The sequence below is a fragment of the Variovorax sp. F042 genome (assembly GCF_057814215.1).
In genome coordinates this window covers 1-54,656 of sequence record NZ_JBVASX010000007.1, presented here as the reverse complement: position 1 = coordinate 54,656, position 54,656 = coordinate 1, and the positions used below count along the sequence as shown (strand labels likewise).

General features: G+C 65.7%; 54 protein-coding genes, 1 tRNA gene and 2 pseudogenes (1 of these 57 running past the window's edge). 29 read left to right on the top strand and 28 right to left on the bottom strand.

The window, feature by feature from the left end:
- The 5 genes from fdhE to ACZYSP_RS21540 all read right to left on the bottom strand — a co-directional run.
- Window positions 1–834, bottom strand: partial view of a formate dehydrogenase accessory protein FdhE gene (gene fdhE, locus ACZYSP_RS21560; RefSeq protein WP_489016456.1) — the 5' portion only. It extends 195 nt beyond the left edge of the window; only the first 834 of its 1,029 coding nucleotides appear in the window; its start codon is at window positions 832–834; its stop codon lies off the left edge, out of view.
- A 10-nt stretch (window positions 835–844) separates the two neighbouring features.
- The gene (locus ACZYSP_RS21555) at window positions 845–1,468 is read right to left on the bottom strand and encodes a formate dehydrogenase subunit gamma (RefSeq protein WP_489016454.1); all 624 of its coding nucleotides are present in this window, start codon (window positions 1,466–1,468) and stop codon (window positions 845–847) included.
- Between the two features lie 10 nt (window positions 1,469–1,478).
- The gene (fdxH, locus tag ACZYSP_RS21550) at window positions 1,479–2,444 is read right to left on the bottom strand and encodes a formate dehydrogenase subunit beta (protein WP_093178654.1); all 966 of its coding nucleotides are present in this window, start codon (window positions 2,442–2,444) and stop codon (window positions 1,479–1,481) included.
- Between the two features lie 3 nt (window positions 2,445–2,447).
- Window positions 2,448–5,525: a formate dehydrogenase-N subunit alpha gene (fdnG, locus tag ACZYSP_RS21545; protein WP_143696751.1), complete on the bottom strand. Its 3,078-nt coding sequence runs from the start codon at window positions 5,523–5,525 to the stop codon at window positions 2,448–2,450.
- Between the two features lie 90 nt (window positions 5,526–5,615).
- Window positions 5,616–5,912 (bottom strand): hypothetical protein, encoded by a 297-nt coding sequence (locus ACZYSP_RS21540; protein WP_093057992.1) that lies wholly within the window; start codon window positions 5,910–5,912, stop codon window positions 5,616–5,618.
- 201 nt (window positions 5,913–6,113) lie between these two features.
- On the opposite strand from ACZYSP_RS21540, the gene ACZYSP_RS21535 reads away from it, so the two are divergent.
- Together ACZYSP_RS21535 and ACZYSP_RS21530 are read left to right on the top strand one after the other, a co-directional pair.
- A complete protein-coding gene (locus tag ACZYSP_RS21535) occupies window positions 6,114–8,630 on the top strand; it encodes an ABC transporter permease (protein WP_489016451.1) in 2,517 nt (838 codons plus the stop codon).
- Window positions 8,631–8,723: 93 nt separating this feature from the next.
- Entirely contained in the window at window positions 8,724–10,394 is a 1,671-nt protein-coding gene (locus ACZYSP_RS21530; protein WP_489016449.1) for an AAA family ATPase, read from the top strand.
- Here the strand turns inward: ACZYSP_RS21530 and ACZYSP_RS21525 are convergent, their stop codons facing one another.
- Window positions 10,395–11,321, bottom strand: coding sequence for a LysR family transcriptional regulator (locus ACZYSP_RS21525; protein ID WP_489016447.1), 927 nt, complete (start codon window positions 11,319–11,321; stop codon window positions 10,395–10,397).
- A 107-nt stretch (window positions 11,322–11,428) separates the two neighbouring features.
- Between ACZYSP_RS21525 and ACZYSP_RS21520 the strand changes: the two genes are divergently transcribed.
- Window positions 11,429–12,940, top strand: a complete 1,512-nt coding sequence (locus tag ACZYSP_RS21520; RefSeq protein ID WP_489016445.1) for an MFS transporter — start codon at window positions 11,429–11,431, stop codon at window positions 12,938–12,940.
- Between the two features lie 7 nt (window positions 12,941–12,947).
- Here the strand turns inward: ACZYSP_RS21520 and ACZYSP_RS21515 are convergent, their stop codons facing one another.
- A complete protein-coding gene (locus ACZYSP_RS21515; RefSeq protein ID WP_489016443.1) occupies window positions 12,948–13,844 on the bottom strand; it encodes a LysR family transcriptional regulator in 897 nt (298 codons plus the stop codon).
- A gap of 123 nt (window positions 13,845–13,967) precedes the next feature.
- Between ACZYSP_RS21515 and ACZYSP_RS21510 the strand changes: the two genes are divergently transcribed.
- From ACZYSP_RS21510 to ACZYSP_RS21500, 3 genes are all read left to right on the top strand, one after another.
- Complete coding sequence (locus ACZYSP_RS21510) at window positions 13,968–14,711, top strand: SDR family oxidoreductase (RefSeq protein WP_489016441.1); 744 nt, start codon at window positions 13,968–13,970, stop codon at window positions 14,709–14,711.
- A 45-nt stretch (window positions 14,712–14,756) separates the two neighbouring features.
- Window positions 14,757–15,653 (top strand): SDR family oxidoreductase, encoded by an 897-nt coding sequence (locus tag ACZYSP_RS21505; protein WP_489016439.1) that lies wholly within the window; start codon window positions 14,757–14,759, stop codon window positions 15,651–15,653.
- Between the two features lie 86 nt (window positions 15,654–15,739).
- Window positions 15,740–15,964: a SlyX family protein gene (locus tag ACZYSP_RS21500; protein ID WP_093057985.1), complete on the top strand. Its 225-nt coding sequence runs from the start codon at window positions 15,740–15,742 to the stop codon at window positions 15,962–15,964.
- Window positions 15,965–15,974: 10 nt separating this feature from the next.
- On the opposite strand, the gene trhA is transcribed toward ACZYSP_RS21500, so the two are convergent.
- The 8 genes from trhA to cyoA are packed head-to-tail and all read right to left on the bottom strand — an operon-like array spanning window position 15,975 to window position 23,485.
- Window positions 15,975–16,664 (bottom strand): PAQR family membrane homeostasis protein TrhA, encoded by a 690-nt coding sequence (gene trhA, locus ACZYSP_RS21495; protein WP_489016436.1) that lies wholly within the window; start codon window positions 16,662–16,664, stop codon window positions 15,975–15,977.
- Window positions 16,665–16,700: 36 nt separating this feature from the next.
- On the bottom strand, window positions 16,701–17,246 hold the full coding sequence (locus tag ACZYSP_RS21490; protein WP_093057984.1) for a response regulator transcription factor: 546 nt from the start codon (window positions 17,244–17,246) through the stop codon (window positions 16,701–16,703).
- The gene (locus ACZYSP_RS21485; RefSeq protein WP_177192784.1) at window positions 17,227–18,663 is read right to left on the bottom strand and encodes an ATP-binding protein; all 1,437 of its coding nucleotides are present in this window, start codon (window positions 18,661–18,663) and stop codon (window positions 17,227–17,229) included. The genes ACZYSP_RS21490 and ACZYSP_RS21485 overlap by 20 nt, the downstream gene beginning before the upstream one ends.
- Window positions 18,620–19,414 (bottom strand): SURF1 family protein, encoded by a 795-nt coding sequence (locus ACZYSP_RS21480; protein WP_489016433.1) that lies wholly within the window; start codon window positions 19,412–19,414, stop codon window positions 18,620–18,622. The genes ACZYSP_RS21485 and ACZYSP_RS21480 overlap by 44 nt, the downstream gene beginning before the upstream one ends.
- Window positions 19,414–19,812: a cytochrome o ubiquinol oxidase subunit IV gene (cyoD, locus tag ACZYSP_RS21475; protein WP_093057982.1), complete on the bottom strand. Its 399-nt coding sequence runs from the start codon at window positions 19,810–19,812 to the stop codon at window positions 19,414–19,416. Before cyoD ends, ACZYSP_RS21480 begins: the two co-directional genes overlap by 1 nt.
- Window positions 19,809–20,462 carry a cytochrome o ubiquinol oxidase subunit III gene (gene cyoC, locus ACZYSP_RS21470; protein WP_093057981.1) on the bottom strand — a complete coding sequence of 218 codons (654 nt, stop codon included), beginning with the start codon at window positions 20,460–20,462 and terminating at the stop codon, window positions 19,809–19,811. Before cyoC ends, cyoD begins: the two co-directional genes overlap by 4 nt.
- Entirely contained in the window at window positions 20,455–22,458 is a 2,004-nt protein-coding gene (gene cyoB, locus ACZYSP_RS21465; protein ID WP_093057980.1) for a cytochrome o ubiquinol oxidase subunit I, read from the bottom strand. Before cyoB ends, cyoC begins: the two co-directional genes overlap by 8 nt.
- A 1-nt stretch (window position 22,459) precedes the next feature.
- Window positions 22,460–23,485: a ubiquinol oxidase subunit II gene (cyoA, locus tag ACZYSP_RS21460; RefSeq protein WP_093077606.1), complete on the bottom strand. Its 1,026-nt coding sequence runs from the start codon at window positions 23,483–23,485 to the stop codon at window positions 22,460–22,462.
- Between the two features lie 179 nt (window positions 23,486–23,664).
- Between cyoA and ACZYSP_RS21455 the strand changes: the two genes are divergently transcribed.
- From ACZYSP_RS21455 to ACZYSP_RS21445, 3 genes are all read left to right on the top strand, one after another.
- Window positions 23,665–25,005, top strand: a complete 1,341-nt coding sequence (locus ACZYSP_RS21455) for an MFS transporter (RefSeq protein WP_093057978.1) — start codon at window positions 23,665–23,667, stop codon at window positions 25,003–25,005.
- A gap of 79 nt (window positions 25,006–25,084) precedes the next feature.
- Entirely contained in the window at window positions 25,085–25,771 is a 687-nt protein-coding gene (locus ACZYSP_RS21450) for an HAD family hydrolase (RefSeq protein ID WP_426390010.1), read from the top strand.
- Window positions 25,768–26,091 carry a hypothetical protein gene (locus tag ACZYSP_RS21445; protein WP_093077352.1) on the top strand — a complete coding sequence of 108 codons (324 nt, stop codon included), beginning with the start codon at window positions 25,768–25,770 and terminating at the stop codon, window positions 26,089–26,091. Before ACZYSP_RS21450 ends, ACZYSP_RS21445 begins: the two co-directional genes overlap by 4 nt.
- On the opposite strand, the gene ACZYSP_RS21440 is transcribed toward ACZYSP_RS21445, so the two are convergent.
- The 5 genes from ACZYSP_RS21440 to ACZYSP_RS21420 all read right to left on the bottom strand — a co-directional run bounded on the left by ACZYSP_RS21440 (window position 26,034) and on the right by ACZYSP_RS21420 (window position 30,107).
- Window positions 26,034–27,035 (bottom strand): isopenicillin N synthase family dioxygenase, encoded by a 1,002-nt coding sequence (locus ACZYSP_RS21440; protein ID WP_489016428.1) that lies wholly within the window; start codon window positions 27,033–27,035, stop codon window positions 26,034–26,036. The genes ACZYSP_RS21445 and ACZYSP_RS21440 overlap by 58 nt on opposite strands.
- The gene (locus tag ACZYSP_RS21435; RefSeq protein ID WP_097198262.1) at window positions 27,032–27,775 is read right to left on the bottom strand and encodes an amino acid ABC transporter ATP-binding protein; all 744 of its coding nucleotides are present in this window, start codon (window positions 27,773–27,775) and stop codon (window positions 27,032–27,034) included. Before ACZYSP_RS21435 ends, ACZYSP_RS21440 begins: the two co-directional genes overlap by 4 nt.
- Complete coding sequence (locus ACZYSP_RS21430) at window positions 27,772–28,482, bottom strand: amino acid ABC transporter permease (RefSeq protein ID WP_339092011.1); 711 nt, start codon at window positions 28,480–28,482, stop codon at window positions 27,772–27,774. The genes ACZYSP_RS21435 and ACZYSP_RS21430 overlap by 4 nt, the downstream gene beginning before the upstream one ends.
- Before the next feature lie 13 nt (window positions 28,483–28,495).
- Window positions 28,496–29,191, bottom strand: coding sequence for an amino acid ABC transporter permease (locus tag ACZYSP_RS21425; RefSeq protein ID WP_097198263.1), 696 nt, complete (start codon window positions 29,189–29,191; stop codon window positions 28,496–28,498).
- Window positions 29,192–29,279: 88 nt separating this feature from the next.
- Window positions 29,280–30,107, bottom strand: a complete 828-nt coding sequence (locus ACZYSP_RS21420) for an ABC transporter substrate-binding protein (protein ID WP_307616205.1) — start codon at window positions 30,105–30,107, stop codon at window positions 29,280–29,282.
- A gap of 188 nt (window positions 30,108–30,295) precedes the next feature.
- Between ACZYSP_RS21420 and fabV the strand changes: the two genes are divergently transcribed.
- From fabV to ACZYSP_RS21400, 4 genes are all read left to right on the top strand, one after another.
- The gene (gene fabV / locus ACZYSP_RS21415) at window positions 30,296–31,492 is read left to right on the top strand and encodes an enoyl-ACP reductase FabV (RefSeq protein WP_489016424.1); all 1,197 of its coding nucleotides are present in this window, start codon (window positions 30,296–30,298) and stop codon (window positions 31,490–31,492) included.
- Between the two features lie 27 nt (window positions 31,493–31,519).
- Entirely contained in the window at window positions 31,520–31,939 is a 420-nt protein-coding gene (locus tag ACZYSP_RS21410; protein ID WP_093057971.1) for a group II truncated hemoglobin, read from the top strand.
- Window positions 31,940–31,977: 38 nt separating this feature from the next.
- Entirely contained in the window at window positions 31,978–33,201 is a 1,224-nt protein-coding gene (locus ACZYSP_RS21405; RefSeq protein ID WP_489016422.1) for an NAD(P)/FAD-dependent oxidoreductase, read from the top strand.
- Between the two features lie 142 nt (window positions 33,202–33,343).
- Complete coding sequence (locus ACZYSP_RS21400) at window positions 33,344–35,416, top strand: bifunctional 2',3'-cyclic-nucleotide 2'-phosphodiesterase/3'-nucleotidase (protein WP_489016691.1); 2,073 nt, start codon at window positions 33,344–33,346, stop codon at window positions 35,414–35,416.
- A gap of 30 nt (window positions 35,417–35,446) precedes the next feature.
- Here the strand turns inward: ACZYSP_RS21400 and ACZYSP_RS21395 are convergent, their stop codons facing one another.
- Both ACZYSP_RS21395 and radC read right to left on the bottom strand, forming a co-directional pair.
- Complete coding sequence (locus ACZYSP_RS21395) at window positions 35,447–36,103, bottom strand: Smr/MutS family protein (RefSeq protein ID WP_093057969.1); 657 nt, start codon at window positions 36,101–36,103, stop codon at window positions 35,447–35,449.
- Window positions 36,103–36,780, bottom strand: a complete 678-nt coding sequence (radC, locus tag ACZYSP_RS21390) for a RadC family protein (protein WP_489016419.1) — start codon at window positions 36,778–36,780, stop codon at window positions 36,103–36,105. Before radC ends, ACZYSP_RS21395 begins: the two co-directional genes overlap by 1 nt.
- Window positions 36,781–36,890: 110 nt before the next feature.
- Here radC and ACZYSP_RS21385 point away from each other — a divergent pair, with 110 nt between their 5' ends.
- From ACZYSP_RS21385 to ACZYSP_RS21375, 3 genes are read left to right on the top strand one after another with little or no spacing between them, the layout of a single operon-like run.
- Window positions 36,891–37,334, top strand: a complete 444-nt coding sequence (locus tag ACZYSP_RS21385; RefSeq protein WP_093057967.1) for an FKBP-type peptidyl-prolyl cis-trans isomerase — start codon at window positions 36,891–36,893, stop codon at window positions 37,332–37,334.
- The gene (gene ispH / locus ACZYSP_RS21380) at window positions 37,331–38,299 is read left to right on the top strand and encodes a 4-hydroxy-3-methylbut-2-enyl diphosphate reductase (protein ID WP_093057966.1); all 969 of its coding nucleotides are present in this window, start codon (window positions 37,331–37,333) and stop codon (window positions 38,297–38,299) included. The genes ACZYSP_RS21385 and ispH overlap by 4 nt, the downstream gene beginning before the upstream one ends.
- Window positions 38,296–39,261, top strand: a complete 966-nt coding sequence (locus ACZYSP_RS21375) for a threonine/serine dehydratase (protein WP_489016416.1) — start codon at window positions 38,296–38,298, stop codon at window positions 39,259–39,261. The genes ispH and ACZYSP_RS21375 overlap by 4 nt, the downstream gene beginning before the upstream one ends.
- A gap of 7 nt (window positions 39,262–39,268) precedes the next feature.
- On the opposite strand, the gene ACZYSP_RS21370 is transcribed toward ACZYSP_RS21375, so the two are convergent.
- Window positions 39,269–39,670 (bottom strand): VOC family protein, encoded by a 402-nt coding sequence (locus ACZYSP_RS21370; RefSeq protein ID WP_097198271.1) that lies wholly within the window; start codon window positions 39,668–39,670, stop codon window positions 39,269–39,271.
- Between the two features lie 61 nt (window positions 39,671–39,731).
- Between ACZYSP_RS21370 and serS the strand changes: the two genes are divergently transcribed.
- From serS to ACZYSP_RS21355, 3 genes are all read left to right on the top strand, one after another.
- On the top strand, window positions 39,732–41,063 hold the full coding sequence (gene serS, locus ACZYSP_RS21365; RefSeq protein ID WP_093178624.1) for a serine--tRNA ligase: 1,332 nt from the start codon (window positions 39,732–39,734) through the stop codon (window positions 41,061–41,063).
- A 59-nt stretch (window positions 41,064–41,122) separates the two neighbouring features.
- A tRNA-Ser gene (locus ACZYSP_RS21360) sits at window positions 41,123–41,212 on the top strand.
- Window positions 41,213–41,617: 405 nt separating this feature from the next.
- On the top strand, window positions 41,618–41,953 hold the full coding sequence (locus ACZYSP_RS21355; RefSeq protein WP_489016413.1) for a toll/interleukin-1 receptor domain-containing protein: 336 nt from the start codon (window positions 41,618–41,620) through the stop codon (window positions 41,951–41,953).
- Here the strand turns inward: ACZYSP_RS21355 and ACZYSP_RS21350 are convergent.
- Window positions 41,934–42,152, bottom strand: a pseudogene (locus ACZYSP_RS21350) (integrase); the annotation flags it as partial. The gene ACZYSP_RS21355 and the pseudogene ACZYSP_RS21350 overlap by 20 nt on opposite strands.
- Window positions 42,153–42,387: 235 nt before the next feature.
- On the opposite strand from ACZYSP_RS21350, the gene ACZYSP_RS21345 reads away from it, so the two are divergent.
- On the top strand, window positions 42,388–43,431 hold the full coding sequence (locus ACZYSP_RS21345) for an IS110 family RNA-guided transposase (protein WP_489016411.1): 1,044 nt from the start codon (window positions 42,388–42,390) through the stop codon (window positions 43,429–43,431).
- A gap of 430 nt (window positions 43,432–43,861) precedes the next feature.
- On the opposite strand, the gene ACZYSP_RS21340 is transcribed toward ACZYSP_RS21345, so the two are convergent.
- Window positions 43,862–44,956 carry a helix-turn-helix domain-containing protein gene (locus ACZYSP_RS21340; RefSeq protein WP_489016409.1) on the bottom strand — a complete coding sequence of 365 codons (1,095 nt, stop codon included), beginning with the start codon at window positions 44,954–44,956 and terminating at the stop codon, window positions 43,862–43,864.
- On the opposite strand from ACZYSP_RS21340, the gene ACZYSP_RS21335 reads away from it, so the two are divergent.
- The 4 genes from ACZYSP_RS21335 to ACZYSP_RS21320 all read left to right on the top strand — a co-directional run bounded on the left by ACZYSP_RS21335 (window position 44,924) and on the right by ACZYSP_RS21320 (window position 48,663).
- Window positions 44,924–45,793 carry a fumarylacetoacetate hydrolase family protein gene (locus ACZYSP_RS21335; protein WP_395321526.1) on the top strand — a complete coding sequence of 290 codons (870 nt, stop codon included), beginning with the start codon at window positions 44,924–44,926 and terminating at the stop codon, window positions 45,791–45,793. The genes ACZYSP_RS21340 and ACZYSP_RS21335 overlap by 33 nt on opposite strands.
- Before the next feature lie 11 nt (window positions 45,794–45,804).
- Entirely contained in the window at window positions 45,805–46,593 is a 789-nt protein-coding gene (locus tag ACZYSP_RS21330; protein WP_489016407.1) for an alpha/beta fold hydrolase, read from the top strand.
- 75 nt (window positions 46,594–46,668) lie between these two features.
- A complete protein-coding gene (locus ACZYSP_RS21325) occupies window positions 46,669–48,009 on the top strand; it encodes a metal-dependent hydrolase family protein (protein ID WP_489016405.1) in 1,341 nt (446 codons plus the stop codon).
- A gap of 198 nt (window positions 48,010–48,207) precedes the next feature.
- The gene (locus tag ACZYSP_RS21320; RefSeq protein ID WP_489016403.1) at window positions 48,208–48,663 is read left to right on the top strand and encodes a DUF2059 domain-containing protein; all 456 of its coding nucleotides are present in this window, start codon (window positions 48,208–48,210) and stop codon (window positions 48,661–48,663) included.
- Here ACZYSP_RS21320 and ACZYSP_RS21315 read toward each other — a convergent pair.
- A complete protein-coding gene (locus ACZYSP_RS21315) occupies window positions 48,660–48,938 on the bottom strand; it encodes a hypothetical protein (protein ID WP_489016401.1) in 279 nt (92 codons plus the stop codon). The two genes, ACZYSP_RS21320 and ACZYSP_RS21315, sit on opposite strands and share 4 nt — an antisense overlap.
- Before the next feature lie 270 nt (window positions 48,939–49,208).
- Here ACZYSP_RS21315 and ACZYSP_RS21310 point away from each other — a divergent pair, with 270 nt between their 5' ends.
- Window positions 49,209–49,658, top strand: a complete 450-nt coding sequence (locus tag ACZYSP_RS21310) for a hypothetical protein (protein ID WP_489016399.1) — start codon at window positions 49,209–49,211, stop codon at window positions 49,656–49,658.
- 65 nt (window positions 49,659–49,723) lie between these two features.
- A complete protein-coding gene (locus tag ACZYSP_RS21305; RefSeq protein ID WP_489016397.1) occupies window positions 49,724–50,077 on the top strand; it encodes a hypothetical protein in 354 nt (117 codons plus the stop codon).
- A gap of 94 nt (window positions 50,078–50,171) precedes the next feature.
- On the opposite strand, the gene ACZYSP_RS21300 is transcribed toward ACZYSP_RS21305, so the two are convergent.
- Entirely contained in the window at window positions 50,172–51,122 is a 951-nt protein-coding gene (locus ACZYSP_RS21300) for a class I SAM-dependent methyltransferase (protein WP_489016395.1), read from the bottom strand.
- Window positions 51,123–51,314: 192 nt separating this feature from the next.
- On the opposite strand from ACZYSP_RS21300, the gene ACZYSP_RS21295 reads away from it, so the two are divergent.
- Window positions 51,315–51,695, top strand: a complete 381-nt coding sequence (locus tag ACZYSP_RS21295; protein WP_489016393.1) for a hypothetical protein — start codon at window positions 51,315–51,317, stop codon at window positions 51,693–51,695.
- A 129-nt stretch (window positions 51,696–51,824) separates the two neighbouring features.
- Window positions 51,825–52,301: an Imm30 family immunity protein gene (locus ACZYSP_RS21290; protein ID WP_489016391.1), complete on the top strand. Its 477-nt coding sequence runs from the start codon at window positions 51,825–51,827 to the stop codon at window positions 52,299–52,301.
- A gap of 221 nt (window positions 52,302–52,522) precedes the next feature.
- Here ACZYSP_RS21290 and ACZYSP_RS21285 read toward each other — a convergent pair whose 3' ends face one another.
- Window positions 52,523–53,506, bottom strand: a complete 984-nt coding sequence (locus tag ACZYSP_RS21285; RefSeq protein WP_489016389.1) for a LysR family transcriptional regulator — start codon at window positions 53,504–53,506, stop codon at window positions 52,523–52,525.
- A gap of 101 nt (window positions 53,507–53,607) precedes the next feature.
- Here ACZYSP_RS21285 and ACZYSP_RS21280 point away from each other — a divergent pair.
- Window positions 53,608–54,543: pseudogene (locus tag ACZYSP_RS21280) on the top strand (pyridoxal phosphate-dependent aminotransferase); the annotation flags it as partial.
- Window positions 54,544–54,656 lie beyond the last annotated feature (113 nt).

Here is a 54,656-nt window from a genome sequence, read left to right as displayed (position 1 = left end):
CTCGGCCTTGACTGCGCCTTCGCGCGCGCCGGTGGCCGGCAGCTCCACGCCGGGTTGCGGCGACAGCGATTCGAAGTGAATGCCCTTGGTGCTCTCGCAGTGCGTGCACTTGATGCGCACGTAGTGCCACTCGGTGCTGCACAGCGAACAGTGCAGGTAGCGGAAGCCCGCTTCGTCGGCGCCGATGCGCGTGATGCTCACGGTGGGCACGCTGCCGCAGCAAGGGCATTCGTTGCCGGGATCGGTGCGGCCGAAGATATTCTCGCCTTCGCGGTCGGCCACCTGCAGCACGAGCTGAGCCCAGTAGGCCTGCAGCCCCGCGGCAATCAGTGGCGCGGTTGCGAGGTCGAGGCCGAACATGATGCGGCGCGAGAGCCGGTCGGCCTGCTCGTTGATCCACGCATCGTCGGCCGCCACCACGCGGTCGAGCGCGTCGCGTGCAGGGCCTTCGGGCAGCCGTGCGCGGAAGAGGCCGAGCAGACGGCGAAGCTCCTGCAGCCACACCGGATCTCGCGTCCAGCCGAAAGCGGGCATCGGCGGTTTCAGCACCTTCGATGCGGCTTCGAGCGAATCGGATTCAGGCAACGTGACCGGTGCGTAGTCCTGCAGCACCTGGTGCTGCGCCTGCGCAAGGTCGGCGATGAAGATCAGGTACTCCCGCATCGAATGCGAAGCTGCGAGCTGGCGCAGCCGCAATTGCCGGTCGGAGAACACGAGGGACCGAACCGGCAAACGCAGGAACGGCATCTGCCGTCCGGCCTGCATCGCGATCTGTTCAGGATCGAGGATGCGGGTGGTCCGGATCGGCGGTGGGCTGCCGGTGGAACTCGTCATCGGGGCAGTATCACTCACCTCGCGTCATTTTGCGATGCCACAGGGGATGGTTGAGCTTGGCCCAGCCTTCCGTGACCGTGCCGCGCGTCATCGCGCGCAGCGTGCCCTTGACCCAGATGGCCGCGTAGATGTGCGTGATGACCGAAATGATCAGCACCACGGCCGACACCGAATGCACCACCACCGCGATGCGCCGCAGGAGGATCGGGAAGAACCCGACGAACCACGGGCTCCAGAACATGAAGCCCGTCACCAGCAACAGCAGCAGGCTGACACCGAAGGCCCAGAACACCAGCTTCTGCCCCGCGTTGTACTTGCCCACCGGCGGCATGCTCGACTTGTCGCCCTTGAGCATCTTCGGCGCGTTGGCGATCCACTCGCGGTCGCTGCGATCGAGGATGTTCTCGCGCCACATCGCGCCGAACAGGAACACGAAGGCCAGCACCATCAGCAGCCCCATGAACGGATGCAGGATGCGCGTCCACGGCCCGCCGCCGAACAGCGTGCTCAGGAAGAACAGGGCAGGGTGGAAGAAGGCCAGGCCCGAGAGCGCGGCCGCGAAGAACATGATCGCGACGAACCAGTGGTTCATGCGCGTGGCGTCGCGGTAGCGGCGAAGGTAATAGCGTGTCATCGCGTTCTCCTCATGCACGGGGCGCGGTGGATGGTGCGGGGGGTGACGCAGGCGGCTCTTCGATCACCACCACGTCGTCGGGCTTGCCATCGCGGTCGGCATCCGGATGCTCGTCCTTGGGCTCGATGGGGCCGGTCTTCATGTAGTGGAAGAAGCTGCCCACCACCGCGCCGATCATGGCCACCATCGCGAGCGGCTTGGCGACGCCCTTCCACAGCGACACCAGCGGGCTGATGTGCGGGTCTTTCGGCAGGTCGGCGTACAGGCCCGGGCGGTCTGCGTGCTGCAGCACGTACATCACGTGCGTGCCGCCCACGCCGGCCGGGTCGTACACGCCGGCGTTGGAAAAGCCGCGCTCCTTCAGGTCGACGATGCGCTCCGAGGCGTACTCGTGCATGTCTTCCTTGGTGCCGAAATGCAGCGCGCCCGTGGGGCAGGCCTTGACGCAGGCCGGCTCCAGGCCCACGCCCACGCGATCGGAGCACAGCGAGCACTTGTAGGCCTTGTTGTCGGCCTTGCTGATGCGCGGCACGTCGAAGGGGCAGCCGGTGACGCAGTTGCCGCAGCCCACGCAGTGCTCGCTGATGAAGTCGACGATGCCGTTGCTGTACTTGACGATGGCACCCGGCGCCGGACACGACTTCAGGCAGCCCGGGTCGTCGCAATGCATGCAGCCGTCCTTGCGGATCAGCCATTCGAGCTTGCCGGCCTCGGGTTCGACTTCGGAGAACTTCATCACCGTCCATGAGGAAGGCGTGAGATCGACCGGGTTGTCGTAGGTGCCGTGCATGGTGCCCACGTCGTCGCGCAGGTCGTTCCACTGCATGCATGCGACCTGGCAGGCCTTGCAGCCGATGCAGGTCGACACGTCGATCAGCTTGGCCACCTGCTGCACCTGCGGGCGGCTGCGGATGTCGGGCGACGGCGTGGTCGTGGCCGATCGGGCAGCGATGTCCAGGGTTTGAAGGGAAGACATCGCTCAGGCCTTTTCGATGTTCACGGTGAACGACTTGTACTCGGGCGTCTGTGTGTTCGCATCGCCCACGAAAGGCGTGAGCGTGTTCACCAGATACCCCGGCTTGGCCACGCCGACGAAGCCCCAGTGGTTCGGCAACCCCACCGTGTGCACGGTACGGCCATCGACCTGCAGCCCGACGATGCGCTTGGTGACCAGCGCCACGGCCTTGATGAAGCCGCGCTTGCTCGACACCTTCACCATGTCGCCATTGGCGATGCCTTTGTCCTTCGCCAGCTCTTCGCCGATCTCGACGAACTGCTGAGGCTGGATGATGGCCGAGGTGCGCACGTTCTTGGTCCAGTAATGGAAGTGCTCCGTGAGCCGGTAGCTGGTCGCCACGTACGGGAAGTCCTTCGGCACGCCGAGACGCTCGAGGTCGCCCTTGAAGATGCGTGCCGCGGGGTTGGCGCGCGCCTTCTCGTTGTTCGGGTGCATCAGGTTGTTGACCAGCGGCGACTCGAAGGGTTCGTAGTGCTCGGGCAGTGGTCCTTCGGCCATGCCCGTCGGCGCGAAGAGCCGGGCCACGCCCTCGGCTGTCATGATGAACGGGCGCACCGCGTCGGCTTCCGTCGGGTTCGCATCGGGCCGGATGTCGGGAACGTCGGCGCCGGTCCACTGCTTGCCGTTCCACGCGATGAGGCCGCGCTTGGCGATCCACGGCTTGCCGGTGGCCGGATCGGTCGAGGCACCGTTGTACAGAATGCGCCGGTTCGCGGGCCAGGCCCACGCCCAGTTCTGCACCATGCCGATGCCGTACGGGTCGGCGTTGTCGCGCCGTGCCATCTGGTTGCCGGCCTGCGTCCATGCGCCGCTGTAGATCCAGCAGCCGCTGGCGGTGCTGCCGTCGTCGCGCAGCAGGCCGAAGCCCGAGAGCTGCTCGCCGGCCTTGACCGTTGGCGGCTTGGTCGGGTCCTTCGGGTCGAGCAGGTCGGTCAGCGCGCGACCGTTGTATTCCATCGCCAGTTCCTGTGCGGAAGGCGAGTGCGGAATCTTGTAGGGCCAGGTGAGGTTGACGATCGGGTCGGGATACGCGCCGCCGTCCTTCGCGTAGGCCGTGCGAATGCGGTTGAAGATGCCCGCGATGATCTCGATGTCGCCCCGGGCCTCGCCCGGCGGCTCCGCGCCCTTCCAGTGCCACTGCAGCCAGCGGCTGGAGTTGGTGAGCGAGCCGTCTTCCTCCGCGAAGCAGGTCGATGGCAGGCGGAACACCGTGGTCTGGATGTCGGTGGTCTTGACGTCGTTGAACTCGCCGAAGTTGCGCCAGAACTCGCTGGTCTCGGTCATCAGCGGATCGATGGTGACGAGGAACTTGAGCTTGGACAGCCCATCGACGATCTTTTTCTTGTCCGGGAACGAGCCCACCGGGTTGAAGCCCTGGCAGATGTAGCCGTTGAGCTTGCCCTGGTTCATGAGTTCGAAGGCCTGCAGGATGTCGTAGAGCTTGTCGATCTTCGGCAGGTAGTGGAAGGCCCACTCGTTCTCCGCCGTGGCCGCGTTGCCCCACCACGCCTTCTGCATGCTGACGAAGAACTTCGGGTAGTTCTGCCAGTAGCTCATCTGGTTGGGACGCAGCGGCTTCAGCGCGCGGGTCTTGTAGTAGACGTCCAGCGTCTGCTCGCTGTCACGCGCCAGCGACATGTAGCCGGGCAGGGAGTTCGACAGCAGCCCCAGGTCGGTCAGGCCCTGGATGTTGCTGTGGCCGCGCAGCGCGTTCATGCCGCCGCCGGGCACGCCGATGTTGCCCAGCAGCAGCTGCACGATGGCGCCGGTGCGGATCATCTGCGAGCCCTGGCTGTGCTGCGTCCAGCCCAGCGCGTACATGATGGTCATGGTGCGCGTGGACGTGCTGGTGCTCGCGATGTACTCGCACACCTTCAGGAACTTGTCCTGCGGCGTGCCGGTGATGCGGCTCACCAGCTCGGGCGTGTAGCGCGAGTAGTGCCGCTTCATCACCTGCAGCACGCACTGCGGGTCCTGCATGGTCATGTCGACCTTGGCCATGCCCTGCTCGTCGAGCGCGTAGCCCCACGACTTGGGGTCGTAGTTGCGCTTCTCGGCGTTGTAGCCGCTGAACAGGCCGTCCTCGAACTTGTAGTCAGGCCCGACGATGAACGGCGCGTTGGTGTAGTTGCGCACGTACTCCGTCTGGATCTTGTCGTTGCCCAGCAGGTAGTTGATGACGCCCGCGAGGAACGCGATGTCCGAGCCCGCGCGTATCGGGGCGTAGTAGTCGGCCATGGCGGCCGAGCGCGTGAAGCGCGGGTCGACCACGACAAGGCGCGCCTTGTTCTGCTTCTTGGCCTCGATGACCCACTTGAAGCCGCACGGATGCGCCTCCGCGGCATTGCCGCCCATGATCAGCACGACATCCGCGTTCTGGATGTCCTGCCAATGGTTGGTCATCGCGCCTCGTCCGAACGTCGGGGCCAGACTGGCCACCGTAGGTCCGTGTCAAACGCGTGCCTGGTTGTCGAACACCAGCATTCCGGTCGAGCGGAATGCCTTGTGGGTGATGTAGCCCGTTTCGTTGGACGAGGCCGAGGCGCAGAGCATGCCGCTGCTGGTCCAGCGGTTCACGGTCTTGCCCTCGGCGTTGGTGGTCTGGAAGTTGGCGTCGCGGTCGGCCTTGAGCAGCTTGGCGATGCGGTCGAGCGCCTCGTTCCAGCCGATGCGCTTCCACTCGGTGCTGCCGGCCTCGCGCACCTCGGGGTACTTCAGGCGGTTGGGGCTGTGCACGAAGTCGAGCAGGCCCGCGCCCTTGGGGCACAGCGTGCCGCGGTTCACGGGGTGGTCGGCATCGCCCTCTATATGGAGGATGTCGGACACCACGTTCTTCGCCTTGTCGCCCAGGCTGTACATGATGAGTCCGCAGCCCACCGAGCAGTACGGGCAGGTGTTGCGGGTCTCGGTGGTGCGCGCGAGCTTGAAGTTGCGGGCCTCGGCCAGCGCGGCGGTCGGCGAGAAGCCGAGCGCCACGATGCTGGAGCCGACCAGCCCCGCACTGCTGACGCGGAAGAATTGCCGGCGGTTCATGTCCATGACGTGACCTCCTGCAGCGGTGAAGTGGGGTGTTTCATCGTGATCTTCTTTTTGCCGGGAAACTTGATTGAATGAATCAGTCGGGCCGCGCTACTTGGGCGCCGCAGTGCCGTCGCCACCGCTCGGCGCGGGCGCCGCGCCGCCGGAAGAGCCGCCACCGCCCGGGCCGCTCATGCCGCCGATGGCTGTGCCGCCTTCGGACGGGCCTTTGTGGGAAGCGGAGGATTCGACCTTGTCGCCGGACTCGGCGGGCTTGATGCCCGTCGGGCTCGCGCCGGTGGTGCCGCCATCGGCCTTCGGCGTGGGGACCTTGGGATCGCAGGCACTCGCCAGCATGCCTGCGACAAGGCACAGGCCGACGATCTGCAAACGCTGACATCGGGGCATCGACACTCCTTGGGGAAGGACGGGTCTGACAACGGGCTGTTTTTATGGCCTCGTTTTTCGCTTGCCGGGAGTGCCCGGTTTGCGACAAACGGGATACGTTTGTCGCATCATGCGACAGCATCCTGTCGGGATCAAGGGCCGAAAGGGCGCAATAACCCTTGAATCCAGCCGTGCCCCCGACCGTCGGCTATCGTTCGCGCCATGAATGCCTCTCTCCGCCTGGGTTGGCGCACGCTCTGGCGCGACCTGCGCGCCGGCGAACTGCGCCTGTTGATCGTTGCCGTGGTGCTGGCCGTGGCCGCGCTCACGGCTGTCGGCTTCTTCGCCGACCGCCTGCAGGGCGGGCTCAAGCGCGACGCGCGCCAGCTGCTGGGCGGCGACGCGGTGATCGTCAGCGACAACCCGACGCCCGAGGCCTTCGTGGCGCAGGCGAAATCGCTGGGACTGGAAGGCAGCGGCACCTACGGCTTTCCGACCATGGCGCGAGCCGGGGACGCACAGGGTGGCGCCAGCAAGCTGGTGGCGCTGAAGGCCGTGGCCGCTGGTTACCCACTGCGCGGCAACCTGCAGACCTCCACCACCATCGACGGGCCGGGCGCCGTCACGCGCGACATCCCGCCGCCGGGCGAGGTGTGGGTCGATGCCTCGCTGCTCGACTCGCTCGCGCTCAAGGTCGGCGACACGATGCTGCTGGGCGACACCGGCCTGCGCGTCGGCCGCGTCATCACGCTGGAGCCCGACCGTGGCGCCGGCTTCATGAGCTTTTCGCCACGCGTGATGCTCAACCAGGCCGACGTGCCGCGCACCGGGCTCGTGCAGCCCGCCAGCCGCGTCGGCTATCGCTACGCGGTGGCAGGCAGCGACGCGGCGGTGAAACGCTTCAGCGACTGGGCCGACGCCACCATCAAGAAGGGCGAGCTGCGCGGCGTGCGGCTCGATTCCTTCGAGGGCGGCCGCCCCGAGATGCGCCAGACGCTGGACCGCGCCGAGAAATTCCTGAGCCTGGTCGCGCTGCTCGCGGCGCTGCTGTCGGCCGTGGCGGTGGCGCTGGCCGCGCGCGGCTTCGCGGCCAGCCACCTCGACGACTGCGCGATGCTGCGGGTGCTGGGCCAGAGCCAGCGCACCATCGCCGTGGCCTATTCCTTCGAGTTCGCGGTGATCGGCATCGTGGCCAGCGGGCTGGGCGTGGCGATCGGCTTCGCGGTGCACTACGTGTTCGTGCTGCTGCTGGCGGGGCTGGTCGAAACCGCGCTGCCCGCGGCCACCTTGTGGCCCGTGGCCTTCGGGCTCGGCATGGGGCTCACGCTGCTGTTCGCCTTCGGCCTGCCGCCTGTGCTGCAGCTGGCCCGAGTGCCGCCGCTGCGTGTGATCCGGCGCGACGTGGGCGGGCTCAAGCCGGCATCGCTCGCGGTGCTGGGCGTTGGCGTGGCGGGCTTCGCGGCGCTGCTGATGGCGGCGAGCAGCGACATCAAGCTGGGGCTGATCGCGGTCGGCGGCTTCGCGGGTGCGGTGGCGGTGTTCGCGCTGCTGAGCTGGCTGGCGGTGAAGGTGCTGCGACGCAGCGTCAACGAAACGACGGCGCCGCGCTGGCTGGTGCTGGCCACGCGGCAGATTTCGGCGCGGCCGGCGTACGCGGTGGTGCAGGTCAGTGCGCTGTCGGTCGGCCTGCTGGCGCTGGTGCTGCTGGTGCTGCTGCGCACCGACCTCGTCGCGAGCTGGCGCCAGGCCACGCCGCCCGATGCGCCGAACCGCTTCGTCATCAACGTCATGCCCGACCAGAGCGATGCCTTCCAGAAGTCGCTGCGCGACGCGGGCGTGGGCAAGTTCGACTGGTACCCGATGATCCGTGGCCGCCTGATCGCCATCAACGACAAGCCCGTGACGCCCGACGACTACGCCGAAGACCGCGCCAAGCGCCTGGTGGACCGCGAGTTCAACCTGAGCAACAGCGTGAATGCGCCCGCGCACAACACCATCACCGTGGGCAAGTGGACGCCCGATGCGGCGGGCGAGGTGAGCGTGGAAGAGGGCCTGGCCGAGACGCTGGGCCTGAAACTCGGCGACTCGCTGCGCTTCGACATCGGCGGCATGCAGAACGAGGCACGCATCACCTCGCTGCGCAAGGTCGACTGGGGCTCGATGCACGCCAATTTCTTCGTGATGTACACGGTGGCCTCGCTGGCCGACGTGCCCACCACCTACATGGGCGCCTTCCGCGCGCCCGAGACCCGGGGCTTCGACAACGCACTGGTGCGCAGCTACCCGAACGTGACCAACGTCGACATGAGCGCCACCATCAACCAGGTGCAGCGCGTGCTCGACCAGGTGATCCGCGCGGTCGAGTTCCTGTTCGGCTTCACGCTCGCGGCCGGGCTGGTGGTGCTGTTCGCGGCGGTGACGGCCACGCGCGAGGAGCGGGCACGCGAGTTCGCGGTGATGCGCGCGGTGGGCGCGCGCGCCAGCCTGCTGCGGCAGGTGCAGCGCGCCGAGCTGGTGGGTGTCGGGCTGCTCGCTGGTTTTCTCGCGAGCATCGTGGCTTCGGTGATCGGCTGGGCCCTGGCGCGCTTTGTGTTCGAGTTCACCTGGACTGCCTCGCCCATCGTGCCGGTGGCCGGCGCGCTGGCCGGCGCGGTGCTGGCGCTGGGCGCGGGATGGTGGGGCCTGCGCGACGTGCTGCGCCGCCCGGTGGTCGACACGCTGCGGCGCGCTGCCGAGTAGCCATCTTTTTCTTCGGGGTCGAGCCGAACGGGGTCGTGGAATGCAATACATTCCCCGACCCCGTATTCAATTCACTCGGAAGAATCTTTCTACATGCGCTTGGCGTCATTCCAGATCACCAACTTTCGCTCGATCAACGACAGCGGCCTCATCGACTCCACACAGATCACGGCGATCCTCGGTCGAAATGACAGCGGCAAATCGAACCTGCTGCGCGCACTCCACAGCCTGAACCCCGCAGAGGGCCTGGCCGAACTCAGCCCCATCAAGGACTTTCCCCGCCACCGGCGCCTGGAAGAGTGCACCGGTGACACCCCCGTCGTCTTCACACGCTGGAGCCTGGACGAGAGCGAGCAGGCAGAGCTGGCCGCGATCCTGCCGCGCGCGGCAGGCGTGCGCCACGTTACCGCGGCCCGCGGCTATGGCACGGCGCGCCAGGCCGGGCTCGAAGGGCTCACGGCGCTGTCGCTCGACGTGAGCGACATCAAGGGCAAGGTCCGCAAGATCGTGCCGGCTGTGAAGGCCGCCGCAGAAAAGGTCGCCGAGGAAGCGAAGGCCACGCTCGAGCAGGAGGCCGACACCTTCGACGCCGCGATGATCATGAGCCCCGACTACATCAAGTGGTCGGCCGGCGCGGTCAAGGCGGCGCAGGCCCTGCGCAAGGCGCTGGCCGTGGCGGGCGCCGAACTCAGCGACAAGCAGGAGCAGATGCTGGCCGAGCTGGAAGACATGGCCCTGTCCATCTCCAACGACACGCCCGCGCTCGCCCGCGCGCAGGCCTGGGTGATCGAAAAGCTGCCGCGCTTCGTCTATGTCGACGAATACCCGGCACTGCCCGGCCGCCAGAACATTGCCGAGTACCTGGGGCGCCGGGGCTGGGGCCAGCTCACGCCTGAGCAGCAGAGCTTCGGCAAGCTGTGCAAGGTCGCGGGGCTCGATCCGCAGAAGCTGCACGACCTGCTCGAAAAGAACGACCAGGCCACGCGCAACCAGCTCGTCAACCGTGCCGGCTCGGTGGTGACGGCAGAGATCCGCCGCCTCTGGAAAGATCGTCCGCTGAAAGTGCGCTTCAACCTCGATGGCCAGTACCTCGACACGCTGGTGTCCGACCCGAACGGCGCCTACGAGGTCGAAGTGAATCTCGACGAGCGCAGCCGCGGCTTCCAGTGGTTCTTCTCGTTCTACATCGCGTTCTTCGCCGACACGAAGGGCGGGCGTGCGGAAGACGCGGTGCTGCTGCTGGACGAACCCGGGCTGCACCTGCACCCGCACTCGCAGGCCGACCTGCTGGTGCACTTCGAGAAAGACTTCGGCAACCAGATCATCTACACCACGCACTCGCCGTTCATGGTGCCTGCGCATCGGCTCGACTCGGTGCGCACGGCCAGCCTCGGCGAGACCAGCGGCACCACTGTGAGCAATGCCGCGGAGGGCGATGAGCGCACGCTGTTCCCGCTGAAGGCGGCACTGGCACTGAGCCGGCTTGGGAGCGAGCCGGTGGCTGTGAAGGCGGAGCCGACGAAGCCGGCGGCTGCAAAAACGGTGACTGCAGAGGGCGTGAAGCCTGTCAGGGCGGCCAAGCCTGCGGAGGTGATGCCTGTCGCCGTGGCCGCGCCTGCCGAAGTGGCGCCCGTTGCCGCGGTCGTTGAGCCTGTCGCCGCACCGGTCGTCGCCCCGGTCGCGGTGCCACCCGCCACCGTGGCTGCGACTCCCGCGCCGATGGCCGCGCCTGCCGCGGTCGCCGAGCAGGTGGAACCGGGCTGATCATCCGCGCGTGGCCTGCCTCGTGACCGGGGTGGGCGGGACTTCGTCGCCCTCCTTGAACATCCGCTCCCCCGCAAAGTCCACAAACGCCCGCACCTTCGGCGACAACTGCCGGCTCGACGGCCACAGCGCCGAGAACTGCCCCTGCCGCACGAGGTGCGTGGCCAGCACGCGCTGAAGCTCGCCGCGGCAAAGCGAATCGCGCGCCAGGAAGTCGGGCATGTAGGCCACGCCGAGTCCGGCCACGGCCGCGCCCAGCATGGCTTCCATGTTGTTGCACAGCAGGCCGGGCGGCAGTTGCGCGGGCAGCCCGGGCAGGTCCCATTCCTCGACCTTGCCGCCGGTCACGAACTTGTAGCGCAGGCAGGCGTGCTGTGTCAGGTCGGCCGGCACCTGCGGCACGCCGTGGCGTTCGAGATAAGCCGGTGACGCCACCAGCACGAACTGGAACGGGCCGAGCCGCCGCGCCACCAGTTGCGAATCGACCAGATCGCCGCTGCGAATTGCCACGTCGACGCCCTCGGCGATCACGTCGACCAGCCGGTCGTTGAAGTCGAGGTCGAGCTCGATCTCGGGGTAACGCGCCTTGAAGTCCGGCAGGATCGGCAGCAGGAAGCGGTAGCCGATGGTCGGCAGGCTCACGCGCAGCCGGCCGCGCGGGGCGGCGACGGCGTCTTGCATCATGGCGCGCGCATCGTCCAGCTCGTCGAGGATGCGGCGGCAGCGCTCGTGGAAGAGCGCACCTTCCTGCGTCAGCCGCGTGTGGCGCGTGGTGCGGTTGAAAAGGCGCACGCCGAGCTGCTGTTCGAGCCGTGCGACGTTCTTGCCCACAGCCGAAGCCGAGATGCCCAGCTGCCGGCCGGCCTTGGCAAAGCTCAGCTGGTCGGCCGCACGCACGAAGGATTCGAGTCCGCTGAAGCTGTCCATGGATTGGCAACCCTGGGTTGGGAGTGTGAGGATCAATGGCGCCATTTTCATTCCATTGATTCCTTTCTATCTTCTGTGGCTTCCTTTCTCCTGCGTGAAAGCCTTCGATGTCCACGTCTTCTCCCAACAAGAACTGGCTGCTGGCCGCCGTCTGCCTGGCAGCGCTGGGCATGCCGCTGAGCTTCACCGGCCCGGCGGTGGTGCTGCCCGCGATCCGCGATGCGCTGGGCGGCAGCCCGGTGCAGCTCAACTGGGTGACCAACGCCTTCATGCTGAGCTTCGGCGCCACGCTGATGGCGGCCGGGGCGCTGGCCGATGCCTATGGGCGCAAGCGCGTGTTCCTGCTGGGGCTCGCGGTGGTGGCGCTGAGCAGCTCGCTGCTGACGCTGGCCCCCGGCATCGTCGCCTTCGATCTGGCGCGGGCCCTGCAGGGGCTGGGCTCGGCCGCGGCCTTCGCGGCGGGCACGGCCGCGCTGGCGCAGGTGTTCGACGGTGCGGCGCGCACGCGGGCCTTCAGCCTGATCGGCACTTCGTTCGGCGTGGGGCTGTCGTGCGGCTCCATCCTCTCGGGCTGGCTCGCCGAGAGCTTCGGCTGGCAGGCGGTGATGCTGACCCCCGGCGCGGTCAGCCTCGTGGCGCTGTGCATCGCCGCGCCGAGCATGCGCGAGTCGCGCAATCCGGATGCCATGGGGCTCGACATGCCGGGCACAGCGACTTTCACCGCCGCGCTGAGCCTGCTGACGCTCGGCGTACTGCAGGCGCCCGACAGCGGTTGGGGCAGCCCGTGGGTGCTTTGCGCGCTGGCGGGCGCGGCGCTGATGGGTACGGCTTTCATCGCCATCGAGCGGCGCGTGGCGCATCCCATGCTCGACCTGTCGCTGTTCCGCTTTCCGCGCTTCGTGGGCGTGCAACTGCTGGCTGCCGCGCCGGCCCATGGCTTCGTCGTGCTGCTGGTGCTGCTGCCGATCCGCTTCATCGGGCTCGAAGGGCGCAGCGCGATCGAGGCGGGGACTTTCATGTTCGCGCTCTCGGGGCCGATCCTCATCGTGCCGACGCTGGCGGCATCGCTCGCGCACCGGTTCTCGGCGGGCGTGATCTCGGCCGTGGGGCTGCTGGTGTGCGCGGCGGGGCTGTTCTGGCTCAGCCGCTGCGCGCCGGGCACGCCGCTGCACGACATCGTGTGGCCGCTGTTGTTGATCGGCGCCGGCATCGGCCTGCCGTGGGGCCTGATGGACGGGCTGGCCGTGAGTGTGGTGCCGCGCGAGCGGGCGGGCATGGCATCGGGCATCTTCAACACCGTGCGAGTGGCGGGGGAGGGGATTGCGCTGGCGCTGGTGGGGGCCGGACTGACGGCACTTGTGACGGCGCAACTGGGGCATGCCGCCGCCGCATCGCAGGCGGCGCAGCGCGTCACGACCGGGAACATGTCGCAAGCGCTGGCCCTGCTGCCCGGCATGGACCGCGCGGCGCTGCTGCATGCCTACGGCGCCGCATTCGGCACGCTGCTGTGCGTGCTGGCAGGCGTGACGGTGGTGACGGCGCTGGTGGTGTTTGCGTTCCTGCGTGGCGAGACTCACGCTGAGGCTGGTGCCGTGGCGCTGGAGTCGACGGCCTGTTGAGACCTGCTCAGGTTTGCGCTGCCGCTTCGAAGATGTCGCGCAGCCATTGCGTGAACACTCGCACCCGCGACGACAGCTGCCGGTTCTGCGCATAGAGCACCGAAACCGGCATCGGCGGTGGCGCGAAGCCGGGCAGCAGCACCTTCAGTCGCCCGTCTGCAAGTTCGCTGGCCACGCGATAGCGCGGCACCTGCACCAGCCCCAGGCCCGCAACAGCCGAGCCGGTGTACAGGTCGGCGCCGGTCACCGAGACGATGCCGCCGAGCTGCACGCTCGTCACCCGCCCGTCGACCGTGAATTCGAGCGGCACCGCCTTGCCCGTGGCGCTGGAGATGTAGTGGATGGCGCGGTGCACCGACAGCGCTTCCACGCTCTCGGGCTCGCCGTGCTGCGCCAGGTAGGCCGGGCTCGCGACCGTGACTTGCGGCAGCAGCGCCACGCGCCGCCCGACCATCGATGAATCTTGCAGCGTGCCCGCGCGCAGGACGCAGTCGACGCCTTCGCGCACCAGGTCGACCAGCCGGTCGTCCTCGCCGATGTGCAGTTCCAGGTCCGGATATCGCGCCAGGAACGCCGGCAGCGCGGGCACTACGAAATGCCGCGCCAGCGTGCCCTGCAGGTTCACGCGCAGCAGGCCCTTGGGCGCCTCGTCGCGGAACAGGCCCTCGGCCTCTTCGACATCGGCCAGCAGCCGCACGCAACGGCGGTAGTAGGCCTCGCCGTCCTGCGTGAGGCGCACGGTGCGGGTGGTGCGCTCCAGCAGCCGGGTGCCCAGGCGCTGCTCCACGCGCTTGATCAGGTTGGTGACGGTGGCGCGCGGAATCTGCAGGTCTTCGGACGCCTGCGTGAAGCTCTGGCGCTCGGCGATGCGCACGAAGGCCAGCATTTCCTGGAAGCGGTCCATGGCCGGGCTCCGGATCTATTGTTGAAGTAAATGAAATGGTAATGGCGATTTGAGGCTGATTATCTTTGGATGGGAACGATCGATCATTCGTCTCACCAACCCACCACTGCAAAGGAAACAGCCATGAACAAGCCCTCCAACTCCAAAGTCGCCCTCGTCACCGGCGCATCGCGCGGCATCGGCGCCGCCATTGCGCGGCGGCTCGCCAAGGACGGCTTCGCGGTCGCCGTCAACTACGCGTCGAGCCCGGCGCAGGCCGACGCCCTCGTCGCCGAACTGCAGGCCGCTGGCGGCAAGGCTCTTGCGGTCAAGGCCGACGTCGCCAGCGCCGGCGAAGTGCGCGCCATGTTCGACGCAGTCGAGGCGCAGCTCGGCAAGGTCGACGTGCTGGTCAACAACGCCGGCGTGCTCAAGACCGTGCCGCTGGCCGAGCACACGGACGCGCTCTACGACCAGACCTTCGACATCAACGTGCGCGGCACTTTCAACACGCTGCGCGAAGCCGCCGCGCGCCTCAACGAGGGCGGGCGCGTCGTCAACTTCTCGAGCACCACGCTCGCGCTGAACATGCCCGGCTATGCGATCTACAACGCCACCAAGGCGGCGGTCGAGGCCTTCACGCACGTCTTCGCCAAGGAGCTGCGCGGCCGAAACATCACGGTGAACGCCGTGGCGCCGGGCCCGATCGCCACCTCGCTGTTCCTCGACGGCAAGACCGAAGAACAGATCCAGACCTTCGCGAAGATGCCGCCGCTGCAGCGCCTCGGCCAGCCCGAGGACATCGCTTCGGTGGTGGCCTTCCTCGCCGGCCCGGACGCGGGCTGGGTCAACGGGCAGGTCCTGCGCGCCAACGGCGGCGTGGCCTGAGCCATTCGCTTTCTCGGATCAACCCAACCCATACGGAGAAACCTCATGCAAAAGCAGATCATCCTGGTCACCGGTGCTGGCACCGGCATCGGCAAGCTCAGCGCGCAATCGCTGGCCGAAGCCGGCCACGTCGTCTACGCGTCGATGCGCGACATCGCGGGCCGCAATGCCGGCCGCGCCGCCGAACTGCGCTCGCTCGCTGCGGCGAAGAACATTCAGCTGCACCCGCTCGAACTCGACGTGCTCTCGCAGGACTCGGCCGATGCCGCCGCCGCGACCATCGTGCGCGAGCAGGGCCACCTCGACGTGGTGATGCAGAACGCCGGCCACCTCGTGGTCGGTCCGACCGAGGCCTTCACGCCCGAAGAGATCATGAAGGTGTTCGACACCAACGTGCTCGGCGCGCAGCGCGTGAACCGCGCAGTGTTGCCGTACCTGCGCAGGCAGGAGTCGGGGCTGATGCTGTGGATCAGCAGCACCACCACCAAGGGCGGCTTTCCGCCGTTCATGGGCCCTTATGGCGCGGCCAAGGCGGCGATGGATTCGCTGGCCGTCACGCTGGCCTACGAGATCGCGCGCTTCGGCATCGAGACTTCCATCGTCGTGCCGGGCGCCTTCACCAGGGGCACCGACCACTTCCCGAGCGCGGGCAAGCCGGCCGATGCCGCGACCGCCGTCGCCTACAGCCGCTACGACGGCGTGATGGACCAGATCGGCGAACGCCTTTCGGCGCTGACGCCCGACAACGCCGACCCGCAGGCCGTGGCCGACGAGATCGTGCGCATCGTGGGCCTGCCCGCCGGCACGCGGCCGATGCGCTCGCTGATCGACTTCGTGGGCGACGGTGCGACAGAGGTGTTCGAGGTGTCGGAGCGTGTGCGCATCGAGTTCGCGAAGCGCATCGGCATGGGCGATCTGCTCGAAGCGAAGGTACGGCGCTAAGAGGCTAAGAGGCTAAGAGGCTAAGAGGCTAAGAGGCTAAGGGAGGCGTCATAAAAGGTGGGTCGGTCTTCCTGTCCAATAGCGGCATGGAAAACCCACCCCACGACCTCGCGGAACGCGTGACCGAGCTCGAGATCAAGTCGAGCTACGCCGAAGACCTGCTCGACCAGCTGAACATGACGATCTACCGCCAGCAGCAGCAGATCGACCGGCTGATCCTGCAGGTCACGCAACTCAAGGAACAGAGCCAGAACGCGATGCAGGACGGCGCCGCGCGCAACCCGCGCGACGAGCTACCGCCGCATTACTGAGTCAGGAAGATCAGCCGTGCGAATGCCAGAGCACGGCGAAGAAATGGCAGGTGCTGCCCGCCAGCACGAACAGGTGCCACACCGAATGCGCGAAGCGCACCTTGTTGTCGAACAGGAACACCACGGCGCCCGCCGTGTAGAACAGCCCACCGGCCACGAGCCAACCCAGCCCTGCCGGTGACATGCGCTCGTACAGCGGTACCGCAGCCATCAGCGCCATCCACCCCATCGCCACATAGAGTCCGGTCGACCACAGCGGATGCTGCAGCCGGTTGAACAGCTTGGCGCTCACGCCCAGCACGGCCGCCGCGCAGATGGCGCCGAACAGCGTCCACCCCAGCGGCCCGCGCAGCACGCCGAAGAGAAAGGGCATGTAGCTGCCCGCGATGAAAAGGTAGATGGCCGCGTGGTCCAGCCGGTTGAACCAGGCCTTGGCCCGGCCCATGGGAAGTGCGTGGTACAGCGTGGAGATCAGGTACAGCACGATGGCCGTGCCCGCGAAAAGACAGGCGCCGACCACGCCCGCGGCCTGCCCTTTCTGCACCGCGTTGTAGACCAGGATCGGCAGCGCGGCGATGGCCAGCGCCAGGCCCAGGCCGTGGCTCAGGGCATTGAAGAGTTCTTCCATCGCCGTCTGGTCGCGGGCTGTCAGCACGGAGGTGCGCTGCGAGGGTTGCGTCTGGGAGGGAGCTGTCGTCATCGGAACCTCATGCAGATGGAGGGATGTAGTGGTTGCCTACTTGACCTGCTGCTTGCCCAGCTTGCGCGCCAGCGTACGCCGGTGCATGCCGAGCCTGCGCGCGGTCTCCGAGATGTTGAAGCCGGTTTCGGCCAGCGTCTCGTGGATGCGCTCCCATTCGAGCGTCTTGATCGAGGTCGAGCGGTTGGTCAGCTCGACCTCTGTGGTGCCGGCGGCGCGGCCGAAGGCGGCCTCGATGTCGTCGGTGTTCGACGGCTTGGCCAGGTAGTGGCAGGCGCCGAGCTTGATGGCTTCCACGGCGGTGGCGATGCTGGCGAAGCCCGTCAGCACCACGATCAGCATCTTGGGGTTGTGCCGGTGCAGCATCTGCACGGCGGCAAGGCCCGAGGCCTCGCCGTTGAGCTTCAGGTCGACCACCGCGTAGCCGGGCGACGCGGTGGCCAGCAGGGCGTCGACTTCCGCGAGGTTGCCTGCCTGCGTCACGGCATAGCCGCGGCGCTCGAAGGAGCGGCCGAGCGCGCGCGCGAAGGCGTCGTCGTCCTCGACGATCAGCAACTGGCGCTCAGCTTCGGTTTCGGTCATTGCCTTCCACTTCGATGGTCTCGCCGTCGAGGACCTTTTCGTCGTCCTCTTCCGCCTCTTCTTCTTCCAGCACGATGGCCGCGAGCGGCAGCGTGATCTTCACGATGGCGCCGCCCTCGGGCCGGTTTGCCGCCGCGACGCGGCCGCCGACAGTGCGCGCCACGTTCACGACCAGGAACAGCCCCAGCCCACCGCCAGGGCGGCCCTTGCTCGACTGATAGGGTTTGCCGAACTCCTTCAGGATGGCCGGCAGGAAGCCGGGGCCTGCGTCCGTGACCGTGATCGTCAGCGCGTCGGCGTCGTGCGCCGCCTCGAGGCGCAGCCAGTGCGGCGACGCCTCCAGCGCATTGTCGAGCACGTTGCAGATCATCTGCTTGAGGGCCGAGTCGGAGACCATGGGCAGGTCCCGGCCAAAGCGGTTGTCGTACTCGAAGTCTTCCACCGGGCGGGTGGTGCGCCACTCTTCGATCAGGTCGTCGAGGAAGGTGCTGACGGTGGTTTCTTCCGACGACTCGCCACGCGCCTCGCCGGCCGACAGCAGGATGCCGCTCACGATGCTCTTGCAGCGCTGGATCTGCAGTTCCATCTCGGCCACCTCGGTCAGCAGCTCGGGGTCGGAGCTGAAATGCGGCAGCCGGCGCCAGTCGCCCAGGATCACCGCGAGCGTGGCCAGCGGCGTGCCCAGCTCGTGCGCCGCACCCGAAGCCAGCAGGCCCATGCGCACGATGTGTTCTTCTTCCGAGGCGCGTTGGCGCAGGTCGGCCAGCCGGGCGTCGCGCGCGCGCAGGTTGCGGCCGATGCGGGTGATGAAGATCACGAGCAGCGCCGCGTTCAGCGCGAAGCACACCAGCATGCCCTGGATGTAGGGGCTCCACAGGCCGCGGTTGTGGTCCAGCGGCAGCGCGAGCGGGCGCGAGAACAGCGCCAGCCCGGCGAAGCAGATGCTGGTGATGACCACGATGGTCCAGGTCGACCAGGGCTTCAGCAGCACCGCGCCGAGCGTCACCTGCAGCAGGAACAGAAACACGAAGGGGTTGGTCGCGCCGCCGCTCAGGTAGAGCTGCGCCGTGAGCGTGGCCACGTCGACCAGCAGCGCGAGGAACAGTTCGCCGTTGGTCACGCGCCGGTGGCTGCGCGAACGTAGCAGGCTCACCATGTTGAAGAGCGCAAGGCAGGTCAGCACCTGCAGCATGTGGTCCAGCGGCAACCGGATTGCGAAGCCGTAGTGCACCACCAGGATGGTGACGACCTGCCCGACCACGGCGAACCAGCGCAGCTGGATCAGCTGCTGCATGTTCTGGTGGCCGGTGGCGTTGTCGAGACTCGCGACGCCGGCGCGGGGGGCGTGCAGTTCGCCCGCGACCGCGGCGGTGTCAGTCGTCGCGGCGAGCATCTTGGGCGGGGCGGGCTTCGGCATGGGCCGCATTTTCGCTGCGCCGCACGAACCAGGCCGCGACCAGCACCATCAGGGCCAGGCCGTACCACGTAAGGGCGTAAACCAGGTGGCTGTTGGGAAAGGCGATGACCGTCAGGCCGGCGGCAGGCCATGCCGGGGTGTCGATGGTGGCCGTGGCTTGCGCGGGTACGGCCTCGGCATCGACGAAGTAGGGCGCGACATTGTTCAGGCCGCGCGCCGCGGCAATGGCTTGCACGTCGCGCGAGAACCAGCGATCGGCGGCCGCGTCGTTCTTGCGCAGGAAGCCGCCCTTGGGCTCGGTGAGGCGCAGCAGGCCGGCCACGGTGGTCTCGCCCTGCGGCTCTGGCGCGGTGCGGGCCGGGCGTTCGCGTGCTTCAGGCGGCACGAACCCGCGATTGACGAGCACCACGGTGCCGTCCGCGCTGCGCAGCGGGGTCAGCACCCAGAAGCCGGCGCCGAGCTTGGTGCTGGCTTGCACCAGCGTTTCTTTGTCGTGGAGGAAGGTGCCGACAAGGCGGACATGCCGGTATTCGTCGTTGGCCGCGTTGACCGTGGGCCATTCGGTTCGCCCGGGGGCCGCGCTGGCCGGGGCATGCACGCGCTGGTCGACGCGGGCGATGAGATCGAGCTTCCAGGCCCTGCGCTCGACCTGCCAGGTGCCGAGCGCGAAGAAGCCGGCAAAGGCGAGGGCTGCGCCGACCGCCAGCGCCACCCGCGCGGCGGTGGAACGCTGGCGGACCGCTGCCGCCATCAGGGCATGTTCTTCATGTCGTGCATCGAGGCCGGCATCATGTTGGTGTTCATGTGGTACATGACCCACAGCGAACCGGCCAGCGTGATGACCACGAGCACGAGCGTGAAGATCAGCGCCAGCATGTTCCAGCCGCCTTCGGACTTGGCGTCCATGTGCAGGAAGTACACCATGTGCACCACGATCTGCACCACGGCGAAGGCCAGGATGACGAGGGCGGTGGTGTTGGGCTTGTCGAAGACCTTGGCCATCACGAGCCAGAACGGAATGGCAGTGAGGATCACGGCCAGCACGAAGCCGGTCATGTAGCCCTTGAAGGTGCTGTGGCTCACCGGGCCATCGTCGTGGCTGTCATGGCCATGTGCGCCGTGGCCGGCGGTTTCGGTGTGCGCGCTCATTGCAGCGATCCCATCAGATACACGAAGGTGAAGACGCCGATCCAGACCACGTCCAGAAAGTGCCAGAACATCGACAGGCACATCAGGCGGCGGCGGTTGGCGGCGGTGAAGCCGTGCTTGGGCAGCTGGATCATCAGCACGATGAGCCAGACGATGCCGAAGGTCACGTGCAGGCCGTGGGTGCCCACCAGTGCGAAGAACGACGACAGGAAGGCGCTGCGCTGCGGGCCCGCGCCTTCGTGGATCAGGTGCGCGAACTCGTACAGCTCCAGGCCGATGAAGCCCGCGCCCAGCAGGCCGGTGATGGCCAGCCAGACCAGCACGGCGCCCATGCGGCGCTTCTGCATCTCGAGCACGGCAAAGCCATACGTGATGGACGACAGCAGCAGCAGCGAGGTGTTGATTGCCACCAGCGGCAGGTCGAACAGGTCGGCGCCCGAGGGGCCGGCCGCGTAGCTGCGGCCCAGCACGCCGTACACCGCGAACAGGCAAGCGAAGATGAGGCAGTCGCTCATCAGGTAGAGCCAGAAGCCCAGCAGCGTGCCGTTCTCGGGGTGGTGGTCTTCGTTGCGGACGTTGAAGACCTCGAACGCGGGCGCGTTCGACGCTTGGCCGGCGCTGCCGGCGGAAAGAGCGGTGGTGTTAGACATGGGCAGCTAGCAGGCGCGTGCGCGCGTCTTCGGTGCTGACGACTTCTTCCGTGGGGATGTGATAGTCGCGCTTGTAGTTGAACGTGTGGATGATCACTGCGGCGAGCATGGCGACGAAGCCGATGCCGGCCACGAGCCACATCTGCCAGATCATTGCGAAGCCGCCCACCGCGGCCAGCGCCGCGATGATGAAGCCGGCGGCCGTGTTCTTGGGCATGTGGATCGGGCTGAAGCCTTCCAGCGGACGCTGGTAGCCGCGGGCCTTCATGTCGGACCAGGCGTCGTTGTCATGCACGCGCGGCGTGAACGCGAAGTTGTAGGCCGGCGGGGGCGACGAGGTCGACCATTCGAGCGTGCGGCCGTTCCACGGGTCGCCCGTGGTGTCGCGCAGCGATTCGCGGCGAATGAAGCTCACCACCAGCTGGATGATGAACGAGGCGATGCCCAGCGCGATCAGCACGGCGCCGAAGGCGGCAACCTGGAACCAGATCTGCAGCGACATGTCCTGGAAGTGGTTCATGCGGCGGGTGACGCCCATCAGGCCCAGGATGTACAGCGGCATGAAGGCGAACCAGAAGCCGACGATCCAGAACCAGAACGAGCACTTGCCCCAGAACGGGTCGAGCTTGTAGCCGAAGGCCTTCGGGAACCAGTAGGTGATGCCCGCCAGCATGCCGAACAGCACGCCGCCGATGATCACGTTGTGGAAGTGGGCGATCAGGAACAGGCTGTTGTGCAGCACGAAGTCGGCCGGGGGAACGGCCAGCAGCACGCCGGTCATGCCGCCGATCACGAAGGTGATCATGAAGCCGATGGTCCACATCATGGGCAGCTCGAAACGGATGCGGCCGCGGTACATGGTGAAGAGCCAGTTGAAGATCTTCGCGCCCGTCGGGATCGAGATGATCATCGTCGTGATGCCGAAGAACGAGTTCACGCTGGCACCGGAGCCCATGGTGAAGAAGTGGTGCAGCCAGACGAGGTACGACAGGATGGTGATCACGACCGTGGCGTACACCATCGAGGCGTAGCCGAAGAGGCGCTTGCCGGAGAAGGTGGAGACCACTTCCGAGAAGATGCCGAAGGCCGGCAGGATCAGGATGTACACCTCGGGGTGGCCCCAGATCCAGATCAGGTTCACGTACATCATGGCGTTGCCGCCGAGGTCGTTCGTGAAGAAGTTGGTGCCGACGTAGCGGTCGAGCGACAGCAGGGCCAGCACGGCGGTCAGCACCGGGAAGGCTGCAACGATCAGAACGTTGGTGCACAGCGCGGTCCAGGTGAACACGGGCATCTTCATCATCGTCATGCCGGGCGCGCGCATCTTCACGATGGTCGCCAGCAGGTTCACGCCGGATAGCAATGTGCCCACCCCCGCTATCTGCAATGACCATATGTAGTAGTCGACCCCCACGTCGGGGCTGAAGAGAATGCCCGACAGCGGCGGGTAGGCCAGCCATCCGGTTTTGGCGAATTCGCCGACGAAGAGCGACGCCATCACGAGGCCGGCGCCGAAGGTGGTCATCCAGAAGCTGAAGTTGTTCAGGAACGGGAAGGCCACGTCGCGCGCGCCGATCTGCAGCGGCACCACGAAGTTCATGAGGCCCGTGACCAGCGGCATCGCCACGAAGAAGATCATGATCACGCCGTGGGCGGTGAAGACCTGGTCGTAGTGGTGCGGCGGAAGGAAGCCGGCGTTATCGCCGAAGGCCATTGCCTGCTGGGCCCGCATCATCAGCGCGTCGGCGAAGCCGCGCAGCAGCATCACCAGGCCCAGGATGATGTACATGATGCCGATCTTCTTGTGGTCGATGCTGGTGATCCAGTCGCGCCACAGCATGCCCCACAGCTTGAAGTAGGTCAGTGCGCCGAGGACGGCGATGCCGCCCAGCACCACGCCCGCAAAGGTCGCGAGCAGGATCGGTTCGTGGAAGGGAATCGCCTCCCATGAGAGGCGGCCGAAGACGAGCTTCGTCAGGTCTAGGTTCTGCAACATCTTATTCTTCGGTGGTGCACATCGCGGTGACGTATTTGCGCTTGGGCGTGTCGAGTGAATCGACCTGCCAGGCTTGCTTGGTGGCAACGTTGAAGGCGCCGGGCTTGCCCATGCCGCCGTCGGCGTCGATGGCCATCATTTCCTTCATGCACATCTTGTTGCGGTCCACGCACAGGTTGAGGATGGCGTCGTACAGGGCAGGGTCCACGGCGGCGTAGTGGCGCACGGGCTCGCGCTCGCTCGGCACTTCGAGCTTCTTGTAGAGATCGCGCGTGAGTTCGCCGTCCTTGCCGGCCTTGACCTTCTGGACCCACTGGTCGAAGTCGCCGTTGCTCAGGCCGTGGAACTTGAAGCGCATGCCCGAGAAGCCGGCGCCGCTGTAGTTGGCGGAGAAGCCTTCGAACTCGCCCGGCTTGTTGATCACCGCGTGCAGCTTGGTTTCCATGCCCGGCATGGCGTAGATCTGGCCGGCCAGCGCGGGGATGAAGAACGAGTTCATCACCGAGGAGGCCGTGATCTTGAAGCTGATCGGGCGGTCCACCGGGGCGGCCAGCTCGTTCACCGTGGCGATGCCCTGCTCGGGGTAGATGAAGAGCCACTTCCAGTCGAGTGCCACCACTTCGACCACCAGCGGCTTGGTTTCGGCCGGAATCGCGCGCTGGGCGTCGAGGCGGCGCAGCGGCTGGTAGGGGTCGAGCGTGTGGGTGCTGATCCAGGTGATTGCGCCCAGCGCGATGATGATGAGCAGCGGCGCCGCCCAGATCGCCAGTTCGAGCTGGGTCGAGTGGTCCCAGTCGGGGCTGTAGGTGGCCTCTTTGTTGGACTGGCGATAGCGCCAGGCAAAGAAGATGGTCAGGGCGATCACCGGGATGATGATGATCAGCATCAGCACGGTGGAGACGACGATGAGGCGTCCCTGCTGATTGGCGATGTCGCCGGATGGGTTCATCAGCACCGTGTTGCAGCCCGCCAGGAGCATGGCGGAAAGCAGCAGGAGTGATCGGCGAAGGTTCTTGAGGATGTGCATGCCGAAGGAAAAGAGGTGCAGGGGCGACGCAAAAAGACCCCACAATCTACGCCTGAAGACGGGTTTCGCCTATTGGACGTTTTGTCCTATGGCGGTAAATGTGATTCGGTGCGACGCTCTGGGATCTCCATGGTCTTATGGTGTCGCGCCCCGGCGTGACACCTGAATTACAGCAAGCAATGACGACGTCCAGCATCAGTCCGCAAGGCGCACAGCCGCTGCCGAACTCGCCCGAGCACGGCGGCGCCCGGCAGGGCGACGACCACTCGCACATCGCCCCCGGCGAGATCGCGGTCGGCGTGATCATCGGCCGCGCCTCCGAATATTTCGACTTCTTCGTCTACGGCATCGCCTCGGTGCTGGTGTTCCCGGCGGTCTTCTTTCCGTTCGAGCAGCACCTCGAGGGCGTTCTCTATTCGTTCCTGATCTTTTCCTTCGCCTTCATCGCGCGTCCGTTCGGAACTGTCATCTCGATGGTCATCCAGCGACGATTCGGGCGAGAGGCCAAGCTCACGTCGGCACTTTTCGTGCTGGGCACCTCCACCGCCGGCATCGCCTTCCTGCCGGGCTATGCGAGCCTGGGCTTCACGGCGATCGTGCTGCTGTCGGTGTTCCGTTTCGGCCAAGGCCTGGCGCTGGGCGCTTCCTGGGACGGCCTGCCGTCGCTGCTTGCACTGAATGCCCCGGCCAACCGCCGCGGCTGGTACGCCATGCTGGGCCAGCTGGGTGCGCCCATCGGCTTCTTCATTGCCAGCGCGCTGTTCGCTTACCTGTATTCGAGCCTGCCGTCCGAGGACTTCCTCGACTGGGGCTGGCGCTACAGCTTCTACGTGGCCTTCGCGATCAACGTGGTGGCGTTGTTCGCCCGCCTGCGCCTGGTGGCCACCGACGAATACTCGCGCCTGCTCGAAGAGCGTGAACTGGAGCCCACCAGCGTGAGCGAACTGGTTCGCTCTCAGGGCGCCAACCTGCTGATCGGCGCCTTCGCCGCGCTGGCCAGCTATGCGCTGTTCCACCTGATCACGGTGTTCCCGCTGTCGTGGATCACGCTGTATTCCGACCAGTCGGTCACCGAATTCCTGATCGTGCAGATGATCGGCGCGGTGCTCGGCGCTGCCGGCATCGTGGCCTCGGGCCTGCTGGCTGACCGCATCGGCCGACGCTTCACGCTGGGCGGCCTGGCTGCCGTGATCGCGGCTTTCAGTGGTTTCGCCCCCACGCTGCTCGATGGCGGCCGCGTCGGGCAGGACATCTTCATCCTGCTGGGCTTCGTGATCCTGGGCCTGTCGTACGGTCAGGCGGCCGGCGCCGTGACCTCGAACTTCGCACCCAAGTACCGCTACGTTGGCGCGGCACTCACGGCCGACCTGGCCTGGCTGATCGGTGCGGCGTTCGCGCCACTGGTTGCCCTCGGCCTGTCGGCCCACTTCGGTCTGGCCTACGTCAGCATCTACCTGCTGTCGGGTGCCATCGCCACGCTGGGCGCGCTGGGGCTGAACCGGGCACTGGCGCGGGACTGACGACTTGCACAAGGCAGCCAACTGCCGCCGTTTCTTTCAAAAGGGGCCGTTTCGGCCCCTTTTTCATTAGGATGCTCCGATGTTCGCCGCCGCAATCTTCGACATGGACGGGCTGCTGATCGATTCGGAGCGGCCCATCATGGCCGCCTGGATCGAGGCCGCCCGCACGCTCGACATCGAGCTTTCGCACAGCCAGTACCTGCAGGTCGTCGGGCTGGCCATGACCGAGTCCGAACACATCCTCGCGTCGCTGCTGGGCGGTGCGGATGCCTACAACCACGCCGTGGCTCATGTCCGCCAGCGCCTGCAGCTGGAGCGCTCTGACGGTGCGCCGCTGTTTCCCATCAAGCCCGGCGCGGCCGAATTCCTGAGCGCGCTGCGCGAACGCGGCACGCGCTGCGCCGTGGCCTCGTCATCGACCAGCGGGCAGATCCAGGCCTGCCTTGGCAGCCTGGGCGTGCTGCACCATTTCTCGGCCTTCGCGGGCGGCGACGAGGTTGCGCGCGCCAAGCCCGATCCGGCGCTCTACCTGCTCGCGGCCGAACGGCTGGGCGTGGACCCGGCGGAATGCATCGCCTTCGAGGACAGCGAGAACGGCGCCAAGGCGGCGCTCGCTGCGGGCATGCGTGTCGTGGTCGTGCCCGACCTCAAGCACCCGCCCGCATCCATCATCGAGCGGGCCTTCCATGTGCTCGAGTCGCTGCACGAAGCGGTGCCGCACCTGCCGCGCTGGTTTCCTGCCGAGGCCGCGACAAGGCTCTCATGATCAAGATCGGCACGCTCTGCCATGTGGTCGACAGCTGCCTGGCGTCGCCCTTCACGGAGCGTGCGGTGGGCCGGATCGTTGAAGTGGTCTCACTGCCCTACGAGGCGCCGAGCGAGCGCTACCTGCCCGGCACGTACTACGACGTGCTGTTCGAGGGCTGGACCTTCTATTGCCGCAGCGACAAGCTCGTGCCCATTTCCGACCCCGATGCCGAGATCGAACGCTGGGAAGACGCCTTCCTCGACGAGCCTTCGCCAGCCGTTCAGAGCACTTCGTCGCGCAACTGCGGGAACACCTTCGACACCTTCGCGAGCAGGTAGTCGCCATAGCGCCCGCTGAAGGCGTGCACGTTGGCGCGGTCCCAGCGCTCGGCGCTGTCGTCGCGCGCCTCGGCGCCTGCGAGGCCTTCGATGCGCTGCACGCGCGCCTCGAAGTTCGGATCGAAGAACAGCGGAAACGACAGCCGGTCGCGCCCCGAAGTGTTGCGCTTCACCCGGTGCGGCGTCGACTTGTAGAGCCCGCCGGTCATGCGGTCGAGCATGTCGCCGATGTTGCAGACGAACGAGCCCGCCACGGGCGGCGCATCGATCCAGCCACCCGGCGTGTGCACCGCGAGGCCGCCGACCTGGTCCTGGTGCAGGATCGTGAGCAGTCCGTAGTCGGTGTGCTCGCCCACGCCCCACTGCACGTCGAGGCCTTCGGGCACGGCCTGCGTCGGATAGTTGAAGAGGCGGAACAGGATCAGCGGGTCGGCCGTGTAGCGTTCGGCGAAGTAGTCCGCGTCCAGGCCGAGGCTCAGCGCGATGCCTTCCATCAGCCGGTGGCCCAGCTGCGTGACAGCCGCCATGTAGTCAAGGATGGTCTCGCGAAAGCCCGGCACGTCGGGAAACAGGTTTGGCCCGTGCACTGGCGTTTTCGCCTGCACCAGTGGGTGCGTGGGGGGCAGTTCGGTGCCGAGGTAGAGGCCTTCCTTCCAGTCGGGCCGGCCCGAGGTCAGCTCGCCGCCGAGCGGGAAGAAGCCGCGCCAGGCGCGTCCGCCGAGGGCCATGCGCCACTGCATCTTGGTTTCTTCGGGCAGCTCGAAGAAGCGGTGGCTCAGCTCTTCGAGCCGCTTCACCAGCGCCGCATCGACGCCGTGGCCCGTCACGTAGAAGAAGCCGTGGGCGTGGCAGGCGGCGCCGATCTGTGCGGCGACGGCGTCGCGCCCGGGTGTGTTTGCCACGAGTGCGGAGACATCGATGAGGGGGAGGGTGGTGTCGGTCATGCGTCTCTCGCGAAAGGCGATCGGATGTCGGACAGGAATTGCTGCGCACGCGGATGCTGTGGCCGGTTGAAGAAGTCGTCGGGCGTTGCGCGCTCCAGCACCTTGCCTTCGTCCATGAACAGCACGCGGTCGGCCACCTCGCGCGCGAAGCCCATTTCGTGCGTCACGCAGACCATCGTCATGCCGTCGCGTGTCAGGTCGCGCATCACCAGCAGTACCTCGCCGACCATTTCGGGGTCGAGAGCGCTGGTGGGTTCGTCGAACAGCATCAGCGGCGGCTGCATCGCGAGCGCGCGTGCAATTGCCACGCGCTGCTGCTGGCCGCCCGACAGTTCGCTCGGCCATGCGTTGGCCTTGTTCGACAGGCCCACGCGATGCAGCAGCGCCATCGCGCGCTCGTCGGCCTCCTTGCGCGTGAGGCCGCGCAGCTGCATCGGCGCCATCGTGCAGTTCTGCAGCACCGTGAGATGCGGGAACAGGTTGAACTGCTGAAAGACAAAGCCGATGCGCGAGCGGAAGGCGTTCACGTCCAGGCCCGGCGCATGGATGTCCTGCCCGTCGACGACGATGCGGCCCGATTGAATCGGCTCCAGCCGGTTGAAGGTGCGGATCAGCGTCGACTTGCCCGAGCCCGAGGGTCCGCACACCACGACGACTTCGCCCTTGTGGATGGTCTCGCTGATGTCGACCAGCGCGTGGTAGCTGCCGTACCACTTGTTGACTTTTTCGAGTTCGATCATGCGGACACCTTGGCGCTGGCTGTAGAGATGCCGCGGCGCGCGAGCCGGCGTTCCAGCCAGTAGGCGAAGCGCGACAGGCCGAAGCAGAGTATGAAATACGTCCCGCCCAATATCAGGTAGATCTGCGCGGGCTTGGTGAACACCTGCGTATTGATCTGCGTCGCGATGAACGACACCTCGGCCAGCCCGATGATGTAGCCCAGCGAGGTTTCCTTGATGGTCGATACGAACTGGTTCACCAGCGAGGGCAGCATGCTGCGCAGCGCCTGTGGAAGCACCACGAGCCGCATCGCGCGGCCATAGCCCAGGCCCAGTGCGCGGGCCGTTTCCATCTGCCCGCGCGGCAGGCCCTGTATGCCGGCGCGCACGATCTCGGCGAGGTAGGCGGCATCGAACACCACGAGCGCGATCAGCATGGTGGTGAACTGGTCGGTCTTCACGCCCGTGACGCTGGGCAGGAAGAAGTAGGCCCAGAAGATCACCATCAGCAGCGGCAGCCCGCGCACCACGAACACGAAGCCCGTGACCGGCCAGCGCAGCCAGCGCCACGGGCTCACGCGCGCCAGCCCGAGCACGATGCCCAGCGGCAGTGCGAGCACCAGCCCGCAGGAGGCCAGCAGCAGCGTGAGCACCAGCCCGCCGAGCGGGCCGTTGGGGTACTGCCCGATGAGGAAGTAGACCCAGTAGTCGTTGATGATCTGCAACATCGCGTTGGCGCCCTCAGATGGTCCGCACCGGGTAACGGTGGTGGTACCAGGTCGCCAGCCCGGTGATGGCCAGCGACACCGTCAGGTACGCCGCGCTCGCGAACGCAAAAGACTCGAAGCTGCGGAAGGTCGCGCTCTCGACCTGGCCTGCCTGGTACATCAGCTCGGCCACGCCGATCACTGTGGCGATGGAGGTGTTCTTCCAGAGGCTCAGCGTCTGTGAGATGAGTGGCGGAATGGTCACGCGCAGCGCCTGCGGCAGCACCACGCGGCGCATGGTGGCCAGGTAGCTGAAGCCCATTGCGCGGCCGGCTTCGAACTGCACCGAAGGAATCGCGCGGATGCCGCTGCGGATGTCTTCCGCCATGAAGGCGGCCGTGTACAGCGCCAGCGCGATCACAGCGCTGTAGGCCTCGATATGCCCCGCGTAGAGCCATTGCTTGATGCCCTCGGGCAGCAGCTCGGGCGCGCCGAAGTACCAGAACAGCATGTGCGCGAGCAGCGGGATGTTGCGGATCGACTCGACGTACGCAAAGCCGAGCCAGCGCAGCGGCGCGAAGGGCGACAGCCGCAGGAGCGCCACCACCAGTGCGATGGGCAGCGCCAGCACCAGCGCGGCCGCGAGCAACTGCAGCGACAGCAGCAGGCCCGCGATGAGCATGTCGTGGTACTTGCCGGTCAGCAGCAAGGAATAGTCGAACAGGGGCATGGGGGGCGACAGTATCACCGCCGCGAAGGGCCGGGGCCGCGTGCCCCCATCCCGGCCTTCCCCCAGCGGGGGAAGGAGAAACGCGGGCTCAGTCGATCTTGTCGGAGTCGAGCTTGAAGTCGCGCGTCTGGAAGCCAGAAGCCGTCGTCGGGCCGTACCACTTGATGAAGATCTTCTGCGCTTCGCCCGACTTCTCGAGCTCGCGCAGCGTGTCGTCCACCACTGCCTTCAAGCCGGTCTCGCCCTTCTTGATGCCGATGGCCAGCGCCTCGGTGCTCAGGTTCTGCTTGAGCACCACGTACTGCGCCTTCTGCGGGCCCAGCTTGGCGTAGCTGCGCAGCAGTGCGGCCTCGTCGTCCACATAGCCCACGCCCTTGCCCTGCTGCAGCGCCTGGAAGGCCTGCTGGCTCGTGTCGAAGGTCACGACCTCGACGTTGGGCACGGCCTTGCGGATGTTGGGCTCCTGCGTGCCGCCGCGGATGGTCAGCACCTTCTTGCCCGCGAGCTGCGGCACTTCGCTGATGCCGCTGTCCTTCTTCACGATGGCCTTCTGGCCGGTGACGAAGGTGGTGAGAGAGAAGTCGATCTGCGCCTCGCGCTCCTTGTTGTGCGTGAGGCCGGCTGCCACCAGGTCAACGTGGCCCTGCTGCAGCTCCGGAATGCGCGCGGCCACAGCGATCTGCTTGAGCACCGGCTTCACGCCGATCTTCTTGGCGATGGCGTTCACCAGGTCGACTTCGTAGCCGACGATCTGGCGCGTCTTCGGATCGACGAAGGTCGCGGGCTCGTCGGTGCCGAGCACGCCGACGACCAGTTCGCCCTTTTTCTTGATGTCGGCCAACTGGTCGGCGTGGGCGACGGTGCCGAGCAGGAAGGTGGAAGCGGCGACGGCCGCGGCGAGCAGGGTGTGGCGCATAGGTTGTCTCTCTCCTAGAGGAAATTCAGGGTCGAACCATATCAATAAAACCCCTGATTATTAAATCGTCAATCGACATATGCATATGGACAAGCTGAAGGCGGTTATTACGGGCTGGGTTAAATTCGCGGCGCCAAAAACGCGCTCCCGCCGTTTTCTTCCCGCATCTCTCATCCAGCGAGATCCTCATGATCATCAAACCCCGCGTACGTGGCTTCATCTGCGTCACGACCCATCCCACCGGCTGCGAAGCCAACGTCAGGCAGCAGATCGACTACGTCAAGGCCCAGGGGCCCATCGCGGGCGGCCCGAAGAAGGTGCTGGTGATCGGCGCATCGACCGGCTACGGCCTGGCCGCGCGCATCACCGCCGCTTTCGGCAGCGGCGCCGACACGCTCGGCGTGTTCTTCGAACGCCCGGGCAGCGAAACCAAGCCCGGCTCGCCCGGCTGGTACAACACCGCCACTTTCCATCGCGCCGCGACAGCCGAAGGCCACTACGCGAAGAGCATCAACGGCGATGGCTTCTCCGATGCTGTGAAGCAGCAGGTCATCGACACCATCCGCGCCGACCTTGGCCAGGTCGACCTCGTCGTCTACAGCCTGGCAGCGCCGCGACGCACGCATCCGAAGACCGGCCAGGTCTTCAACTCGGTGCTCAAGCCCATCGGCAAGTCGGTGAACCTGCGCGGCCTCGACACCGACAGCGGGGCCGTGAAGGAAACGGTGCTCGAACCCGCGACGCAGGAAGAAATCGACAACACCGTGGCCGTGATGGGCGGTGAAGACTGGCAAATGTGGATCGACGCGCTGCAGCAAGCCGGCGTGCTGGCCGACGGTGCGAAGACCACGGCCTTCACCTATCTGGGCGAGCAGATCACGCACGACATCTACTGGAACGGCTCCATCGGCGCCGCCAAGAAGGACTTGGACCAGAAGGTGCTGGGCATCCGCGCGCAGCTGGCCGCCAAGGGCGGCGATGCGCGCGTGTCGGTGCTGAAGGCGGTCGTCACGCAGGCCAGTTCGGCCATTCCGATGATGCCGCTGTACCTGTCGCTGCTGTTCAAGGTGATGAAGGCGCAGGGCACGCACGAGGGCTGCATCGAGCAGGTGCACGGGCTCTTTGCCGAAAGCCTCTACGGCAGCACACCGCACATCGACGAGGACGGCCGCCTGCGCGCGGACTACAAGGAACTGGCGCCGCAGGTGCAGGCTCGCGTGCTGGAGCTCTGGCCGCAGGTGACCGGCGACAACCTCGACGAGCTCACCGATTTCGCCGGCTACAAGACCGAGTTCCTGCGTCTCTTCGGCTTCTCGGTGGAGGGCGTGGACTACGAGGCCGACGTGAACCCCGACGTGGCCATTCCCGGCCTCGTGCAGCTCTAGCAAGCGCCCGGAGGGATACTCCAGCCCATGCAGATTCAAGAAAAGCCGCCCGCCGGCACGCCGTTCGACTGGATCGGCGGCGAACCGAAGGTAGAGGCGCTGGTCGAGCGCTTCTACGACCTGATGGACCTCGAGCCCGCCTATGCGCAGCTGCGCGCAGTGCACGGCACCAGCCTCGACAACGCGCGCCAGCGCCTGTTCTGGTTCCTGTGCGGCTGGCTCGGCGGGCCGCAGCACTACACCGACCGCTTCGGCCATCCGATGCTGCGGGCGCGCCACCTGCCGCAGAGCATCGGCGGCCACACCATCGGCATCAAGGAGCGCGACCAGTGGCTGGCCTGCATGGACCAGGCCATGGGCGAGACGGGCGTGCCGGAAGACTTGCGCGAGCGCCTGCGCGACTCCTTCTTCAAGACCGCCGACTGGATGCGCAACCGCGGCGAGTGACCGACCGATCACACAACGATTTCGAAAGACGCTTCTCCATGAATTCCATCGTCATCATCGGCGGCGGCCACGCTGCGGCCCAACTCTGCGCCGGCCTTGCCGAAGCAGGGCAGGGCGCGCGCGTGCACCTGGTCTGCGAGGAAGCCTGCGAGCCGTATCACCGCCCGCCGCTGTCCAAGGCCTTTCTAAAGAGCGCGGAAGAAACCACGCAGCCGCACAAGGCCGCCGACTGGTATCGCGAGGCGGGCATCACGCTGCACCTGGGCGATGCCGCCGTTGCCATCGACCGCGAGGCGCACACCGTCACTCTGCGTTCGGGCGCGATCCTGCCGTGGCAGCAACTGGTGCTGGCCACCGGCACCCGCGCGCGCCAGATGCCGGATTTGAAGCCGGGCCTGGAAAACGTCGCGAGCCTGCGCGCGGCCGACGAAGCGCATCGCCTGCGCACGCGGCTCGCGGCGGCCGAACATGTGACGGTGCTCGGCGGCGGTTTCATCGGGCTCGAAGTGGCGGCCACCGCCAAGGCGCTCGGCAAGTCGGTGCAGGTGATCGAGAGCGCGCCGCGCCTGCTGGGGCGCGCGGTGTCGCCCGAGTTGTCGGCGCACGTGCTCGCCACGCACCGCGCGGCCGGCATCGACATCGTGCTCGGCGCGCAGACCGGCGCGTTCGAAGTCGACGGCGACCGGCTGCTGTCGCTGCAGGTCAACGGCGTGAAGCAACCTGTCGACCTGCTGCTGCTCGGCATCGGCGCAGTTCCCGAGACCGCGCTCGCGCAAGCGGCCGGCATCGAATGCGCGGACGGCATCGTGGTCGACGGCCACATGCAGACCAGCGCGGCCGACGTGCTCGCGGTGGGCGACTGCACGCGCTTCCCCGACCGCCGCGCGGGCCGCGCGCTGCGGCTCGAATCGGTGCAGAACGCCAACGACCAGGCGCGCACCGCAGTGGCCACGCTGACCGGCGCGGCGCGCGCGCACGACGCGGTCGCGTGGTTCTGGTCCGACCAGGGCGGCATGCGGCTGCAGATGGTCGGCCTGATGCCGGCCGAAGGCACGCCGGGCCTGAGCAGCGTGCGCCGCGCGGGACCGAAGCCCGATGCGTTCTCGCTGTTCCATTACGTCGACGGGCAGCTCGTGTGCGTGGAGTCGGTGAATGCGCCGGTCGATCACATGATGAGCCGCAAGCTGCTCGAAGCGGGGCGCAGCCCCGATGCGGCGGCAGTGGCGGATGCGTCGGTACCACTAAAGAATCACCTGTCGTGAACCTGTCGTAAGAGTGCCGCAGGTCAGGCCCGGTTCACTGGCCTGTCACTCGGCTTTCAGAGACTGGTCTTCCTCTAATTTGCAGGGAGACCTCTCGATGAAGAACGATGCAGCGACCACGTCGCTTTCGCGTCTTGTCCCCATGACCACCTGTGCCGCCGTCCTGGCCGCCGCGCTCACCGCCTGTGGCGGCGGAAGCGGCGGCGGCAACGTCGTCATTCCGCCGGTGACGTCGAACCCCACGCCCACCACGCCCACCACGCCCGCACCGGTGGCCAAGGGCACGCGCACCACGGTGGCCCTGCTCGAAACCACCGACCTGCACTTCAACGTGCTGAGCTTCGACTACTTCAAGGTTGCCGAAGACAAGTCGTACGGCTACGAGCGCGCGTCCACGCTGATCAACGCCGCGCGCAAGGAGTTCGCCAACACGATGCTGTTCGACAGCGGCGACACCATCCAGGGCACGGCGCTGGCCGACTACGAGGCGCTGATCAACCGAATTCCGTGCACGCAGCCGCTGTCGATGTACAAGGCGATGAACGCCACGGGCTTCGATGCCGGCACGCTCGGCAACCACGAATTCAACTACGGCCTGGAGTTTCTCAATCAGGCAATCGGCGGCGGGCTTGATGTGGATGGCGTGGACGCCACCAAGAAGTGCGTCGGGCCGAGCTTTCCGCTGGTGCTGGCGAACGTGCAGAGCGTGAAGACCGGCAAGCCGCTGCTCGCGCCGTACGTCATCCTGAACAAGCAGTTCACCGCGACCGGGCCCGACGGCAAGAGCGTTACGGTGCCGCTGAAGGTTGGCGTGATCGGCTTCACCACGCCCGGCATCATGAACTGGGACAAGCGCTACCTCGAAGGCAAGCTGCGCACTGAGGGCACGGTGGAAGCGGCAACCCGGTACATCCCCGAACTGCGCGCCAAGGGCGCCGACATCGTGGTCGCGCTGCAGCACGGCGGGATCGACGGATCGGCCTACTCGCCGACGATGGAGAACTCGGCCCTGTACCTCGCTAAGGTGCCGGGCATCGACGCGCTGATGATGGGCCACCAGCACGCCGTTTTCCCCGACCGCAGCGCCAAGCCCGGCTTCACGCAGGCCGGCGTGGACAACACGGCCGGCACCGTCAACGGTGTGCCGGCGGTGATGGCTTCGTCGTGGGGCAAGTCGCTGGGCCTCATCAAGCTGGAGCTGGAGTACGACGGCAAGGCCTGGAGCGTGGACAAGAGCAAGACCGTGGTCGACGCGCGCTCCACGCAGACAGGCAAGGACAGCGCCAACAAGGCCGTGTACGTCGATGCCGACCCTGCGATCGCTCCGCTGGTCGATACGCAGCACAAGGCCGCGATCACCTACGTGAAGACGCCTATCGGCAGTACCGACTTCCGCATGAACACCTTCTTCGCGGACGTGGGCGACCCGGGTGCGATCCAGATCGTGAACCAGGCGCAGGCCGACTACGTGAAGGCCTACATCCAGGCCAACCTGTCGCAGTACGCGAGCCTGCCGGTGCTGTCGGTGAGCGCGCCCTTCAAGTCGGGCTACGAAGGCGGTCGCGACTACACCGACGTGGCCGTGGGCAACCTGGCGATCTTCAATGCGGCCGACCTGTACCTGTACCCGAACACGGTGTATGCGGTGAAGGTGACGGGCGCGGAAATCAAGAGCTGGCTCGAAGCAGCGGCCAAGCGCTTCAACAAGATCAGCCTGACGGCCACGGCCGACCAGCAGCTCATCAGCACCTTTCCGGGCTACAACTTCGACATGTTCACCACGCCCGACGTGCAGTACGAGATCGACGTGACGCAGGACGTGGGCAGCAGGATCAAGAACCTGACGTACCTGGGCGCTGCGATCGACCCGGCGAAGGAGTTCGTCATCGCGACGAACAACTACCGTGCGACGAGCGGTGCGAGCTTCATCCCCGCGCTGGACGGGCGCGCGACGATCTATGCATCGCCGGATGCGAACCGCGACGTGCTGATCGACTACATCAAGGCCAGGAAGACCATCACGCGTGCAACCAACGGTGCGGCGCGCAGCTGGCGTTTCACGCAAGTGACGACGGCGGGGAATGTGGTGTTCACGTCGGGGCAGGGCCAACTGAGCGCTGCGACGGATGCCGGATTGACGAACATCTCGCTGCTGACGGCCGATGACGGCAGCGGCAAGGGCCGCTCGGTCTACAAGCTCGATCTGAGCCAGTAAGGCAAAAGAGAAGCCGGCGTCCCGTGCGGCTCAGCGCCGCGCGGGCGCCAGCAGCACGACGAGGGCGCCGGCCCCGCCTTCAGCAGGCTTGGCCTGTACGAAGGCGATCACTTCGTTCTTCTGGATCAGCCAGCGCTGGGTCTTGGTCTTCAGCACCGGCTGCTTGCCCGGCGAACCCAGCCCCTTGCCGTGCACCACGCGCACGCAGCGCAACCCTTGCTTGTAGGCCGTGCGGATGAAGCCGCCGAGCGCCTCCCGCGCCTCGTCGCTACGCAGCCCGTGCAGGTCGACCTGCGCCTGGATCGCCCAGTCGCCCTTGCGCAGCCGCGCCGTCACATCGGTGCCGATGCCGGGGCGGCGGAAGCTCATGGCGTCGTCCACGTCGAGCAGCGTGGTCACGTCGAACTCGTCGGAGAGCGACTCGCGCAGCACGCGCTGCTCGTCGAGCTGGTGCTGCACGGGGATGGGCGCGGGCGGCTCCGGTGCGAGCGGCACGGCGGCTTTGCGGCGCAATGGTTCGGTGGCGCCGATGGCTCGGGCGAACAGGTCTTTCTCGGCGGCGCGCTTGCGTTCGGCCGCTGCCTTGGCGGCTGCCTCGGCGGCTTCGCGCTCGCGGGTTTCGGCGAGCGCGCGCTGCACCTGCTTGAGGTCGGCGAGGTTCTTGAGCGAGGGAGCGCGCGAGCCCATCAGAGCAGCCCTCTCTCGGCCATCGAAAAACTCTGCCCGGGGCTCACGATGATGTGGTCGAGCACCCGCACGTCCACCAGCGCCAGGGCGGCTCGCAGCGTTTGCGTGAGCGACTCGTCGGCACGCGAGGGCTCGATGTTGCCGCTCGGGTGGTTGTGCGCCAGCACCACGGCCGCGGCCTGGTGGTGGATGGCACGCGTGACGACCTCGCGCGGGTAGACGCTGGTCTGCGTGAGCGTGCCGCGGAACATTTCTTCCAGCGCGATCATGCGGTGCTGCACGTCGAGGAAAACCACCGCGAAAACTTCATAGGAGCACGAGCCGATGTGCAACTGCAGGTATTGCTTCACTGCGCCGGGCGAGTCGAACACCGTGCGCTCCTTGAGCCTTTCGCCCATGGCACGGCGTGCCAGTTCGAGCACGGCGATCAGCTCGGAGCGCTTGGCGCTGCCGCCCATGCCCTTGACGGCCTTGAGGTCTTCGGCGCCGGTGTGCAGCAACCCCGAGAGCCCGCCGAAGCGCTCGAGCAGTTGCTGCGCCAGCTGCAGCACGTTCTTGCCCGCAACTCCGGTGCGCAGCAGCAGGGCCAGCAGCTCGGCATCGGCCAGCGCGGACGCTCCCCGCGAGATGAGTTTTTCGCGGGGACGGGCGTCTAGGGGGAGATCCTTGAATGACATGAAACCCTGGGGGTGAAACCTTGGCGGAGCCGGGTGGAAGCCCCGGTCCTTAAAATGAGGCCCAGTTTATCGGGACACCCACCTTGTCTTTGCCCACCTCCGCTGCCCCCATGTCCCAAGTCGTGACTTCCGGCTCCTTTCTGACCCTGCATTACCGGCTGGCCGGCCCGGCGGGCGACATCATCAATACTTTCGCCGACAAACCCGCGACCCTGTCGCTCGGCACCGGCGAGCTTTCTCCTGCCATGGAGCAGCGCCTGATGGGCCTGGAAGAGGGCACGCACGCCACCTTCGAGCTGCCCGCAGGCGAGGCTTTCGGCGACCGCAACCCCGACATGCAGCAGTGGGTGGCCAGGAAGCTGCTCGCGCAGATGGGCGACCCCGACGAGCAGTACGCCGTTGGCGACGTCGTGCAGTTCCCCACGCCCGACGGCACCGGCAGCTACGCCGGCGCGGTGATCGAGTCGAACGAGACCGGTGTGCGCTTCGACTTCAATCATCCACTGGCCGGCCAGCCCGTCACCTTCGAAGTGAAGCTGATCGGGGTGCTATGAACTCCGAGATCTCAGAAGTCATCCTGGCCGAGCCGCGCGGCTTCTGCGCGGGTGTCGACCGCGCCATCGAGATCGTCGAGCGCGCCATCGCCAAGTTCGGCGCGCCGATCTACGTGCGCCACGAGATCGTGCACAACACCTACGTGGTGAACGAGCTCAAGGCCAAGGGCGCGATCTTCATCGAGGAACTGTCCGACGTGCCTCCCGGCGCCACGCTGGTGTTCAGCGCGCACGGCGTGAGCAAGGCCGTGGAGCAGGAGGCGCGCGACCGCGGCTTCGAGATCTTCGACGCCACCTGCCCGCTGGTGACCAAGGTGCACGTCGAGGTGGCCAAGCTCGCGAAAGAGGGCTACGAGTTCATCATGATCGGCCACAAGGGTCACCCCGAGGTCGAGGGCACGATGGGACAGCTGTCGAGTGGCATCCATCTCGTAGAGGACGTGGGTGACGTGGCGAAGGTCTCGCCGGCGCAGACCTCCAAGCTGGCGGTAGTCACCCAGACCACGCTGAGCGTGGACGACGCCGCCGAGATCGCCGCCGCGGTGCGCGCGCGCTTTCCCGAGGTGCGCGAGCCCAAGCAGCAGGACATCTGCTACGCCACCCAGAACCGCCAGGACGCGGTGAAGATCATGAGCCCGCAGGTCGACCTCGTGATCGTGGTCGGCAGCCCCACCAGCTCCAACAGCAACCGGCTGCGCGAACTGGCGCAGCGGCTGGGCACCCAGAGCTACATGGTCGATTCGGCCGAAGAGCTGAAACCCGAGTGGTTCGAGGGCAAGACGCGCATCGGCCTCACGGCTGGCGCCTCGGCCCCCGAAGTGCTGGTGCGCGAGGTGATCGACCGCGTGCGCGCGTTCGGCGCGGTGTCGGTCCGCAAGATGGACGGCATCGAGGAAACCATCAAGTTTCCGCTCCCCAAGGGCCTCAAGCTCGACGACATTCCGCCTCCAGGACACATCTCTTGAACGATACGAAAACAACCGACTGGCGCTCTGAAATAGACAGCGCCGCCCGAAGGCTGAGCGAACGCGCCGGCCACTTCCTGCGCGAAACCCCGCTGTGGAAGCTGCCGGCAAGCGCCTTCGGCATTGAGGTGCCGGGCGCGGAGATCTGGCTCAAGCTCGAGCACATGCAGGTCAGCGGCAGCTTCAAGGCGCGCGGCATGATGAACCGGCTGCTGGCCAACGACATTCCGCAAAGCGGCGTGGTCGTGGCCTCGGGTGGCAATGCGGGGATTGCCACGGCCGCCGCTGCGCGCGCGCTGGGTGTGCCTTGCCAGGTGTTCCTGCCCGGCGTGTCGCCCGAAGCCAAGCGCGCGCGTCTGCGTGCGCTGGGGGCGGAAGTGGTCGTGGTCGGCGAGCTGTATCCCGATGCGCTGGCCGCCTGCCTGACGCGCCAGAAGGAATCCGGCGCATTGCTTACGCATGCCTACGACCAGCCCGAAGTGGTGGCCGGCGCGGGCACGCTGGGCCGCGAGATCGAACAGCAGAGCGGTCTGCCCGATTCGGTGCTCGTGAGCGTGGGCGGTGGCGGCCTGATCGGCGGCCTTGCCGGCTGGTTCGAGAAGCGCGCCCGCGTGGTGGCGCTCGAACCCGAGAAAGCGCCCACGCTGCTCCGTGCCCGCGAAGCCGGCGAGCCGGTCGACGTGGAAGTGGGCGGCATCGCGGCCGATTCGCTCGGCGCACGCCGCATCGGTGCCATTTCCTGGGAGATCACGCAGCAGCAGGTGCAAGACGCGCTGCTGCTGTCCGACGAATCCATCCGCGCAGCCCAGCAGTGGCTCTGGAAAGAGCTGAAGCTGGCGGTGGAGCCGGCCGCCGCGCTGCCGCTCGCTGCACTACAGACCGGCGCCTACGTGCCGCGCGAAGGCGAAAAGGTGTGCCTGATCGTCTGCGGGGCGAACGTCGATCCTGCGACGGTTGCCTGATCGGTTCTTACTTCTCGCAGTTGACCATCCAGGCGACGCCGAACTTGTCGGTGAGCATGCCGAAGCCCGTCGCCCAGAACTGCGGGCCGTAGGGCATCGTCACTTTGCCGCCTTCGGCCAGCGCGTCGAACAGCTTCTTGCCTTCGTCGACGTTGTCGGCTTGCACCGATAGAGAGAAGCCCTTGTAGCCCTCGAAGGGCCACTCGGGTGGTGCATCCGAGGCCATCAGCTTGTGGCCGCGGGCCTCGAGCGTGGCGTGCATGATCTTGTCCTTGTAGGAGGCCGGCGTCTGGGCCCCCGCCGGGCTTTCGCCGAAGGTCATGCTGAAGACGACCTTGCCGTCCAGCGCCTTGGCATAGAACGCGAGCGCTTCGGCGGCATTGCCGTTGAATGTCAGATAGGCTTCCATCGTTTTTCCCTTCGAGATGGGTGGGTGGGAGCGCGATGCTACGCCCACCTAAAATCCCCCCATGCTTGACATCACCCTGCTCCGCAAAGACCTGGCCTCCGCTGTGGCTGGCCTCGAAAAACGCAAGAAGAACCAGCCGTATCTCGACGTGTCGGCGTTCACCGCGCTCGAGGCCGAGCGCAAGACGCTGCAAACCCGCACCGAGGAAATCCAGGCGCGCCGTAACACGCTGAACAAGCAGATCGGCCCGCTCAAGGCCAAGGGCGAGTCGGTCGATGCTCTGATGGCCGAAGTCAATGCGCTGAAGGCCGAGCAAGAGTCGCAATCGAAGCGCCTCGAAGAAATCCAGCCCGAGTTGCACGCGCTGCTGCTCGCCGTGCCCAACCTGCCGCACGCCAGCGTGCCGGTCGGCGAGGACGAGACAGGCAACGTCGAAATGCGCCGCTGGAGCCCGCAAGGCGGCGCCGGCGCCAATGCCACGCCGCTGGCCTTCGCGCCGAAGGACCACGTCGACCTGGGCGCGCCGCTGGGCCTCGACTTCGAGATGGGCGCCAAGCTCGCGGGTTCGCGCTTCACCGTCATGAAGGGTCCGATCGCCCGCCTGCACCGCGCCCTCGCGCAGTTCATGCTCGACATCCAGACCGAGAAGCACGGCTACAGCGAGTGCTACGTGCCCTACATCGTCAATGCCGCCACGCTCAGCGGCACCGGCCAGCTGCCCAAGTTCGAAGGCGACCTGTTCGCCGCGAAGAAGGGCGGCCAGGACGGCGAACCCGCGCCCGACCATTCGGCGCTGTACCTCATTCCCACCAGCGAAGTGCCGCTGACCAACTTCGTGCGCGACGAGGTGGTGGCCGAGTCGCAACTGCCGATCAAGCTCACTGCCCACACGCCGTGCTTCCGCTCCGAGGCCGGCAGCGCGGGCCGCGACACGCGCGGCATGATCCGCCAGCACCAGTTCGACAAGGTCGAGATGGTGCAGATCGTGCACCCCGAGAAGAGCTACGACGCGCTCGAACAGATGACCGGCCATGCCGAAGCCGTGCTGCAGGCGCTGGAGCTGCCGTACCGCGTCGTGCTGCTGTGCACCGGCGACATGGGCTTCGGCTCCACGAAGACCTACGACCTCGAAGTCTGGCTGCCGGCGCAGGACACCTACCGCGAGATCAGCTCCGTCTCGAACTGCGAGGCCTTCCAGGCGCGCCGCCTGCAGGCGCGTTTCAAGAATGCGCAGGGCAAGAACGAGCTCGTGCACACGCTCAACGGCTCCGGCCTCGCTGTGGGCCGCACGCTGGTGGCCGTGCTGGAAAACCACCAGAACGAGGACGGCTCGATCAACGTGCCTGCGGCGTTGCGTCCGTACCTCGGCGGGCTCGAAGTTCTGCGCGGTTGATCGCAGGGAGCTTCAAAAGCCCAATTTTTGTCTGCTATAATCGCAGGCTCGACAGCACCGGAGAGGTGGCAGAGTGGTCGAATGTACCTGACTCGAAATCAGGCGTACTAGCGATAGTACCGAGGGTTCGAATCCCTCCCTCTCCTCCAAGAAGTCAATAAACAAGCGCCTTTCGGGGCGCTTTTTTATTTCTTACACCATCGTTCCTACCAATTCGATTGACAGCTGGTTGCGGCCTAAAAGGCATCGCCTCCAACCCCTGCAGGGGTTGGACTTGTCTGTGCTTCCCCCGTCGCTAGGTAGCGGGCCACCGACGCCGCGCACGTCCGCTTCAGACTGAGCTGTGTGAAACGCAGTGCAGTCGACACTCCTCGGAAGATCGACCTCTCAGCCTGCCTCAGGCTGCGCTTTCTCGCATTCCCGTCTTGCGGCTGTATAGCAAGAATCCTACGTACGGGTGCTACAGCAGCGGCGGTAGCAGGTCCGGCGGGGGCGGAGGTTCAAGGGCGAAGTGGTCGCGGCCAGGATCGTCGGTTTCGTACACGCCAGCTCAGGTGGCATCGCTCACGCCGGTTCGTGCAGAGGTAGAAGCACGGGCGGCGGTGCCTGACCTTCGCGATTGCTTCCTGTGCCACGCATGGGGCGACCGGCAAGGGCCTGCCAAGGAGTTGCACGATTTGCTCGAAGCGGCTGGCGTCAAGGTCTGGTTCAGCGAGAAAGATCTAGGCCTGGGTGTGCCCATGATGCGTGCAATCGACAAGGGCTTGGCTGCTTCGAAAATTAGGCTGGTTCTGGTAACCCCAGCGCTTCTGAAGCGACTCCCTGCTGAGGGCGTGGCCGACAAGGAGCTCTCCACCCTCCTTTCGGGTACCCGTGGCAGACGTCCCTGACCTTCAGGCCAACAAGATCGCAGCCTCGCAGCTTGCTGTCCAGGCCCAAGTTGAAGAGAGCGAGTTCGCGCACTCGGCCCTCCAGTTGCAGCCGCACCCGCAGCGCCCAAATGTCCTTGAGCTTGAAAGGCGCCTTCTGGCCGACGATCTTGCCCTTGTTCCAGGGCGCGCGGCAGGTTGCAGCGTTTGCAGATTCCATGATGGTCTCCCATCGAGTTGAGGGAGCCTGAGCATGCGCGGTCAGGACTGGAACTGTCCTGAATGCCGCGTCCAAGCGGCGCCTGCTCTCCACTGGGTTAGGCATCAGCTTTCGCGGCTATGTTTGACCTACGGCAAGGGGCACAATCGGCCACAAGCATCGGTGATCGGGCGGGTTGATTGACCTGCGGAGTTCTCTTCCTAGACTCGTAAATCCACTACGAAGGAGAGCTTGAATGACCTACTTCACCGGAATCGATGTGTCCCTGAGATCCGTCTCGATCTGCGTCGTAGACGACCGTGGCGAGGTCTGCCGAGAGGCGAAGATCGACGCGCATGTCGATGTGATCGTCGATTGGCTGCGCAGCTTCAGTCCTGAGTTGAACTCCGTCGGCTTCGAAGCCGGCGCGCTGAGTCAGTACCTCACCTACGGCCTGCAGGCCGCGGGCTTCGAAGTCATCTGCCTGGAAGCCCGACAGGTCAAGAACACCCTGGACGCCATGCGCAACAAGACCGACCGCAACGACGCGCGCGGCATCGCGCAGATCCTGCGCACCGGCTGGTACAGCCGCGTGCACATCAAGAGCCTACACAGCCACCGCGTGCGCGCGCTGCTCGCCAGCCGCAAGGCGATCCTGGCAAAGTGCGTCGACCTCGAGAATGAGCTGCGTGGTCTTCTGCGCGTGTTCGGCATCCGACTGGCGCCGCGCGTGGGCCATGGATCCTTCGATGCCCAGGTGCGCTCAACCTTCGCCGATGACGAGACGCTGTCCTGCGCGCTGGTGCCTCTGCTGGACGCAAGGACCGTGCTCTACAAGACCTACCTGAAGCTGGACAACGCAGTCAAGGCGCTGACCAAGGCGGATCCGCTGTGCGTGCGGCTCATGTCCATCCCGGGCGTCGGTCCTGTGACGGCACTCACCTTCAAGTCGGCCGTGGATGATCCCGTCCGGTTCAAGGCGTCGCGCACGGTGGCAGCCCACTTCGGCCTGACGCCCAAACGCTACCAGTCCGGCGAGATGGACAACCCTGGTCACATCTCGCGAGCTGGCGATGCCGATGTGCGGTCGGCGCTCTATGTGGCGGCGCACTCGCTGCTCACGCGCAACGCGCAGTGGTCGTCGTTGAAAGCCTGGGGAATGCGGCTTGCCAAGACAAGAGGCCATCGACGTGCGGTGATCGCTGTGGCGCGCAAGCTGGCCGTCATCCTGCACCGCATGTGGGTAGATGGCTCCGAGTTCCGATGGGGAGCACAGGAGCCTGTCGCCGTGAAGGCGTGACTGTGCGGGTCAGGTGCATTGACTGACGAAAGGAATCGAGGATTGAGCGTTCAGGTGTAGACGATGGTCCGGATGAAGCCGTATATGACTGCTGCGCTGCAAAGCGCGTCCAAAAGCGTGGCTCTCCGCTCCGTCTGACCAATGCGTGCAGCGCCGACCTTCGGGTCGGGACCGACTGCGTAGAGAAGCGTGAACTGCACCGAGACGTTCTGTTCGACGAAACCAAATACCGAGATACTCTGCGCTTGACAAACCGGCCCGATCAGAGAAGCTGTCGTTCTCCGTGCCGCGGGTAATGTCCGGTTCAGACGCGAAAGCAGCCACCTGAACGCAGACTCGATGTCGATGCTGCTCAGTTTTCGGCGATGCGCTGCCGTGGGCGGGCTTGGGTTTGTCACGTTCCAGACAATTCCGCTGCTCTTTTGAGTGCCTAAGACGACTGACCTTCCCGCGGTATTCCCGTGACAGTGACGGGCGAAGGTGAACGTGTGGCCCGTTTGAAGATCGACGGCGAAATTCCGGTGTGCTCCTTGAAGAAGCGCGAGAAATTCCCCGGGGCCGAGAACCCGAGGTCGAGCGCAACGTCGGTGAGCTTGCCGCCATCGCTCACCCTGCGCATCGCCTCCTCGACGCGCACGCCGCTCCAGAACACCTGGGGCGTCGTGTGCAACTGGTCGCGGAACAGCGCGAAGAAATGCGCGCGCGAGAGGCCGACCTTGGCCGCGATTTCGTCGATCGTCGTCTTCTCGGAAACATGCGCCCGCATGTGCGCGATGGCGGCACGCAATCGGTGATCGAGCGTGACGCCAATGCCGCCGGCGACCGGCGCCGCATCGCCGCCCGTGGCAGAGGCGGCGATGGCCGCTTCGAGCAGCCGCTCGACCTCCTTGTCGATGTGCTCGCGTGCCGCGCCGGTGGAGATCATCAAATCCAGCACCCGCCAACACGAACGCCGCAGCGCATCGCCGATGGGCACGCGCGGTGATGGAAATCTAAAGCTCCGGTCCTTCGCCAGGCCGAGTTCGTCGAGCCAATCCTTCTTGATCATGAAGACGATGAACAGGCTCGATCCGTTGTCCTCCAGGCGAACCATGTCGTGCGCCTCGAAGGCGTTCACGCCGAGCGCCACGCTTTCGCTGTAGCCGACGACTTCGGTGCCGACATGCGCGCAGGCCCGCGCGCCGCCCAGCCAGAGGGCGAGCTGTGTTTCGGAGTGCGCGTGCGCCACCAGGTTGGCGCTCGCTTCCAGGACGATCGCGGTGCCGAACGCGCCTTCGTGGAGTGCATAGGCTTCCTGCATCTGTGCGCGCTTCATCGGGTTGGTTTCGGGTCGGCCGATTGTTCTCCCGCGCAGCGCCGGCTCGGGCAGCGCATCGGGTAAGTCCTTAGAAGCACACCAGACGATTCGATACGCCGCCGGACCAGCCGATAAGCGCCGCCGGCCCGTGATTTCTAAAGTTGGCGCATCGCTAAAACACAGGAGCAAACCTTCATGCGAATCGCCACTTTCACGAGCGAAGGCCACCGCAAGGTGGGCCTCGTTTCCACCGACGGCAAGACCGTCACGCCACTGCAGCTCACGCCGGAGCAGGCAGACAGCGGCGTGCTGACGCTGATCGAAATTCTCGCCAGGGGCGGATCGCTTCCGAAGGCATCGGGGCCCGCAGTCGACTTGGGCGAGGTGGTGCTCGATGCACCGCTGCCCAAGCCGCGGCGCAATCTGTGGTGCGTCGGCCGCAACTACCACGCGCACGCCAAGGAGCTGTCGGCCTCGGTGTTCAAGGACAACGCCGCCAAGACCGACGAGTGGCCCATCGTCTTCACCAAGGTGCCCGAGTGCGTCGTGGGCCCGCACGACGAGGTGCTGGTTCCCGCCGGGGTGTCGGCGCAGATCGACTACGAGGCCGAACTGGCCGTGGTCATCGGCAAGGGCGGCAAGAACATCGCGCGCGATGCGGCGATGTCGCATGTGTTCGGCTACACGGTGGTCAACGACGTGACGGCGCGCGACGTGCAGATGCGCCACGGGCAATGGGACCTGGGCAAGTCGTTCGACACCTTCTGCCCGATGGGCCCGTGGATCGTGACGGCCGACGAGTTCGACGGCACCAAAACGCGCGTGCGTTGCTGGGTCAACGGCGAGTTGCGTCAGGACGGACCGACCGAGAACATGATCTTCGACATTCCCACGCTCATCGAGACGATCTCGCGCGGCATCACCCTCTACCCCGGCGATGTCATCGCCACGGGCACGCCGGCCGGTGTGGGCATGGGCATGAACCCACCGCGCTACCTGCGTGCCGGTGACGTGGTGCGCGTCGAGATCGACCGGCTCGGCGCCATCGAGAACAAGTTCGTCTGAAGGTGCCGCACATGACGACTCAAGTATTGAACGGGCTCGCCGTCGAGATCGATGGGGAAGGCGAGGCGCTGCTGTGCATCCACGGGCTGGGCGGATCGTCGAACAACTGGACGCCCGTGTTGCCGGCGCTCGGCGGTTTTCGGCGCATCAGGCCCGACCTGCCGGGCAGCGCGAGGTCACCGCTGCCGGCCGATGGCAAGGGCTTGTCGATCGACGGCTACGTCGATGCGATGCTGCGGCTGCTCTCGGCGCTCGACATCGCATCGGTGCATGTGATGGCGCATTCGCTCGGAACCATCGTCGCGCAGCACCTCGCGGTGCGCAGCCCCGGCGCCGTGAAATCGCTGGCGCTGTTCGGCCCGCTGGCGGCGCCACCGGATGCGGCGCGCCCAAACATCGCGGCGCGTGCCAACGCAGCGCGCGGCGGCACGGCTGCCATGCAGGAGATCGCCGATGCGATCGTGAAGGGCGCGACGAGCACGCAGACGAAGGAACAGCAGCCGGCGGTGCTCGCCCTGGTGCGCGAGAGCGTGATGCGCCAGCCGGCCGAGGGCTATGCGCAAAGTTGCGCGGCGCTGGCCGAAGCGCAATCGGCCGCGCTCGAACGCCTCGATGCGCCGACGCTCCTGGTCACCGGGGACCAGGACGGCGTGGCCCCGGTGGCCAACGTCCAGGCGATGCAGGCACGCATCGCCGGCAGCCGGCTCGTCGTGCTCGAGGGATGCGGCCACTGGACCACCTTCGAACAACCGCAGCGCTGCATGCAGGCGCTCGAAGCCTTCTACGCGGCGCCTCGTTGAGACACAACCCGTTCGATTGAACCGCCCGATTTCGATAACCCATTTCCGGCACACCACGCGCTGGAGGAGACAACGATGACCCGTATTGCATTCACCAACGTCCGCATCTTCGACGGCTCGGGCGAGGAGCCCTACGCCGGTGACCTTCTGGTCGAGGGAAAATGCATCGTCGAGGTGGCGCGCTTTCCACGCCGCGTGAGCACCGATGACGCGCGCGTGATCGATGGCAAGGGCCGCTTTCTCATGCCGGGCATGACCGAGGCCCACACGCATTTCTCGTGGAACGACCAGCCGTCGCTCGCGGCCATCCAGTTCATGCCGCCTGAGGAACACATGCTCTGGTGCGTGCGGGTGGCCAAGCGCTACCTCGACATGGGGTGGACATCGGCCATCGGCGCGGCCGCGGCCAAGCCGCGGCTGGACGTGGTGCTGCGCAATGCCATCAATGCGGGTGAGTTCCCCGGCCCGCGCTACCTTGCGGGCAGCCAGGAGATCACCACCATCGGCGCCCTGGGCGACAACACGCTGCCGCACATGAAGTTCGAGGAGCTGAGCTTTGGCAGCGTGTGTAGCGGGCCCGAAGAGATCCGCAGGTCGGCGCGCACCTTCATCAAGTACGGGGTGGACCATCTGAAGATCAATCTGTCGGGCGAGTACATCGCGGGCTTGCCGGCCGAGATGTCGCCCTTTGCCGAAGACGAAGTCGCCATGCTCGCGCAGGAGGCCAAGCGCTACGGCAAGCGCATGGCTGCACACGCGCGGTCGAGCGAGTCGGTCAAGCAGTGCGTGCGCCACGGCATCGAGATGGTCTACCACGCGAGCTTCGCGGATGCCGAGGCACTCGACATGCTTGAGGCCGCGAAAGACAAGCACTTTGTCGCGCCCGGCATCGGCTGGCTGATTCGCACGACCTACAACGCCGCCGAGTACGGCATCACTGAGGCCGTGGCGACGCAGATGGGCTACAAGCGCGAGCTGGAAATCGCATCGGCCTCGCTGCGCGAGATGCACAAGCGCGGCATTCGCATCCTACCGGGTGGCGACTACGGCTTTGCATGGATGCCGCACGGCACCAATGCCAACGACCTTCAGTACTTTGTCGACTACATCGGCATGACGCCGAAGGAGGCGTTGATGGCGGCAACGCGCCTGGGCGGCGAGATCATGTTGCGGCCCGACGAACTGGGGCAATTGAAGGCGGGCTTTCTTGCCGACATCGTCCTCATCGACGGCGATCCGCTGCAAGACCTGTCGTTGCTGACGGACCCGGCAAAGGTGCAACTGGTCATGAAGGATGGCGTGATCCACAAGGACTGCGCGACGCCCGTGCCATCGCATGCCGCGCTGCATCTGGAGGGCGGTGACACGCCGCTGCAGGAACAAGGCGTCAAGGAAGCCTTGGCAGAGATGCACTGACTTCGACTGGCCCGGCTGCTCGTTCATGGTTGCGGCGGGCGGCCGCTTTCACAGCGTAAGCGGTCGATCGCTGGCTCTCTTTGTAATTCAGCACTGGGCCCGTTCACGACGGCGGCCCGACCGGCTACAGTCGGCCAGAACCGGTCACTCAGGCTGTTCGTCAAAATCCACCAAACGTAGAAGCCCATCAGAGGAAAAATGACATTGCTCCATCGTGTATCGATCTCGATTACTGCGCTTCTGATCTGCACCGCCGCCATCAGTCAAGAAGCGCGGATTGGCAAAGCCGAGGCGATAGTCGACGTGTTCCAGGCGATGGATGCCCGGCAGATCGTTAAGGTCGTGGCCGAAGACCTCATACGTCAAAGTGGGGACTATCAGTTCCGTGCGCAATACGAAGAATTCCTTTCGGACGTCGCTAAATCTCCAGAGTACCGAGCGGCCAAGGCTTCGGCGTATGCCCGGGTCTTCACCGAAGACGAGTTGGATGGCATCTTGACCCTTGCCAAAAACCCGGTCTTCCAGATGTACCAAGAGAGAAGTGGTGAGCTACAAAAGGAATCACGCTTGGCATTGGCGAGCGTTCTCCGGCCAAAGGCGATGGAATTCGCAAGGAAGATCGAAGTGCTCAAGGCCGCGGGCTCCAAACGCTAAGGGTTGGTGTAAGTTGAGCCGTTTTCCTCCAGCTGGAGACGGCCATACCCGGTCGGTCGGCGCGCCGACACAACGGGACCACCCAGTGGCAATAGTGAGTAGCCGAGTTGGCACGCGCTGCGGAAGCCGACGAAATCGGGGCATGAATGCTTGAGCATCAATTCGACAAATCCGTGAGCCGCATCGTTGAGCCGGTCGTGGCACCCTGGGGTTTTACGGCTGGTGGCGGGCGTGGTTGCACTTTCCATCGGCAGGTGCGCGATGACCTGTTCCACTTCATCCACTTTGCCGACAGCAAGCCAAGGGCCGTCACGTAGTGGCGAGGCATTGGCGCAGATGCCAGCGAGACTCGCGCGTTCACAACCAGGCTGTGACAGTCTACAGTTGGCCAAAGACCGGTCGGTCGGCCGGCCGTGCCGCAGAGATCACCAGAAACCGGACGCTCGCGGCACGCGCACAACGCCTTGATCGGTGGTCTGCGGCGCATCAGATGAAGTGCGCGCTCATAGATTGGCGAACGAAAAAGAACAGGCTTAAGGATGCCCATGATCCTCGATAGCGTTTTGCTCCGTCCAGACGAGTACGAGAAATTCTCACTTGATGAGCCTTGGCGGTGGCACGTGCCGAGCGACTTCACCCTTCTGCACATCACCGTTCTGGGGCATATGTTTTTCTCCGACTGCGGCGCTCGCATTTGGTTCTTGGACAGCTGGTCCGGTCACCTATACCGAATCAGTGACGACGAAGACGAATTCAGCAGGCAAGTTACTGGCGATGCCGAGTTTTTCAGTGCACTGTTCTTTGATGAGTTGCTGGGGAGCCTGACCGCGGCCGGACTTGAGCGCCGGGCCGGCGAGGTATTCGCTCCATTCGTCTCACCCGCACTCGGTGGCTCGCTCGGCGCAAGCAACTTCTCTTTGGCCCCGGTCCGAGCATATGCAGCCACGTCTTCAGCAGAAGCGCGCGCCGTTGCATTCGGGAACTCGGGCACGTGAAAGACTCTCTTGCTAAGCGCCGGAATCGGCCACAACCAGACATTCGACCCAAGCCTCTGAATTCGATGAAATCTGCGCTTTCCGTCAACGCCGCACTTGATGAACTAGCGACCCTAGTAGGTCAGGACGTCGCCTTGGAGGGCATCCTATGCTTCGAGTTCGAAGGAACGGCTTTGGACCACTTTCCCAAGGCAGAGCGCCGCAACGCGCAAGATGAAGGTCCGCTGGAGGCATCGAGTGTGTGGCTGAGCGTTGGTTCAGGTGCCTTGCAATTCAACGAGGAGCAGCTTCGCCGATGGCATGGTAAACGGGTCATGGTGCTCGGCACCTTGCTCGGTCCCGATGAAACGCTCGGAGGGTGTGGCCATTTGTCGGCATTCCCTGCCGAAGTGCTAGCCCGCTCCATCGAGCGGCTCTAGCCGGCCAGGACCAGTCATTCGACAGCTTGCTTCAATTCACACGAAGGCGCTCCATGGGGCCGTCCGCCCGTGGCGCTAATGCGTAGCGCACCCTTCAGACCTCAGGTTGAACACCCGGCGGTGCCCGGTACACCAACACCTTCAACGACCGCTCGTCGGACACGTCGGGAAAGCTGCTTGGATTCGCCAGTCTTTCCACGAAATCCAGCTCCGGCGCCAGTGCGCTCATTTGCTCTTGCAGGAATTTTGGTCCCAGTTCTGGGGCATTGAGGCATAGCAGGACAAGGCCGTCGGGCTCCAGCAGGTCAGGCAAGCGCTTAATCAGCCGGGCGTAGTCCTTGGTCGCAACGAAACTTCCCTTTTGATAGCTTGGTGGGTCAACGATGACCAGCCCGTAAGGGCCTCCGCGCGCGATTTTTCCCCACGAACTGAAAAGGTCATGAGGGAGGAAGCTCGCGCCGGCGAGCACGCCGTTGGCGCGGTGGTTCTGTTGCCCCACGGCCAGAGCGCCCTTGCTCATGTCCAGGTTGGTGACGTGCCGGGCCCCTGCCTGCAATGCGACCACCGAAAACGCGCAGGTGTAAGCAAACAGGTTGAGCACCTTGACGCGCGACCGGGCGTCTGGGCGCGCCTTCACAAACGCACGAACCCAGCGCCGTCCTTCGGCCATGTCGAGAAACAGCCCGTGGTTCTGGCCCCGGCCCACGTTAACGCGATAGCGAGCGCCCTCCTCGGTGACCCAATGCGGGTCGGGCACCGAACCGCCCATAAGTCGTGTGCTGCTCTGGCCTTCATGCCGGCACTGAAACACCCATTGCAGCGTTTCACCCGGTGCCAACTGTGACCAGCGACGCTCCAGTGCGGCGCCAATTGCAGCCAGTTCGCCGTCGGTCGCAGGCTTGAAGCTGGTCAACACCCAAACCGGCGGGAAAAAGTCGAGCGACAAGTGAGCGCACTCGGGATGAAGCCCACCGCGGCCGTGGAAGATGCGCTGCGCATCCACCGGTGCGGACATTGAAGCGATTGCGTCGAACAGGGGCTGCATAGGCATAGGCTCCCATTCTGACCGGATATCGCGGTGGTCCTGGCCTCGCTAGCATGAAGCTGGTATGACGACCTTCGGCCAGGAGCGGACCTTCGCGGCGCCCGCACAACGGAGTGCTATGAACATCGCTGGAGTGCGTGCACGGCAACCGGCGAGCATCAACAATCGGCAAACATTCGACGACGAACTTTCATGAGCAGCTTGCCAGGGCTTTACCAGTTGATCCTCAGCACAGCGGGGGCGATCTTCTTGTCGACCGCCGCAATGGCAGCGACCACCGTAGAGCTTGTTGAAGATCCTTGTCCGCCTCCGCCGCTGGGATACCGGATTGGAATTTTCGATGACGGGCGAGTCGAAATGAATGGGTCTACCATCTCGACCGCGGCGTTCAAGCGCATCGTCGAAAGTCTTAAGCCGGACACGCTGATCTGCTGGTATCGCGATCGCCCGGAGAGCGACGATCCGCCTCCCAACGCTTGGACGTTGTCAAGGTACTTGCTTCAGATTCACCCGCGTCCACGAGTTGAGTATTTTTGGGATCCCGCTTTCTTGCAACGAATCGTCATCCCTTGACTAAACATTCGATTGCAGGAAACGGCCAAGGCCGGACAGTCGACGGCGAGGCAGAATTTGCCCCAACGCGACCATTTGGTTTCAGTGGATCCATCCAAAATCGAGGACTCATATCCATGATCGAGCGCAATGAACATGACTGGCGCTGCTGAGGTTGACGCCACGATTCGCGAGGTTCGGAGTGCTGCTGCAATGCGCGGTGCCGGCGCGGTTCAAGCGCTTGACCGAGCGCTGGCAGACCTCGTTGCCCGTCCCACTGCTGCCTATATTGGTCCGCTGCTTCTACTACTGGATGACGAGGCCGACTATGACGAGGCCATGTTCTCGCTCATCCATGTGGCAGAGGCGTTCACCGACGCTGAATACGTCGCAGGGCTTCTTCAGGTCCTGTCTGACATGAGAGCGAGAGCTCCCAAGTGGGCTTCGATAGTGCTGATGCGTGTTCTGAACAGTGCGTCCGCCCGAGCTGCGCTTGTTCGAAAGCTTCGCGAGGCCGATTCGCCGACGAAGCAAGCTTCGTTGTGGTTGTGCGAGCGCATCAACGAACGAAGCCCAACGTTTTTGGCCCAAACCACTGCTGTCATGCTCGCGGCGCAAACTGCATGACAGACGGTTGTCGGCCAGGAGAGGACGTTCAGCGCATCGGGCCGAACGTCCGCTTCAGACTGCGACTGACGCTCACCCTCAAGCTCCATCCAGAAACTTCAACGTAACGGAGTGGCCGCCCTATGAACAACAGAAAGGCGCCGGCGAAGATTCTGCCCACGAGCTTTGATGATTCCAGTAGTCGGGTCAACGCTTCACTCCCAGTCAACAACTAGCGGCAGTTACCCGCGAGTTTTCCCGGCGGGTGTCTTAGCCCTTTTCGCGACGCGCTGTCGCTCCAGGGCGCGTGCCGGGGCTACGTCGTGCTGGCTTGCCCGCAAGGTGAAATCGCAGGTCTTCACGGCCAGCTCGACGATGCGCGCCAGCGCGGGGCTGGCGTTGTCGCGCCGGTAGACCGCGCTGTAGACCAGCGGCGGCGGCATCGGATCGCTCTTGACCACGCGCAGCAGGCCGCTGCGGATGTCGGGGCGCACGTAGTCGAGCGCCTGCTGGCTCAGGCCGAAGCCGCTGATTGTCAACTCGCGCAGCACCGTGGTGCTGTTCGTCAGCATGACCTTGCCGAAGCGAAAGCCGTGTTCCGCGCGCCAGGCTTCATAGAACCTGTTCTTCGAGGCGCCCGCGGGCTGCTCGATCACCGGGTAGTCGGCAAACTCGTGCGGCTTCAGTGCGCGGGCGGGAATCTGCAGGCGCGGGCTTGCGATCCAGACCTGATCGACCTCTGCGACCTTGATCGATTCGAAGGCCTTGCCCCAGAAGGTGCCAGGCATGACGGCCAGGTCGAGCTTGTTGGCTTCGAGGCGCTCGAAGAGCGTGAGGCCCGCATCCACCACGGGCTCGATCGTCACCTGGGGATGGAGCTTCTGGAGCAGCTGGATCAGGCGGGCGAGCCAGGTCATCGCGATGAGCTCCGTCACGCCGACGCGGAAGGTGCCGCGCAGCGTCTTGTCGACGCTGATGTCATGCGCAATGCGTTGCCAGAGGCGCTGAGCCTCTTCCGCGAGCGGCAGCAATTCGCGGCCGACTTGGGTCAGCTCCAGGCCGTGCGAGGTGCGATGCAGCAAGGGGCCGCCCAGCGACTCTTCCAATTCCGCCAGGCGCTTGGAGACCGCCGATTGCGTGGTGTGCAGCTTCACCGCCGCAGCGCTGAAGCTCTGGAGCCTGGCACTGAAGAGAAAGGCCTCCAACTGCTTGAAGGTGAAGTTCATCCGGCGGAATGTACATCCATAGCTGCCCAGGAAAAAAAGGAATAGCGTGCCTCGCCGATTTCTCGTTTGTCCCGCGGCAAACAGACTTCGATACTCCGTGCATGCTTCACATCGCACCACGCCTGAACCGAATCAAACCGTCCCCCAGTTCCATGGCGGGCCAAAGGGCGCGTGAGCTGCGCGCGACCGGCCGGGACATCCTCAGCCTGACCGCCGGCGAGCCCGACTTCGAGACGCCCGCACACGTCAAGGAAGCGGCCATTCGCGCCATGGCGGCCGGCCAGACACGCTACACGGACGTAGGCGGCACACCGGCGCTGAAGGAGGCCATCGCAGGCAAGTTCCTGGGCGAGAACCAGCTGACCTATGCATCGAACGAAATCATCGTCGGCACCGGGGCAAAGCAGGTGATCTTCAACGCGCTCATGTGCACGGTTGCGGCGGGTGACGAGGTGATCGTGCCAGCGCCGTACTGGGTGTCCTACCCGGACATCGCGCTGCTCGCCGGCGGCGTTCCGGTCTGCGTCGACTGCCCGGCGGCCACGGGCTTCAAGCTCCAGCCCGAGGACCTGGAACGCGCCATCACCGGCAGGACGCGCTGGCTGATGCTGAATTCGCCGAACAACCCAAGCGGGGCGACCTACACGCGGGCAGAGTTGCAGGCGCTGGCCGAGGTCCTGCGCCGCCATCCGCATGTCTGGATACTGACCGACGACATCTACGAGCACCTCATCTATGGCAACGCCGGCTTCGCCACCATGGCGCAGGTGGCTCCCGACCTCAAGGACCGCACGCTGACGGTGAACGGCGTTTCCAAGGCCTACGCCATGACGGGTTGGCGCATCGGCTACGGCGCAGGGCCGTCGGCGCTCATCAAGGCGATGGTCAAGCTTCAGTCGCAGAGCACCTCGGGGCCGAACTCGATCGCCCAGGCGGCGGCCATCGCGGCGCTCACGGGCCCGCAAGATTCCATTGCTACTAACCGGCGCGAATACGCGCAACGGCGCGACACGGTGGTTGCGGTGTTAGCGCCAGTGCAATCGAGATCAGCAGTGCCAGTCGAACATTGACCAGGGGCTGGAGCTGGTTCCGGTAGGAGCCAGCTGTGGATAACTATAGGTTGGATGCCTCGGTAGGTCCTCCTTTTCTT

Coding starts and splice junctions, on each gene's coding strand:
- ACZYSP_RS21420 (WP_307616205.1), bottom strand. CDS start 30,107: ATGCGCCACACCCTGCTCGCCGCGGCCGTCGCCGCTTCCACCTTCCTG.
- ACZYSP_RS21480 (WP_489016433.1), bottom strand. CDS start 19,414: ATGGCGGCAGCGGTCCGCCAGCGTTCCACCGCCGCGCGGGTGGCGCTG.
- ACZYSP_RS21335 (WP_395321526.1), top strand. CDS start 44,924: ATGCGAATCGCCACTTTCACGAGCGAAGGCCACCGCAAGGTGGGCCTC.
- ACZYSP_RS21485 (WP_177192784.1), bottom strand. CDS start 18,663: ATGCCGAAGCCCGCCCCGCCCAAGATGCTCGCCGCGACGACTGACACC.
- ACZYSP_RS21370 (WP_097198271.1), bottom strand. CDS start 39,670: ATGGAAGCCTATCTGACATTCAACGGCAATGCCGCCGAAGCGCTCGCG.
- ACZYSP_RS21430 (WP_339092011.1), bottom strand. CDS start 28,482: ATGTTGCAGATCATCAACGACTACTGGGTCTACTTCCTCATCGGGCAG.
- ACZYSP_RS21325 (WP_489016405.1), top strand. CDS start 46,669: ATGACCCGTATTGCATTCACCAACGTCCGCATCTTCGACGGCTCGGGC.
- ACZYSP_RS21330 (WP_489016407.1), top strand. CDS start 45,805: ATGACGACTCAAGTATTGAACGGGCTCGCCGTCGAGATCGATGGGGAA.
- ACZYSP_RS21425 (WP_097198263.1), bottom strand. CDS start 29,191: ATGCCCCTGTTCGACTATTCCTTGCTGCTGACCGGCAAGTACCACGAC.
- ispH (WP_093057966.1), top strand. CDS start 37,331: ATGAACTCCGAGATCTCAGAAGTCATCCTGGCCGAGCCGCGCGGCTTC.
- fdxH (WP_093178654.1), bottom strand. CDS start 2,444: ATGTCTTCCCTTCAAACCCTGGACATCGCTGCCCGATCGGCCACGACC.
- ACZYSP_RS21490 (WP_093057984.1), bottom strand. CDS start 17,246: ATGACCGAAACCGAAGCTGAGCGCCAGTTGCTGATCGTCGAGGACGAC.
- ACZYSP_RS21525 (WP_489016447.1), bottom strand. CDS start 11,321: ATGGACAGCTTCAGCGGACTCGAATCCTTCGTGCGTGCGGCCGACCAG.
- ACZYSP_RS21295 (WP_489016393.1), top strand. CDS start 51,315: ATGAGCAGCTTGCCAGGGCTTTACCAGTTGATCCTCAGCACAGCGGGG.
- ACZYSP_RS21510 (WP_489016441.1), top strand. CDS start 13,968: ATGAACAAGCCCTCCAACTCCAAAGTCGCCCTCGTCACCGGCGCATCG.
- cyoD (WP_093057982.1), bottom strand. CDS start 19,812: ATGAGCGCGCACACCGAAACCGCCGGCCACGGCGCACATGGCCATGAC.
- cyoC (WP_093057981.1), bottom strand. CDS start 20,462: ATGTCTAACACCACCGCTCTTTCCGCCGGCAGCGCCGGCCAAGCGTCG.
- cyoA (WP_093077606.1), bottom strand. CDS start 23,485: ATGCACATCCTCAAGAACCTTCGCCGATCACTCCTGCTGCTTTCCGCC.
- ACZYSP_RS21310 (WP_489016399.1), top strand. CDS start 49,209: ATGATCCTCGATAGCGTTTTGCTCCGTCCAGACGAGTACGAGAAATTC.
- ACZYSP_RS21290 (WP_489016391.1), top strand. CDS start 51,825: ATGAACATGACTGGCGCTGCTGAGGTTGACGCCACGATTCGCGAGGTT.
- ACZYSP_RS21505 (WP_489016439.1), top strand. CDS start 14,757: ATGCAAAAGCAGATCATCCTGGTCACCGGTGCTGGCACCGGCATCGGC.
- ACZYSP_RS21520 (WP_489016445.1), top strand. CDS start 11,429: ATGTCCACGTCTTCTCCCAACAAGAACTGGCTGCTGGCCGCCGTCTGC.
- ACZYSP_RS21530 (WP_489016449.1), top strand. CDS start 8,724: ATGCGCTTGGCGTCATTCCAGATCACCAACTTTCGCTCGATCAACGAC.
- ACZYSP_RS21535 (WP_489016451.1), top strand. CDS start 6,114: ATGAATGCCTCTCTCCGCCTGGGTTGGCGCACGCTCTGGCGCGACCTG.
- radC (WP_489016419.1), bottom strand. CDS start 36,780: ATGTCATTCAAGGATCTCCCCCTAGACGCCCGTCCCCGCGAAAAACTC.
- ACZYSP_RS21540 (WP_093057992.1), bottom strand. CDS start 5,912: ATGCCCCGATGTCAGCGTTTGCAGATCGTCGGCCTGTGCCTTGTCGCA.
- ACZYSP_RS21305 (WP_489016397.1), top strand. CDS start 49,724: ATGAAATCTGCGCTTTCCGTCAACGCCGCACTTGATGAACTAGCGACC.
- ACZYSP_RS21435 (WP_097198262.1), bottom strand. CDS start 27,775: ATGATCGAACTCGAAAAAGTCAACAAGTGGTACGGCAGCTACCACGCG.
- ACZYSP_RS21395 (WP_093057969.1), bottom strand. CDS start 36,103: ATGGGCTCGCGCGCTCCCTCGCTCAAGAACCTCGCCGACCTCAAGCAG.
- ACZYSP_RS21450 (WP_426390010.1), top strand. CDS start 25,085: ATGTTCGCCGCCGCAATCTTCGACATGGACGGGCTGCTGATCGATTCG.
- ACZYSP_RS21400 (WP_489016691.1), top strand. CDS start 33,344: ATGACCACCTGTGCCGCCGTCCTGGCCGCCGCGCTCACCGCCTGTGGC.
- ACZYSP_RS21405 (WP_489016422.1), top strand. CDS start 31,978: ATGAATTCCATCGTCATCATCGGCGGCGGCCACGCTGCGGCCCAACTC.
- ACZYSP_RS21345 (WP_489016411.1), top strand. CDS start 42,388: ATGACCTACTTCACCGGAATCGATGTGTCCCTGAGATCCGTCTCGATC.
- ACZYSP_RS21555 (WP_489016454.1), bottom strand. CDS start 1,468: ATGACACGCTATTACCTTCGCCGCTACCGCGACGCCACGCGCATGAAC.
- ACZYSP_RS21410 (WP_093057971.1), top strand. CDS start 31,520: ATGCAGATTCAAGAAAAGCCGCCCGCCGGCACGCCGTTCGACTGGATC.
- ACZYSP_RS21385 (WP_093057967.1), top strand. CDS start 36,891: ATGTCCCAAGTCGTGACTTCCGGCTCCTTTCTGACCCTGCATTACCGG.
- trhA (WP_489016436.1), bottom strand. CDS start 16,664: ATGACGACAGCTCCCTCCCAGACGCAACCCTCGCAGCGCACCTCCGTG.
- ACZYSP_RS21320 (WP_489016403.1), top strand. CDS start 48,208: ATGACATTGCTCCATCGTGTATCGATCTCGATTACTGCGCTTCTGATC.
- ACZYSP_RS21285 (WP_489016389.1), bottom strand. CDS start 53,506: ATGAACTTCACCTTCAAGCAGTTGGAGGCCTTTCTCTTCAGTGCCAGG.
- cyoB (WP_093057980.1), bottom strand. CDS start 22,458: ATGTTGCAGAACCTAGACCTGACGAAGCTCGTCTTCGGCCGCCTCTCA.
- ACZYSP_RS21455 (WP_093057978.1), top strand. CDS start 23,665: ATGACGACGTCCAGCATCAGTCCGCAAGGCGCACAGCCGCTGCCGAAC.
- ACZYSP_RS21445 (WP_093077352.1), top strand. CDS start 25,768: ATGATCAAGATCGGCACGCTCTGCCATGTGGTCGACAGCTGCCTGGCG.
- ACZYSP_RS21500 (WP_093057985.1), top strand. CDS start 15,740: ATGGAAAACCCACCCCACGACCTCGCGGAACGCGTGACCGAGCTCGAG.
- fabV (WP_489016424.1), top strand. CDS start 30,296: ATGATCATCAAACCCCGCGTACGTGGCTTCATCTGCGTCACGACCCAT.
- ACZYSP_RS21300 (WP_489016395.1), bottom strand. CDS start 51,122: ATGCAGCCCCTGTTCGACGCAATCGCTTCAATGTCCGCACCGGTGGAT.
- ACZYSP_RS21515 (WP_489016443.1), bottom strand. CDS start 13,844: ATGGACCGCTTCCAGGAAATGCTGGCCTTCGTGCGCATCGCCGAGCGC.
- serS (WP_093178624.1), top strand. CDS start 39,732: ATGCTTGACATCACCCTGCTCCGCAAAGACCTGGCCTCCGCTGTGGCT.
- ACZYSP_RS21440 (WP_489016428.1), bottom strand. CDS start 27,035: ATGACCGACACCACCCTCCCCCTCATCGATGTCTCCGCACTCGTGGCA.